This window comes from Ruegeria sp. AP7, assembly GCF_056539905.1.
Map to the genome: position 1 here is coordinate 57,672 of NZ_JBQFVT010000012.1, position 57,671 is coordinate 115,342.

General features: G+C 54.8%; 46 protein-coding genes and 1 pseudogene (2 of these 47 cut by a window edge). 14 read left to right on the forward strand and 33 right to left on the reverse strand.

What is annotated here, in order from left to right:
* The 6 genes from ACR0KN_RS18015 to ACR0KN_RS18040 form a co-directional block, all read right to left on the reverse strand.
* Nucleotides 1-320, reverse strand: the 5' portion of a protein-coding gene (locus tag ACR0KN_RS18015; protein WP_170775545.1) for an aldehyde dehydrogenase family protein. 1,063 nt of this gene lie to the left of the window's left edge; 320 of the gene's 1,383 nt are visible here — the first part of the coding sequence; the start codon lies at nucleotides 318-320; its stop codon lies off the left edge, out of view.
* A gap of 89 nt (nucleotides 321-409) precedes the next feature.
* Entirely contained in the window at nucleotides 410-1,771 is a 1,362-nt protein-coding gene (locus ACR0KN_RS18020) for a glutamine synthetase family protein (protein ID WP_480655493.1), read from the reverse strand.
* Nucleotides 1,756-2,517 carry an N-formylglutamate amidohydrolase gene (locus ACR0KN_RS18025; protein WP_480655495.1) on the reverse strand — a complete coding sequence of 254 codons (762 nt, stop codon included), beginning with the start codon at nucleotides 2,515-2,517 and terminating at the stop codon, nucleotides 1,756-1,758. The genes ACR0KN_RS18020 and ACR0KN_RS18025 overlap by 16 nt, the downstream gene beginning before the upstream one ends.
* Nucleotides 2,514-2,645, reverse strand: coding sequence for a hypothetical protein (locus ACR0KN_RS18030; protein ID WP_319544433.1), 132 nt, complete (start codon nucleotides 2,643-2,645; stop codon nucleotides 2,514-2,516). Before ACR0KN_RS18030 ends, ACR0KN_RS18025 begins: the two co-directional genes overlap by 4 nt.
* Nucleotides 2,646-3,434, reverse strand: a complete 789-nt coding sequence (locus ACR0KN_RS18035; protein WP_480609431.1) for an inositol monophosphatase family protein — start codon at nucleotides 3,432-3,434, stop codon at nucleotides 2,646-2,648.
* 18 nt (nucleotides 3,435-3,452) lie between these two features.
* Entirely contained in the window at nucleotides 3,453-4,226 is a 774-nt protein-coding gene (locus tag ACR0KN_RS18040) for a DeoR/GlpR family DNA-binding transcription regulator (RefSeq protein ID WP_170775552.1), read from the reverse strand.
* Between the two features lie 216 nt (nucleotides 4,227-4,442).
* On the opposite strand from ACR0KN_RS18040, the gene ACR0KN_RS18045 reads away from it, so the two are divergent.
* From ACR0KN_RS18045 to ACR0KN_RS18060, 4 genes are all read left to right on the forward strand, one after another.
* Nucleotides 4,443-6,008 carry a sulfatase-like hydrolase/transferase gene (locus tag ACR0KN_RS18045; protein WP_480655498.1) on the forward strand — a complete coding sequence of 522 codons (1,566 nt, stop codon included), beginning with the start codon at nucleotides 4,443-4,445 and terminating at the stop codon, nucleotides 6,006-6,008.
* 373 nt (nucleotides 6,009-6,381) lie between these two features.
* Nucleotides 6,382-7,908 carry a caspase family protein gene (locus tag ACR0KN_RS18050; RefSeq protein WP_480655500.1) on the forward strand — a complete coding sequence of 509 codons (1,527 nt, stop codon included), beginning with the start codon at nucleotides 6,382-6,384 and terminating at the stop codon, nucleotides 7,906-7,908.
* Nucleotides 7,878-8,579 (forward strand): hypothetical protein, encoded by a 702-nt coding sequence (locus ACR0KN_RS18055; protein ID WP_319544428.1) that lies wholly within the window; start codon nucleotides 7,878-7,880, stop codon nucleotides 8,577-8,579. The genes ACR0KN_RS18050 and ACR0KN_RS18055 overlap by 31 nt, the downstream gene beginning before the upstream one ends.
* Nucleotides 8,576-8,995, forward strand: coding sequence for a hypothetical protein (locus ACR0KN_RS18060; protein ID WP_480655503.1), 420 nt, complete (start codon nucleotides 8,576-8,578; stop codon nucleotides 8,993-8,995). Before ACR0KN_RS18055 ends, ACR0KN_RS18060 begins: the two co-directional genes overlap by 4 nt.
* Before the next feature lie 14 nt (nucleotides 8,996-9,009).
* Here ACR0KN_RS18060 and ACR0KN_RS18065 read toward each other — a convergent pair whose 3' ends face one another.
* Complete coding sequence (locus tag ACR0KN_RS18065; protein WP_480655505.1) at nucleotides 9,010-10,497, reverse strand: caspase family protein; 1,488 nt, start codon at nucleotides 10,495-10,497, stop codon at nucleotides 9,010-9,012.
* A gap of 150 nt (nucleotides 10,498-10,647) precedes the next feature.
* Here ACR0KN_RS18065 and ACR0KN_RS18070 point away from each other — a divergent pair, with 150 nt between their 5' ends.
* Nucleotides 10,648-11,703: an OmpA family protein gene (locus ACR0KN_RS18070; RefSeq protein ID WP_480655507.1), complete on the forward strand. Its 1,056-nt coding sequence runs from the start codon at nucleotides 10,648-10,650 to the stop codon at nucleotides 11,701-11,703.
* A gap of 21 nt (nucleotides 11,704-11,724) precedes the next feature.
* Here ACR0KN_RS18070 and ACR0KN_RS18075 read toward each other — a convergent pair whose 3' ends face one another.
* From ACR0KN_RS18075 to ACR0KN_RS18090, 4 genes are all read right to left on the reverse strand, one after another.
* On the reverse strand, nucleotides 11,725-13,605 hold the full coding sequence (locus tag ACR0KN_RS18075) for a caspase family protein (protein WP_480655509.1): 1,881 nt from the start codon (nucleotides 13,603-13,605) through the stop codon (nucleotides 11,725-11,727).
* Nucleotides 13,606-13,679: 74 nt separating this feature from the next.
* On the reverse strand, nucleotides 13,680-17,375 hold the full coding sequence (locus ACR0KN_RS18080) for a two-partner secretion domain-containing protein (RefSeq protein ID WP_480655511.1): 3,696 nt from the start codon (nucleotides 17,373-17,375) through the stop codon (nucleotides 13,680-13,682).
* Nucleotides 17,320-19,059, reverse strand: coding sequence for a ShlB/FhaC/HecB family hemolysin secretion/activation protein (locus ACR0KN_RS18085; RefSeq protein ID WP_480655513.1), 1,740 nt, complete (start codon nucleotides 19,057-19,059; stop codon nucleotides 17,320-17,322). Before ACR0KN_RS18085 ends, ACR0KN_RS18080 begins: the two co-directional genes overlap by 56 nt.
* Before the next feature lie 173 nt (nucleotides 19,060-19,232).
* Nucleotides 19,233-20,072: a M15 family metallopeptidase gene (locus ACR0KN_RS18090; RefSeq protein WP_170543759.1), complete on the reverse strand. Its 840-nt coding sequence runs from the start codon at nucleotides 20,070-20,072 to the stop codon at nucleotides 19,233-19,235.
* A 166-nt stretch (nucleotides 20,073-20,238) separates the two neighbouring features.
* Here ACR0KN_RS18090 and ACR0KN_RS18095 point away from each other — a divergent pair, with 166 nt between their 5' ends.
* Nucleotides 20,239-20,814: an OmpA family protein gene (locus ACR0KN_RS18095; RefSeq protein WP_480655515.1), complete on the forward strand. Its 576-nt coding sequence runs from the start codon at nucleotides 20,239-20,241 to the stop codon at nucleotides 20,812-20,814.
* 38 nt (nucleotides 20,815-20,852) lie between these two features.
* Complete coding sequence (locus ACR0KN_RS18100) at nucleotides 20,853-23,054, forward strand: serine/threonine protein kinase (protein ID WP_480655517.1); 2,202 nt, start codon at nucleotides 20,853-20,855, stop codon at nucleotides 23,052-23,054.
* Between the two features lie 58 nt (nucleotides 23,055-23,112).
* Here ACR0KN_RS18100 and ACR0KN_RS18105 read toward each other — a convergent pair whose 3' ends face one another.
* The 22 genes and pseudogenes from ACR0KN_RS18105 to tssA form a co-directional block, all read right to left on the reverse strand.
* Entirely contained in the window at nucleotides 23,113-23,835 is a 723-nt protein-coding gene (locus ACR0KN_RS18105) for a PP2C family protein-serine/threonine phosphatase (RefSeq protein ID WP_480655519.1), read from the reverse strand.
* Nucleotides 23,832-24,518, reverse strand: a complete 687-nt coding sequence (gene tagF / locus ACR0KN_RS18110; protein WP_170471984.1) for a type VI secretion system-associated protein TagF — start codon at nucleotides 24,516-24,518, stop codon at nucleotides 23,832-23,834. The genes ACR0KN_RS18105 and tagF overlap by 4 nt, the downstream gene beginning before the upstream one ends.
* Nucleotides 24,518-28,090 (reverse strand): type VI secretion system membrane subunit TssM, encoded by a 3,573-nt coding sequence (gene tssM, locus ACR0KN_RS18115; RefSeq protein WP_480655521.1) that lies wholly within the window; start codon nucleotides 28,088-28,090, stop codon nucleotides 24,518-24,520. Before tssM ends, tagF begins: the two co-directional genes overlap by 1 nt.
* Nucleotides 28,087-29,508 (reverse strand): type IVB secretion system protein IcmH/DotU, encoded by a 1,422-nt coding sequence (icmH, locus tag ACR0KN_RS18120; protein ID WP_480655523.1) that lies wholly within the window; start codon nucleotides 29,506-29,508, stop codon nucleotides 28,087-28,089. Before icmH ends, tssM begins: the two co-directional genes overlap by 4 nt.
* 108 nt (nucleotides 29,509-29,616) lie before the next feature.
* Entirely contained in the window at nucleotides 29,617-30,957 is a 1,341-nt protein-coding gene (gene tssK / locus ACR0KN_RS18125) for a type VI secretion system baseplate subunit TssK (RefSeq protein WP_170471990.1), read from the reverse strand.
* Between the two features lie 37 nt (nucleotides 30,958-30,994).
* Entirely contained in the window at nucleotides 30,995-32,452 is a 1,458-nt protein-coding gene (gene tagH / locus ACR0KN_RS18130) for a type VI secretion system-associated FHA domain protein TagH (protein WP_480655525.1), read from the reverse strand.
* A gap of 10 nt (nucleotides 32,453-32,462) precedes the next feature.
* Complete coding sequence (locus ACR0KN_RS18135) at nucleotides 32,463-32,771, reverse strand: PAAR domain-containing protein (protein WP_010443407.1); 309 nt, start codon at nucleotides 32,769-32,771, stop codon at nucleotides 32,463-32,465.
* 2 nt (nucleotides 32,772-32,773) lie between these two features.
* Nucleotides 32,774-33,385, reverse strand: a complete 612-nt coding sequence (locus tag ACR0KN_RS18140; RefSeq protein WP_480609474.1) for a DUF6931 family protein — start codon at nucleotides 33,383-33,385, stop codon at nucleotides 32,774-32,776.
* An 11-nt stretch (nucleotides 33,386-33,396) separates the two neighbouring features.
* A complete protein-coding gene (locus ACR0KN_RS18145) occupies nucleotides 33,397-35,517 on the reverse strand; it encodes a type VI secretion system Vgr family protein (protein WP_480609477.1) in 2,121 nt (706 codons plus the stop codon).
* A 34-nt stretch (nucleotides 35,518-35,551) separates the two neighbouring features.
* Nucleotides 35,552-38,962, reverse strand: a complete 3,411-nt coding sequence (locus ACR0KN_RS18150) for a type VI secretion system contractile sheath domain-containing protein (protein WP_480655589.1) — start codon at nucleotides 38,960-38,962, stop codon at nucleotides 35,552-35,554.
* Nucleotides 38,963-39,202: 240 nt separating this feature from the next.
* Nucleotides 39,203-39,700: pseudogene (gene tssB, locus ACR0KN_RS18155) on the reverse strand (type VI secretion system contractile sheath small subunit); the annotation flags it as partial.
* Complete coding sequence (locus ACR0KN_RS18160) at nucleotides 39,693-40,550, reverse strand: ion transporter (RefSeq protein WP_170472001.1); 858 nt, start codon at nucleotides 40,548-40,550, stop codon at nucleotides 39,693-39,695. The gene ACR0KN_RS18160 and the pseudogene tssB (ACR0KN_RS18155), both read right to left, overlap by 8 nt.
* 63 nt (nucleotides 40,551-40,613) lie before the next feature.
* The gene (locus ACR0KN_RS18165) at nucleotides 40,614-41,849 is read right to left on the reverse strand and encodes a hypothetical protein (RefSeq protein WP_480655528.1); all 1,236 of its coding nucleotides are present in this window, start codon (nucleotides 41,847-41,849) and stop codon (nucleotides 40,614-40,616) included.
* A gap of 62 nt (nucleotides 41,850-41,911) precedes the next feature.
* Entirely contained in the window at nucleotides 41,912-44,629 is a 2,718-nt protein-coding gene (gene tssH, locus ACR0KN_RS18170) for a type VI secretion system ATPase TssH (protein WP_480655530.1), read from the reverse strand.
* 2 nt (nucleotides 44,630-44,631) lie between these two features.
* Nucleotides 44,632-45,702, reverse strand: coding sequence for a type VI secretion system baseplate subunit TssG (gene tssG, locus ACR0KN_RS18175; RefSeq protein WP_480655532.1), 1,071 nt, complete (start codon nucleotides 45,700-45,702; stop codon nucleotides 44,632-44,634).
* A complete protein-coding gene (gene tssF / locus ACR0KN_RS18180) occupies nucleotides 45,666-47,543 on the reverse strand; it encodes a type VI secretion system baseplate subunit TssF (protein ID WP_170543733.1) in 1,878 nt (625 codons plus the stop codon). The genes tssG and tssF overlap by 37 nt, the downstream gene beginning before the upstream one ends.
* A gap of 4 nt (nucleotides 47,544-47,547) precedes the next feature.
* The gene (gene tssE / locus ACR0KN_RS18185) at nucleotides 47,548-48,042 is read right to left on the reverse strand and encodes a type VI secretion system baseplate subunit TssE (RefSeq protein ID WP_010443398.1); all 495 of its coding nucleotides are present in this window, start codon (nucleotides 48,040-48,042) and stop codon (nucleotides 47,548-47,550) included.
* Nucleotides 48,035-48,856 (reverse strand): type VI secretion system accessory protein TagJ, encoded by an 822-nt coding sequence (locus tag ACR0KN_RS18190; RefSeq protein WP_170777112.1) that lies wholly within the window; start codon nucleotides 48,854-48,856, stop codon nucleotides 48,035-48,037. The genes tssE and ACR0KN_RS18190 overlap by 8 nt, the downstream gene beginning before the upstream one ends.
* An 84-nt stretch (nucleotides 48,857-48,940) precedes the next feature.
* Nucleotides 48,941-49,435, reverse strand: a complete 495-nt coding sequence (locus ACR0KN_RS18195; protein WP_010443396.1) for an Hcp family type VI secretion system effector — start codon at nucleotides 49,433-49,435, stop codon at nucleotides 48,941-48,943.
* A gap of 96 nt (nucleotides 49,436-49,531) precedes the next feature.
* Nucleotides 49,532-51,028, reverse strand: a complete 1,497-nt coding sequence (tssC, locus tag ACR0KN_RS18200; protein ID WP_010443395.1) for a type VI secretion system contractile sheath large subunit — start codon at nucleotides 51,026-51,028, stop codon at nucleotides 49,532-49,534.
* A 3-nt stretch (nucleotides 51,029-51,031) separates the two neighbouring features.
* Nucleotides 51,032-51,547 carry a type VI secretion system contractile sheath small subunit gene (gene tssB, locus ACR0KN_RS18205; RefSeq protein ID WP_010443394.1) on the reverse strand — a complete coding sequence of 172 codons (516 nt, stop codon included), beginning with the start codon at nucleotides 51,545-51,547 and terminating at the stop codon, nucleotides 51,032-51,034.
* A gap of 70 nt (nucleotides 51,548-51,617) precedes the next feature.
* A complete protein-coding gene (tssA, locus tag ACR0KN_RS18210; RefSeq protein WP_480655536.1) occupies nucleotides 51,618-52,655 on the reverse strand; it encodes a type VI secretion system protein TssA in 1,038 nt (345 codons plus the stop codon).
* Nucleotides 52,656-53,117: 462 nt separating this feature from the next.
* Here tssA and ACR0KN_RS18215 point away from each other — a divergent pair, with 462 nt between their 5' ends.
* The 7 genes from ACR0KN_RS18215 to ACR0KN_RS18245 all read left to right on the forward strand — a co-directional run.
* On the forward strand, nucleotides 53,118-53,486 hold the full coding sequence (locus ACR0KN_RS18215; protein WP_480655538.1) for a hypothetical protein: 369 nt from the start codon (nucleotides 53,118-53,120) through the stop codon (nucleotides 53,484-53,486).
* 3 nt (nucleotides 53,487-53,489) lie between these two features.
* Entirely contained in the window at nucleotides 53,490-54,110 is a 621-nt protein-coding gene (locus ACR0KN_RS18220; RefSeq protein ID WP_480655540.1) for a MotA/TolQ/ExbB proton channel family protein, read from the forward strand.
* Between the two features lie 10 nt (nucleotides 54,111-54,120).
* Entirely contained in the window at nucleotides 54,121-54,555 is a 435-nt protein-coding gene (locus tag ACR0KN_RS18225; protein WP_170775594.1) for an ExbD/TolR family protein, read from the forward strand.
* A complete protein-coding gene (locus ACR0KN_RS18230) occupies nucleotides 54,552-54,962 on the forward strand; it encodes an ExbD/TolR family protein (protein ID WP_170543700.1) in 411 nt (136 codons plus the stop codon). The genes ACR0KN_RS18225 and ACR0KN_RS18230 overlap by 4 nt, the downstream gene beginning before the upstream one ends.
* On the forward strand, nucleotides 54,959-56,335 hold the full coding sequence (locus ACR0KN_RS18235; protein ID WP_480655543.1) for a DUF4384 domain-containing protein: 1,377 nt from the start codon (nucleotides 54,959-54,961) through the stop codon (nucleotides 56,333-56,335). The genes ACR0KN_RS18230 and ACR0KN_RS18235 overlap by 4 nt, the downstream gene beginning before the upstream one ends.
* Nucleotides 56,336-56,607: 272 nt before the next feature.
* The gene (locus ACR0KN_RS18240) at nucleotides 56,608-56,964 is read left to right on the forward strand and encodes a hypothetical protein (RefSeq protein WP_480655545.1); all 357 of its coding nucleotides are present in this window, start codon (nucleotides 56,608-56,610) and stop codon (nucleotides 56,962-56,964) included.
* A gap of 16 nt (nucleotides 56,965-56,980) precedes the next feature.
* Nucleotides 56,981-57,671 carry the start of a caspase family protein gene (locus ACR0KN_RS18245; RefSeq protein WP_480655547.1) on the forward strand. 1,628 nt of this gene lie beyond the right edge of the window, so only the first 691 of its 2,319 coding nucleotides appear in the window; it begins with the start codon at nucleotides 56,981-56,983; its stop codon lies beyond the right edge, outside the window.

Sequence of the window (57,671 nt, forward strand, 5' to 3'; positions counted from 1 at the left end):
TCGATATCAGCAAGGCTTTCCGGGGCAATAGATGCCATGTGGCTGGCGCGCTCATTGAAGCCACCAAACTCGCCACCATAGCGCACCGGGCGGCCCATCATTTTTGCGATTTCAGGAACGATTTCATCATTCATTGCCCCGACTGCGGCAACCCCTGCCATAACCAAATCGATCCGCTCTTGTAGCGGGCGCGAAGCCCAAACTGCCTGTGCGCCTCGGGCTCGCTCTGCCGCAGCAAAGGCCTCATCCCGCGACAGAGCCACACGTTCTGCAAATACCGACCCGTCAATCGGTGAGATACATTTCAAAACCTGATCCATGCCAGTTCTCCAGATACAGGGATTCCACCCCGTCTATTCAAAGAAAGTCCCATAAACCCAACGAGCGATGTTCCGAGGGCAATACGGAGCTATGCCCGCTCAAATCCGCGCGCGATCTCGTAGTCAGTCACAACACGTTCAAATTCTTCGATCTCCACCTCAGCAGCGCGCACATAGTGGTCGATGGCTTCGTCGCCCAAAGCCGCGCGAAGCATCGTAGATGCGTGTAACGCGTCACGCGCTTCGCGAAGATTACCCGGAATCATCCCGGATTCTCCCTGATATACGTCACCTTTGGTTGGAGCTTGAAGCTCTAGACCCTGTTCAATACCTGCAATACCTGCGGCAAGCATGCCTGCCATGGCAAGATAGGGGTTCATATCAGAGCCGGGGATCCGGCACTCAATACGAATAGCTTTTGTACCATCGCCACAAAGTCGGTATCCGGCAGTACGATTATCCACCGACCAAATGATGCGGGTCGGTGCAAAAGTACCCTTCATGAACCGTTTGTAGCTATTGATGTAGGGCGCCATGAAGTAGGTGTAATCGGGTGCATACTTCAACAAACCGGCGGTATAGGCCTTCATTACCTCAGACATGCCCAAGCTGTCGCTTGGATCATAGAATGCATTTGAACCTTCTTTCCAAAGCGATTGATGAACGTGAGACGAACTGCCTACCTTGTCATGGTGCCATTTTGGTAGAAATGTCGCTGCATGGCCTTGCTGCCACGCGATTTCTTTGACGGCGTGTTTTGCGATTGTGTGATAAGCCGCCGTGTCCAATGCTGAGGCATACTTGATATTCAGCTCTTCCTGACCGGTCTCTGCTTCACCTTTCGAATTTTCCACCGGAATCCCAGCATTCCACAGATGATTGCGGATCGGGCGCATCACGTGTTCTTCCTTGGTGGTTTGGAATATGTGATAATCTTCGTTGTAACCCGATATCGGCTCCAGATCCCGAAACCCGCTTTTGCGGATTTCATCAAAGTTCTTTTCGAAGAGGAAAAACTCGAGTTCGGTCGCCATCTTCGCATCATATCCAAGCGCATTCAGGCGTTTTACCTGTGATTTAAGCATCGCGCGTGGGGAATGAGGGATCTCCTCATGTGTGTGGTGATCAAGAATGTCACACAGCACGAGTGCCGTACCTTCCAGCCACGGTACCGGCCGTAGCGTGGTCAGATCAGGTTTCATAACATAGTCGCCATAGCCCCGCTCCCAGGAAGTCGAAGCGTAGCCATCCGGCGTTCCCATCTCCAGATCAGTTGCCAGCAGGTAATTGCAACAGTGCGTTTCCTCATAAGCACCCGCAACAAAATGCGCCGCGTGGAAACGTTTCCCCATCAAACGTCCCTGCATATCTGCAAAACAGACCAAAACAGTATCGATTGCGCCGTCTTGCACCTTCGCTTGAAGGTCCTCAAAAGTCATCGTTCCGCCCATGACAACTCCTCCAAATGAGCGATTTCCTTTATGGCAGGTTGAAGAAGCGTCAATAGCTCTTCCGTGATCTCCGCCACATCCTCCGGAGAGCGCATCAGATCATTGCGCACTTCGATCATGACATTCGCCAATCCACGGGACTGGGCGTGCAACCTGAGCGAATGTGTAACCCCATCGCCGGGTCCGTAAGGTTCATTCCGTTCTACCCGACGATGCGAAAGTAGAGTTTTCCGCGCCAGCATCGCGTCGGCCAAGCGACTGTCTTCATCATGCAACAGCCCGAATTCGACCGCACGCTTTACGCCGTAATATATCGGCGTAAAACTGTGTATCGTCACAACCACCGGATCGTTGTTGCGGGCTTCCAGAACGCCTGACACGGCCGCACAGAATGGTTCATAGACAGACTGTATTCTTGCATCGCGCTGTGACTGGTCCAGATTCTGATTTCCCGGAACCTCAATCAGCTCGGACCTTTCCGGTATCGCACTTGGCGCATCCGGTGGACGGTTACAGTCGTAAACCAACCGCGAAACCCGCAATAGTATGGCGGGCGCATCCAGGGCGACACTCAAGGCCAATGTAACTTCACGTGCACCAGGATCCCAAACCGCGTGGCTCAACCTGTCTTTTTCGGCAAGGCCCAACCCGTCATAAGCTTCGGGTATTGTGGAACTTGCATGCTCGCACAACAACACGACACGACCCTTGCCATTCGGATTCAATATCTCAACCGGGTCGATCATGCACCTGCCACCTCCCTGTGCAGATTTGCACCAAGGCTGAACTTTGTGCCACGACGCACCATATGAACGACAAAAACCATCAGCATCGCCACGCGCACAAATTCGAATAGAAATCTGCCATTTACCATCTAGCGTCCCTGGGTCATGGCCAATAGCTCGGCATGCAATGCAGGCGTCGCGGCTGATATCACACGACCATCCGAATTCAGATTAAGCGGATTACCATTCCAATCAGTAATCACACCACCGGCAGCTTCGATGACAGCCGCAACCGGAAGAAAATCGTAAGGTTGCAGATCATAGTCAATAACCGCATCAACGTGCCCCATCGCAACCAGGGCATGGGGATAGCAATCGTAGGCGAACCTTCGGGTTTGCCCGGAATGCATCAAATCTCCGAACAAATCAGGGTGATCACGGTAAATCTTATCTCCTTCATTCACGAAGAATACTGCGTGGCTCAAACTCTCTGTTTCACTGACTGAAACCGACTGGCCATTTAGCATGGCCCCTTGCCCTTTGATACCAAGCAGACATTCATTCAGTGCGGGCATTCCAATCACGCCAAGCAAAGGTTCACCCTTAACAAGCAAACCCAACAAGAAGCCAAACAATGGATGGCCTGACAGAAACGAACGGGTGCCGTCAATCGGATCGATGATCCAGACATTATCACGATTCAACCCCTCGGCACCCTGTTCTTCACCAAATATTCCATCTTCTGGAAAGTGCTCAGCCAGGTAGGCACGCACGATGGTTTCGACGCCTTTATCTGCCTGAGTCACAGGGCTTTCATCGGTTTTGAATTCAACGCCCAAGCGGCCACGAAAATAACCCCGAGCTGCGTCAGCGGCCAAAGCTGCAATCTGCGTCGCATGCTCTGCATGTGATTTCCCGTCCGTAGTCGATCTAACCATTTCTGATGGGCTCAACATTCAATACGATCCATCTGCAATTACTGCTTTGATACCCCAGGCATCCAGTGATTGCGCGAGTGCCTTACCAGGCGCTTTATCGGTCACAATATGACTAATCTGGCGCGGGGCGGGTCCTACGAAGGGCGCAGATTCGCTGAGTTTGCCGTGGTCGAATGCAATCAGAATCTGGTCGGCACATTCCGCCACGATCTGCGCAAGCTCTGCCTCTGCATTGCTGTGATACAAAAAGCCTCGGCGTGGTGAAACGGCATCCGTACTGAGGATCGCCATGTCATATACCAGTCGCTGGGCCTGTCTGTGGGTTACGTGACCAAAGGCACCACGCTCATTGGCCTGCATTTCTCCGCCAAGAATATGCACCCGGTTACCATTCACGTTGACCAGTGTCTGGGCCACTCCAATCGAATTGGTAGCGATTGTAAGGTTTTGATGCCGTCGCAGTTCTTCCGCGACAAATGCAGTGGTCGATCCAACATCAAGAAAAAGGGTCATGCCGTCAGAGACTCGCGTACTAACGACATTGGCAATCAGCCGCTTTTCTGTCGGGCGCTGAGTAATGCGCCGAAAAAAGCTGGGGTCGTTCTGTGTGCCCACCAAATAAGCACCACCACGCACGCGGGCCACCATTGCGGTTTTGGAAAGGGACTTGATTGTTCTCCGTACTGTTTCCTCGGAAACGTCGAGCGCTTTCGCCAGATCTGTGTTCCGCGCAGAGCCACCCAGGCGCCTTAGCGCTTCAAGAAGCTCAATTTCTCGGTGCGTCTGCGACATCCGCTTTCCACAATATCCCTCACATTTTCCACGTTATCCCACATGTTTTTGCAAATGCAACAATTCTTGCGTCCATATGTTGATTTTTGATGTTTAATGTGGATTTTGGCGGGGCGTGCAGCGCATTCTTTGCTCGGCACAAGCAAGTTAGAATCACAACAGCTAGATTCCTGACATCAACTAAGCCGTCGGTCAATTCATCTGGAGCGTCAAACGATGCACGACAAAAGAAACGTCCTTTTTATTATCACCGACCAGATGCGGGCCGATTGTGTGTTTGGTGCGCTGGCGAACCACGTTGATCTACCCCATTTGCGGGCACTGATGAAAGACAGCGTCACCTTCACCCGTCATTTCTCGGTTACAAATCCATGCGGGCCATCGCGAGCATCGCTGCTGACGGGGCAATATGCGATGAACCACCGCTCAGTTCGAAACGGCACGCCTCTTCGCCACGACACGCCTTCGATCGCATCAGAGATGCGCAAGGCAGGCTACCTTCCTATGCTTTTTGGATATACCGACACCTCGCAGGACCCGCGCGTATTTGACGCCAATGATCCGGCTCTGCGTTCTTACGAGTTTCACCTGCCAGGTTTTCAGGAAATGCTGGAAATGCGCATGGAGATGTCTTTTCCCTGGCGATCACACCTTAAGAACAAAGGATATGTTTTCGACGACTATTTTGATGTTTTTAAACCCGTCTCGCCAACCGGGTACGCCCCGAAACTGAATGATCCTGCGCTCTATGCTGCAGAAGACAGTGACACAGCATTTCTGACTGACCGGTTTCTGGAAACCATGCCAGCTTATGCAGATCAGGACAAAGGATGGTTCGCCCATCTTACTTATCTGCGACCACATCCGCCGCTGGTCGCACCAACCCCTTACAACCAAATGTATGATCCGGCCAAACTGCCGAATCCAACGCGCCATGCTTCAGCACAAGCAGAAGAAGCGCTCCATCCGTTCTTCGCACCTGCCAGGGAAAACAATACTGTCGCAGGATTTGTTGAAGGTTTCCCCGAACTCGAGCCAACTGACGAGGTCGTCGCGACCCTTCGGTCTATCTATCTGGGCCTCGCAACCGAAGTTGATCACCACATCGGTCGAGTCGTGCAGTTTCTGAAAGACAGCGACCAATACGACAACACATTGTTGGTAGTCACAGCCGATCATGGCGAGATGTTGGGTGACCATCATAGTTGGGGTAAGATGTCGGTCTATGACGCGGCATACCATACACCCCTGATTGTCAGGATGCCGGGCGGTGTCGAAGGCGCACAGATCTCGAAGCCAACGGAGAGCATCGATATTGTCCCAACGATCCTCGATTGGGTTGGGCAACCAGCTCATGACGCAATGAATGGTATGACTTTGATGCCGCTCCTTGAGGGGAACCAACCCGAGAAATGGCGCAAATATTCTTTCTCTGAGCTCGATTTTGCGGACCCAATCGCGCCAACCCTTTGGCAGAAGACGCTTGGCACGGACATCTCGGACAGCTGTCTTGGAATTCTGCGCGACGATCGGTTCACGCTTGTCCAATTCGGAGCCGACCTACCACCCCTGCTTTTTGACCACAAAGGCAAAGGCGAAATGGAAAACGTCGCAGAACGACCAGAGTTTTTGCAGGTCCTCACCCAAATGACGCAGGAGATGTTACGGCATCGCATGCGTCACATGGACAAAACCTTGTCCAATTGGATGATTACTTCGGACGGGCCCCTCCATCCTTCGCAGCTGGCATCACAAGTGGAAAAGAGTGGGAAAGCCTCTTAATTTTGCCGCGTGGTGCTCAAATGGTAGTAGAGTCAGCAATCTGGCGTGAATTCTTCCATTAGATCAGTCATGGTTTACGGGAATTGCGGCCTCAATGCTGATCTTGCTCAGACCTGGCGCAACAAAAATCATTCTGGAACAACATGAATGCAGAGCTTTCCCCAAGGTTTCTGCTCACTCTGCCCTTTGACGGTACTGTCTTTGATCTCAGCGATTTTTGCGGTCAAAAGAGTTTCAATGGAGCCGATCTATCAGAATAGCTTGCGGGCAAACCAAACCATACAAACTCCAATTGTAAATTTTCAATCTATTGCGCTAACCTAACTGCATGAGCCCGCTCCATCCGGCCAAGCCAACTAGCATTTTTCTCATAATGACGTTCTTGAACGTCTTGTTTTTTGCGACGCAGGTATATGCCCAAGAGCGTGTGGCATTATTAATCGGCAATTCAAACTATGAAGCCCCAGAAATGTCATTGCGCAATCCCGCAAATGACGTCGCAGCCTTGAGCGATGCATTGGAGGAGCTTGGATTTGCCGTCATCCAAGCCACGGATCAGAACGCAAGGGCCATGCAAAGGGCGGTAGAGCAATTCGGCGTCGCAGCGAAGGGTGCTGAGATGGCGGTCTTCTTCTACGCCGGACACGGTGTTCAGATCGGAGGAGAAAACCATCTGATTGGCACAGATTTTGCAGGCAACGATCTATCGGCACTCAGGCAAAGCTCGATGACCCTAGATTTGGTGCGCGATGTGATGTCCAGGGCCGGACCAGATATCGGGATCTTGCTCTTGGACGCTTGTCGCAACAACCCGTTTACCGAAAGTGGGATGGTCGAAAATGGGTTGGTCAGAATTCGTGGCGGAGCCGGTTTGCTGATCGCTTATGCCACTGACCCCGGCAATGTGGCCTATGATGGATTGGAAGAAAACAGCGTTTTCACCTCGGGTCTTCTCGATCACATTGCGACACCCAATCTGGACGTTCGACTGATGTTGGGTCGCGTACGCCAACAGGTCGTTCTTGAGACAGATGGACGCCAAATTCCCTGGGTCGAAGAATCCGTACTGGATGAGTACAGCTTTGCACCGGTTCTGGCTGGCAATGCCCCTAAGGACGAATACACTATTGATCTGGAACATTGGCGGCGCATCGCCTCCAGTTCGGATGCACAGGATTTCGAGGGATACTTAGAGGCCCACCCGGAGGGATTGTTTGCTTCATTTGCGCGCGAAAGGATAGCCGCTCCCCTACCGGAACCAGCAGCTTCGCTGGCGCCGATCAACGCCTCGCTAACCGAAGCCGATCCCTACAAAATTGCCTCGGCATTGGTAGCTCTGGGGTATTTGAATGACCCCCGGACGCGCGATCTAGGCCCGGCATTGGACAATTATCGTAGCCAATTGCCAGAACGCGAAACTGCCTCGGCTGACCGCCTGCTTCAAGACGCGGCGCAAGTGTCGATTTTTCTGGCCACCACCACGCTGCAAAGACTACGCACCGATATTGTGGCGTTGCGCAGCCTGGAACGCACGCTTGGTATCGCCGAAGATGCATTGCGGCAAATCGAGGATATTGCCCGTACCGACGCAAATGCCTTGCCCATTTTGCAACAGGCGCGCAACGACATTTATGATATCTATCGATCGCGCGGAATCATCTTGCGCCGTCTGGACCAAAGCCGAAGCTACTACGAAGAAGTTCTAAATCGCGCTGTCATCTTCTTCCCTCCTGGCATCGATGCGTCAATAATAAGCAAAGCATCGGCACCGCGGGATCTGAACATCGCCGATGCGCGAATGACAAACGACGCAGCTCTTTTTTTGCGGCACGTTTCGCAGGCAGAAGATAGTAGAAAAGGAAGTTACCAATGGCTGACCGATCTCATCCCTCCCGAATAGGTGCTGCACTTGTTGCGGTATCTCTTGCCCTCTCGGCTTGCGGGGATAGCAGTCAGACCTCGGCCCCTGCGACTGGCTCCACGGGAGCAACACAGGCTGAGGCCGATCTAGCGAAACAGGCCGCGGCGATGCAGAAAACAATCCTGCAAGGTGCCATCGCAGGTGGTGTCACCGGTGGCGCGATCGGATTTGGCCTTGGCGGTAGTGACGATATTGGGACAGGTATTTCAGTTGGCCTCGGGGCGGGTGCCCTGGCCGGAACCTACGTCGCCTTCGTTCAGCGTAACTATGCTGGCCGCGAGGCACGTCTGAGGCAAATCAAAAAAGATCTGGATCGCAATGCCAGTGAAATGCAAACGACGCTGAACGTTATGAACCAGGTTCTTGCGGCGCAAAGAGCCGAACTTGATGCACTGAACGCCAGCGTAGCAGCGGGCACAGCCGATCAGGCGGAGGTCACAAAAGAGCTTGCCGAGGCTAATGGCAATCTTGCTCAGATGGAGCTTGCAATTGACGGAGCTACCAAACGTCAGGCTGAATTCAATGAGGCCCGGAACCTGACGATTAAACGCGGTCAGACCGCCTCACCGATTGACGGAGATTTAGCCGCCCTATCGAACCAGATCACGCAAATGCGCGGGATCGCAAACGATCTGGCATCTTCGCTATGACGAAAGGCACAGCAACTCGTTTCGCCGCCCTGCCCTGCCTATTGCTGGCCGGATGTCAGACCACGACCGATCCGGCGGACGGCGGTTTCTTTGCCGGAGTCTCAGGTATCACAACCGGAGCCTATGATGATCGCATCGCTGCTGCCGAGGGGGATGTGGCCACCGCAGAGGCGCGCAACGAAGCCCTCGCCGCGCAAATCCGGAATTCTGAATCCGAATTGGCACAGTTGAAGTTGAATATTCTTCAACAGCGCGATGCAATCGGAGGGGGCGACGCCGCAACGGCTGCCCGCATCGACCGTGTGCTGAATGACGCACCTACCGGTGCAACCCCGGATGCTAAACTGGCAGCATTACAAAAGAGCATCGCTGAAGCCCGCGCCCTGAGTGCCGATCTTGCCAAACTGTCGGGTTGATCCGCCTCAGCGCATTAACCCTGGCACCCACCAAGAGCCCAGCGGCGGAGATTGACCTTTAGGCCACCTCCATAGGGGTGTTGTTTGGTAACATTCCCGGCCTCGGGGCGATTCACGTAGGTCTGTGCCTGATCGCAAAGGGCTTCGGGAGTCCATTGATGGCAATTGGAGCAGTTCTGGTCTTTCCACAACTCGTCCGGCAACCCCTCGATTGGCGGAAATTGTGGCGTGCCCAACACCAGTTGATTGATGGTCTGCCCGCGTACATACGCGTTTCCAAAATCAAGCAGAGAGTCCAGTGTAACCAGCACATCTGCTGACGCATCAATCCCGCCTTGGGGCTCTGACACGTCGGAATCGGGCGCAGTCTTACGTGTCACGGATTCCTGTCCAAACCTCAGGGCCGCCAGACGGTCCTCCGCTTTGTTCGAAAACACACCTTCGGGAAAGCTCTGCAAATACACTTCGTAGGCGTGAACGGTATCGTCGGCCAGAGCGAGCTCATACATCAGGCGTTCTGTCTCATTAGCCTCGGCAACTTCCTCCTGCTGCTCTGGCGCATTCGCTCCGAGCAGCGGGGATGTCCCAAAGGACTCTGCCATAACCGTCTGCAATAGACTGCTAGCCTCTTCGGCACGCGAACTATTGGGATACGCCCGCATGAAGAGCATGATCTGAACAGGGTCGCGTGTGGTAATCGCTTCCTGCCACAGGTCATCTTCACTTTGATTATTGGCGATTTGCGTTTGGATTTGCGGTGAGAATGCAAAATCCTGTGTCAAAGACGATGTATCCCAAGGGGTTTGCAGGCCGCGCGTTTCTTGCAGTACGTCAACGCGAACTTTTTTGAACAACTGTTCGATGGCCATGCCCGGTGTTTCGATATGTTCTGCCAGACTGAGTGTGAACGGGCTGTTGCCTTTTTCGCCGTCCAGTGCAACCCCACCGGGATCGGTGGCATAGGCAAGAAAAGTGCCCGTCGGGGCCTTCATCTCGGCCAGGCCATTGTCATCCATGTTCGAAAGACTTTCGAATGGATTGTTCCGACAAGCGTCAAGAATGACAATATTGGTCTTGTTATGTGCTGATGCCATCTGATGCAGGACAGAACGCGCTTCCACTGCCATCAGATCCAGATCGGCCGGATCACTGAGTGAGATATCGACCGGTAGCAGGTAATTCGAACCAAAGGACTGTACGCCATGTCCGGCATAGTAAAAGAGCCCGACCGCATCTTCACCACTTTGACGCAGGTCGCGGCCAAACTGGGAAATCGCCCTTTTCATCTCAATCTGATTACTGTCCGTCAGATTTCGGACATCAAAGCCAAGGTCAGTGAGCTTTTCCGAAATCAGCTTTGCGTCATTGACCGGATTGTCCAACGGCGAGACTGAACCATAGGCAGAATTCCCAATCACAAGCGCAATACGCGTCTCAGCCCCTGCCTGAGCGGCCCATGATATCGATATCATCGCAATCAGAACGTAATAAATGCGAAACACGCCAGATCCTTTGCCACCATCATCCTAGCATATCCGTGACGCCGAGACATCAAGCCAGCTAGAATTTGGTTATATGTGTCTTTTGGCTTTATTATGGCCACGGACTGACATATTCCGATTTGAGTATCAAGCATAGGAAGAGGTTCACACATGCTACGCTCAACCTTGATGCGAGTTCTTATTGCCATCGCGCTCTTGGTACTTTCGAATGCCGCATCGGCACAGAGCGCTGATCCATTTGAGCATGGCTGGACGCTTGATGCCGAAACCTCCGAATTGCAGTTTTTGTCCGTTAAGAAAAACTCAGTGGCTGAAAACAGTGGATTTGCAACACTCACAGGTGTGATCAACCCGGATGGTGCCGCAGAGATCAGAGTTCTGATGGACAGCGTCGACACCAACATTGATCTGCGCAATGTGCGTATGCGATTTCTGTTTTTTGAGACCTTCAATTACCCTGAGGCTGTCATCACAGCGCAGCTACCACCCGAAAAGTTGGTTGACCTGCATCAGGCACGTCACAAAATCATTGACCTGCCCTATACCTTGTCGCTGCACGGCGTAACAAAGGACGGTGTCGCGCAGGTTGCCATCACATTGGTCGACAATGACCGTGTCGCTGTGGCAAATACTACACCGATTGCAATCGCGCTGCCCGATTTCGACCTCGAAGAAGGGCGGAGCAAACTGCAGGAGGCTGCGGGCGTTGACATCCTGCCCTTCGGTTTCGTCAGCTTTGGCTTCGTGTTCGACCGGGCGCAAGCGGGCACCCCTCCGCAACTTGTCGCGGCATCGACGACCCCCGGGGCCGCAGCGCTTGAAACCAAAGGCAATCTTGACCGCGAAGCCTGTGAAGGCCGCATGGAGATTCTTTCGCGTACAGGCAACATCTACTTCAATTCGGGCAGCGCCCGCTTGTCAGATGCGTCCATCCCGCTGCTGACCAACCTGCACAATATCGTTGATCGCTGCCCTGAACTGACGATCGAGATCGGAGGCCATACAGACAGTGACGGCTCGGATTCAGCAAATCGGGTGCTCAGCGAACGTCGCGCGCAGGCCGTCAACACCTATCTGGTCAATCAGGGTATCGCACCCGAACGTCTTGTAACCGTCGGTTATGGTGAAAGCCGTCCCGTGACTTCAAACGACACGGCCGAAGGCAAACGGCGCAATCGTCGGATCGAATTTGTGCCGGTGAATTAACCAAAATTGAAGAACAAGGGCTCAATCCCCGGCCAAAATAATCGGTTTGAAACCGCCGCTGCGCCATTGTTGCAGGGCTGAAATGAAATTCGGTCCTGGCACACCGTCGATGGTACTGGAGTAGTAGCCGGCTTTTTGCAGCAGTTTTTGCACTTCCATCAAAGTGTCCCGTGTCCACTGATCCGAGGCCAGTGACAACTGGTTCACAATCGTGCCGTTATCTTCTGCCGCACCCCGCAGCAACATGCGGGCTGCTTCGACGGGGTCTTGTGCAACGCCACGCCCCTCATCCAACAAGATCGCCGCCGCCAGATACCCCTGATATTCACCATCGCGCGCGGCTTTCTCAAAGTAGTTCAGCGCCTCTGTTGGCTCTCCGGAAACCCCATCCTGCGCCAGCACACCAAGGTTGAAGGTTGCTTTAGCTGATCCACCTTCGGCGGCTTGCTGCAATAGCGCGATCGCGCGCGCCTCGTCCTTCGGCACGATATTCCCTTCGAATAGTGTCACAGCCAGATTGATCATGGCGTCAAAACTGCCGCCTTCTGCCGCGCGTTCGTAGAGAGACAGCGCCATGTCTTGATCCTGTGGCACCCCTGTTCCGCTTTCATGCAGTTGCGCCAGCGAAACCATCGCCCGCAAGTCACCTGCCTCAGCCGCCTGCTTGTAAAGCGTAACGGCGCGATCCACATCCCCTGCAGCAATGGTTGCCCGCGCCAACAAGGCTACGTAGTGCGACAGATCAGGCGTCTGCGCAGTGGCAGCACTGCAGGCCTGTATAGCCGTCAATGCGTTTTCCTGAAGGCGGCTGAATGGCACCCCAGGGATGCTGGCCGTTCGGTCTCGGGGATGGGTCGCAAGACGTTCACATATACCGCCCGGGGTACTGTCTTCGGGGCGCGGAATTGATGAAATTAAGCGCTGCGCCTGACCGGCATGAGCACCGTTGGGGTATTGCTCCAGATAGAATTCGAGCAGCGGGCGCATGCGGCTGCGCTGTGCAAGTTTCCAAAGACGCTCGGCTTGCTCGTCTTCCTCTTCGACGGTCACCGCGCGGGTCAGCGTTTGCGCCTGCCCTGCCCGGTCCAGAAATGCCACAACTTCGTTCACATGTGCGCCTTGCGGGTAGCGATCTATGTAAAGCTGCATGAGCGAGGCATCCTGCGCATTAGCCGCAACCTGCCACAGCAACGTCTCTTCCGAGGCAGTAACGGGGCTGTTGTCAAAACGGAACTGCCGCGTCAAAGACGAGTTGTCCCAAGGAATTTGACGTCCCCCCGTTGAAGCCAGAACATCCTTTCGGACCGAAATCATCAAATCCGAGATGTCCTGTCCGGGCGTGTAGATATGGCTCAGCAACGCTTCGGTGAAAAAACTGTTTCGACCAGTGCCGTCATAGGCCACGTTGTCAGGTTGGGTCGCGTAAGCAAACATGAAATCCGCGGCGCTGCCAACACGTGCCAGCCCGTCACCGCCAACCTCAATTCCGGTGCCTTCAAAAGGATTGTCTCGACAGGCATCAAGAAAAACCAGTCGAATGCCGTCTGACCGTTCCATTCGGTTAACGAATTCGTCCATCTGAATCGTCTGTTCCGGAATGTCATCCGGTTCCGTGATCTGAGCATCAACTGGGACCAGATAATTGCGCCCGCCCACTTGAAACCCATGGCCTGCATAAAAAAGCAGCGACACATCGGAATCCGCCGCAGTTGCACCGTAAGATTCTGCGAGTGACAGCATTTCATCATGCGTCAGATCGGTGCCCAGAAACACCTCAAACCCGAGCCCTTCAAGCGCGATGGCCAGATCGGACGCATCGTTGATCGGGTTGTCCAACGGGCTCACCGACAGGTAGTCCGAGTTGCCGATGACTAGCGCAACACGTTTGTCAGCCAGTGCCATTGAAGCACCGAACATCAACAGTAGAAGCGCCGCGAGGCAACGTTTCAGGTACACTGGCTAAGTTCTCCGACGTCTTAGAGACCGATGGCGCGCGTCAGTCCGATTTCCGCCTGACCAACAGCCGCCACTATCGTTTCTACCTGCTGGTTCTGGATGATGGCAAGTTCGGGATCGCTTGCTCTTATCAACGTGATAGCTTTTCGGATCTCCCTCTGAGCCTGACGAATTTGACGCCGTGCCTGCTGGACAGCTTCGCGTCGAATCGCGTTGCGTTCTTCTGCGGTCGTGGCAAGCGACAGACGGCGGCTGGCTTCTTCGCCAGTTTTGCGGATACCGGCACTGGCACCGCGAATGATATCCCCAACGGAATCCAGACCCGGTGGTAGGCCTTTAACGATCCCATCTAGATCGGCAGCATACTCATCCATCGCTTGGGCCAGACAGGCAAGATATTCGCTAACGCTTTCACCACTACTGGCACAGGATGCAATCTCTTCGTCAAATTCCTGCGACACATTTTCGACCGTCCCTAGCGCGGCTTCTGCCTCGGCGACAGTTGTAACGGCTGTGCCTCCGCCACCTCCGCCGGTGATTGTAGTGTCGACGGTCGGCGTAACCTCAATTGTAGGCGTCGGAGGAACTGTAATAATCGTGCCGTTTGTAATGACGGCCGCCCCCGGCAAAGCGGCAATCGTAAAGACCTGCCCGCCGCTGCTGGTCACTGAACTTCTGCCCAATGTAAAAGTCGTCGCCCCGGGCGAAGTGCTGGCGAAATTCAACGGACTGAAAACGCTGGAAGTATTCAGCGTATCGGATGCCGGACCAAACCGATAAAGCGATGGCCCACCATAGACCGTACCCGTCGTGGAGGCGCTAGATGTCTCGCCGGCCGGGACGGCAACATCGTCAGGTATGGCGAAGAGCACGGGCGAAGTTGTGTAATTTGCAGGGTTTGTGCTGCCGGTACCCGGTGCCCATACGCTGGTGAAATTCCATCCCCGAGAAGAGGCGCGGCGGTAAAAGCTCTCGGTGTCCTGCAGCTGCGATGTGCTCAGTGCAGTGCCACCGTCACTGGTGCTAACCCCCGTAGATTGGCTATCCCAGAATGAAGCTGTGACCGAGGCTGAGGGATCGTTAAAGACGACCAGACCGCCGAAGGTTGTCGACGCCAACCCGCCAGAGGTTATGTCGCCAGTCGCAAATGTGCGTTCGATCGTACCGACAGTTCCAAAATCAGGGTCTGTTTCGTTGTCGACCACAAGGCCACCGATGGTTACGGTATCATCAATATTGACGGCCGTAATGTCTGATGTGGAGTATGAATCTCGGATAATACCCCTGTTAAACGTCACCAAACCCGCGCCAATAGCGTCTCCACCACCCGTTTGACTGGACAAAATGACGGGGCCGGAACTGTTAGACCTTTCGATAGTCCCGACATTGTCACCGACTAGTCCTGCCGCGGATAAGAATGTACTGGACGCGTCGATAGGAAAGATGGATTCGACTCTAGCTGTACTAAAACTGTCTTCGATTGTACCGATGTTCGAAACAACCAAACCTGCCGCTACAGATCCGCCACCCGCGCCTTCGGCAGTAACCGATCCATCGACTGAGACTCCGCTTATCAAACCGTCGTTGAACACAGCCAAAACAGCCGCGGTTTCGCCATCTATATCTGCATCGGTTACGGACAAGTTGGAAACTGATCCCGATGTTTCGATTATTCCGAACATGGCAGTGCTACCGCCCCGATCAATGTTCAACCCATCAATCGCAAACCGATTTCCGTCCAGTGACCCCGAGAAAGTATCGATTGGGTCAAACCCTCCGGACCAGCCGGATGTGACAGACGCATCGATGTTATTCACCAATTCAAAGCTGTCAGCATCCAGCCCCGTGCTATCTATTCCTTGCAGGCCATATACATCCGTCAACCGATAGGGGCTGGCGGCAGTTCCGCTACCACCCAACGCCCTCAGGAATGTGGCCCCGTCCGTGATCGAAAAATCGCCCGCCGAAAAGGACGGGATCGCACCGCCGTTCTGATCCCATGAGCCGCTTTCCAGAGTGAACGACGCAACATCGATTGCACCGCCAGAGCCGGTTTCAACGTCACCAACCGCATCGATCGTTAATCCGCCATCAGGCGCTGTAATAGCGGCGTTGATATCAATATCGTTGTCCGCACGTAGGGTAAGGTTGGAAGAGCTAGCCCAGACAACAGCCTCTTCGACAGTGATGTCCCCCGCTTGGCCGTCAGGTCCACCCAAATCCACTGGCGGGCCGCTGCCGGGGATAAGCTCTCCGGTTCCGGCAGTGGTGATGATAACATCACCAAGGTCGAGGTTGGCAACGATCGTCGCCGGGTCGACTGTTCCGAGAGCGCCGCTCGAATTGATAAAAATATTAGACGGGTCAAGCAGCAACGTCCCATGAGAACCGCTGGGCGCGCGCGTATCGGTCAGTCCTCGGTAGCTGAGCTCGATTTTACCAGAAACCTCGACAAATCCGCCATCACCCGCCTGTTCGCCCCCGCGGGCTGAGTTGAAGCCTGAGAAGATCGTAGAATAGTCAGACCAAACGATGATGCGTCCGCCATTGCCCTCCTCACCACCATCGGCGGTTAGGGTAGAGCTTGCGTCCACATTGGTTGTCTGTGCTGTCTGCAGCGTGCCGCCACCCTGATAGTCTCCGCCCACTAAGATTGTGCCGCCATCACCACCACCAGCCCCATCAGCGCTCAGCGTGGCACCGGCTAATGCAATCGCTTCGCCCGTGATCGTGATTGTTCCACCATCTTGCGCACGAACCCTTGGGCGCAACGAGGTTTCAACAATCGTCTCGCGAGCCGAAGTGTCGATTGTTCCGCTGATACGAACCGCTCCACCGCTACCACCTAAAACAACTGCGCCGGAAACGCCTCCGACATATTTCGCCTCAATCACTCCAGACATGTTGATCACCTGCCGCGCGGCATCGCGCGCGCTGGCTGCTTTCAGATGAACCAGACCACCCTCGGCCTCGATCCGCCCCGAATTGGTGACCAAGGCCTCCATCGTGGCATCATCGCTATCCGATGGAACCGCTACCTGCAAAAACCCATCGCCCGAGACGTCAAGGGTTACCTGTTCACCAGCACCCAAACCGACCTTGCCCAATGGCACCCTGATCAAGCCCGAGTTAGATACCTTGCCGCCGATCAGCGCCGCATAGCCACCGGGAACGATGGAGATCGTTCCGGCATTCTCAACCGAAGCTGAATTTCCGTTACCTTCGAAACGATATCTCCCGTTCAGGAAATCATCATCCGAGATAGCGAGGGTCGAGGCTACAAATCCGCCTGTATTTACATGACCGTTCGGCCCGATGAAAATGCCATTGGGGTTGACTAGAAACACCTGCCCGTTCGCATTCAGCTGCCCGTGGATTTGGCTAGTGGTATCACCCATCACCCGGTTCAGGATGGCGCTCTGCTGTCTGGGCTGATGAATGTTAACCGTCGAACCGGAACCGACCGAAAATCCGTCCCAGTTCACAATAGCGGTGTCTGAACTTTGAGTTATGTCCAGTTGTGTGCTGCTGGGCTGCGAAATTGTCGCACTGCCTGAGGCCACGGAACCACCTGTCGGCAAGGACTGCGCCATCGCAGTCGTGCCCCAAAGCAATGCCGTGGCTGAAACTATCGCAGTCCGAAGTATCTTGTCGGTGCGCTCAGAATCTCCGGCTCGCAACGATACTGAAGCGGTTTCCGTCAGCTCCCAGGTCATCGCGTTCACCTCTCCCATACTCAACTCGTAACGAACCCGACTTATAGGTCGAGTTTTCAATGATAAACAAATCAGCGCCGATCCCATAGGAATAGGCCGTGGTGGTGCTTTGCTCAAATATCGTAGGCTGTTCTAAACCCAGTTCCCCATAAGCACCAAAGATATAGGGCTTCAACAGCAGCGGAACTCCGGCGAGTTCAATCTGTTGAGATCGTCCCACTTCGGACCGCACGACCCAACCATCATCACCACGTAGCGAGCCCGCGTCAAACGTTGACAGCTCGCTGGAGCTGGCGACGCTGAACTGCTCTGATGTAACCAGCGGATCGCCAAAACTAGATTGAATGCGGCCGCTTAGATTCAACGACCAATTGGCATTTATCGGGCGCTGATATTGACCGGCCAAAACGAGTTTGGTGAATTCGGCACTGGCACCCTGCCGAGACAAAGGTGCTTCATCAGGCCCGACCGATGTGCTGGCTCCAAATGCATCTAACCCACGAGACAGGATAGCACTGCCGCGCAAGAATGCCCCATTATCATAGTTTCGCGTAACATCTAATGTTGCGCGCAAGACGCTTGTATCGTCGTCGTATACCGGGACTGAATCTGATCCGATCAGCAAATCTTGAGAATCGCTGATACGGTCAAAGATCAGCTGCGATGTCAGATTTAGCTGCCTCGATCGAATCCAAGGATAATACAGCCTCAGAGACAACCTCTCGAATTCGCTTTCATTCGGAACAAGGTCTGTTTCGGGGCGCGCCTTACTGGATGTTACTTCTGCATTAAACGTCAGACCATCATAGCCAATCGGGAATACGGTACCTGCCGCGACTATTCGGTATTCAGGGTCGCTCGAGAAAAACCGCGTAGGGGACCCGCCCACATTGAAGTAGAAGGTCTCTCCAAGATCGAGAAAACCGTTCATCTCAAGCCCCAGGCTCAGGTTCACGGGACCAAGCTCATCCGATAATGTGTTGTCGAACCCAAATGAGCCGGTAATTTCTTTGAATTCTCCGTCCAGTGTTAGAATCGTTCCGCCACTGGCGTCCCCGGCTGATAGGGTCGATGCCAGCCGAACTCCAAATGTATCACCCGCTAGCAATAGTGCCCGTTCAATCTCTTGCAGCCTGATACCGCGTTTGCCGATCAGTGGTTCAGTGATCGCCACCACCCGGTCGCGAACTTGTTCGGGAACCTTCCGGGCATCGATACGCTCGACAAACCCATCAACCACAACAATGCGAAGGGTTCCACCGTCGCGCAGAGTCTGCTGCGGCAAAACCACACGACTTAGGACAAACCCGGCATTGGCGTACGCGCTTTCCAGACGGTTGGTCGCCGCAAAGATTTCAGACGCCGCGACGCGCTTGCCCGACAACCGCTCAACAAAGGCGGTATTTGCACTCTCCATCTGTGGCAGAGCACCTTCGATATCGACCCGCCCAACCGTCACGAATAACCGGTCCGCGCCCTCCGGGATCGGAGCACCCGGATCCCGAGCCACAGTCACTGGCCCAGTGCTTTGCTGATTTTGTGGCTGAAACGTCGAAGGCGCAATGTTGGACGCGCTTTGCGCCCAGGCGCTATCCGCAAGAATGTTCAAGCTGCCGGCGGCAAGTGAAAATATCACACTGATATTTTGGAGGCGCTGAAACTTCTTAGGCAGTAGCTTCGACATTGGTGACCTTTGGTGAAGGCGTGAAACAGTACTCAGAAAAACCCAGCGTATACGCCAAAGCAAGATTGTATTTACCATTTACGAAAACTCGTTGGATTTACTGTTCTGGGTATCACGTTTAGTGGCTTTGAAGTCCGTGTCCAACTTCACATAACGCGCAACGGATCGCGAAACTACAGCAGACCTTGCTCCAGCCACTCTTCTATCTTGTCTCGACTGACTTCGAAATGCATGGAATCCTCGCGCCCCCATGCAGCCCCCCAGACCCAGCCTTCCTGGCGGAAAAAATCGGCAAGGATAGTGAGGCCAAGTTGAGTTTTTCCATCGCCCAAAGTGTCCAGCACACCGTCGATGTTCAGATCAACAGCCAGTCCATAAGCATGCGCCGAGGCTGAGGATGTCGCTCCTCGAATTCGGCGGACACACAAAGACCCTGCCGTATTAATACGGGCAAATAAATCAGGATCGGTTCGTCGGATATTGTCGAATACAGTGCGCAGGGAATCGATTGCAGGTTTCAGCATCCGCACACGAACAGGCCCCACTTCTTCAAGGATCAGCAGACTTTCCAGACGCGGATTAGTCATTGACTGGCAACTGTCTGTTAAGTCCTCGCGCGGCAGACCAAACGTCTCTTTCAAGAATGTTGAATTTGCCAGCTGAAGTTGCTGGTTCACCTTTTTACGATTGGCAATCAGAACAACCTGAGCATAGGCATCGATGATGTCGTTTGGTGTGGTGCTGTCATAGCCAAAATCATCGGCACCGTCGGCACCTTGTTGCAACAAAGGTCCACCGCTTTGCGATCGGGAGATTTCCAGAGATAACTGCTCAATCTGATTGCGCATGTCTTCGACTTGCTGGCTCAGCATTTCAATCTCGATCCGAGCGCCTGAGTCGATTGCGGGCCCCTCAAAATCACTTTCAATAGGGACTATTATAGGGAAGACATACCAGATGATCGGGGCAAGGATTATCGCCACACCAAGGATTATCGCTGGAACGGTGCGCATCTGCTGTGTTTTCCTGTGTCTCACTGCCTTTGTGCATCAACCTAGAAGTCGACGGACAGGATGTCACGTCTTTGCCCGAAATTGTTAATCTCATATGTGACTTTCTTCATTGTCGCTGCTCAGAGGCAGGGGTACTCTTTGTCTCAAATATGGAAGGACTTCAGTAATGCCTGCATTTTCATCGACGAAAACTATCGGGGCTTCGGCTTTTGCATTTGTATGCGCGACACAATTTGCACTGGCGCAGTCAAATGAACTGACAGCCGACGAAATCACCGACGCATTCAACAAACAAAAAACACGCGGACTTGTGATCGTGCCCTCAAATTCCGGCACCGAAACTACACAAGACACCGCTGAAACCACTGTTGCTGCAGCGCCCGTCGAGTATCAGCCCGTCGCAACGGAAGATCAGGTCAACATTCAGGTTCGTTTCGATTTCGCCTCGGCCGCACTGCGGGACGATGAAAAACCGAAATTGGCCTCGCTCTGTCAGGCGATGAAGAACGTCGACGTGAATGTCTTTCAGATTATCGGACACACCGACAGCGCAGGATCTGCGGAGTACAATCAAAACTTGTCTCTGTTGCGCGCAAAAGAGGTCAAACGCTTTCTTGTCAACGATTGCGGCATCTCGGACCAACGCCTGGAAGTGCTCGGCGTCGGTGAAGCACAACCTCTGAATAAGGATAACCCGCGTGCTGATGAAAATCGCCGCGTTGAATTTCAGGCTCTCGGCTGATTTAGTCTCCTCTGATAACAACTAAATTCGAGGGCGGCATGACTGAATCCCGCACAGGTGACCTGTTTCAGCCGGGCGATCTGGTGAACAATACCTATCGGATCGAGGCGATCCTTGGGCGGGGTGGAACGTCAGACGTTTACCGGGCACGCTCCGAGATTTCGGGGCGCCTTGCCGCACTGAAGGTATTGAAGGCCGAATTTTCCAGTAACGACGATTATCTTGTCCTTCTGACCCGAGAAGAAGAAATTCGCGACATCCGCCACGACGCGGTTGTGCGGTATTCTGAAAATAACCGCACCGCCGACGGACATGTCTATCTGGTGATGGATTACGTTGACGGACCCGGACTGGACCGGAAGCTGGCCGAGGGTCCGATGTCTGCGCCTGAAATTCTCACTGTGTGCAAACGGGTGTGCGAGGGATTGGAGGCCGCCCATGCCCGCAATATCGTCCATCGCGATCTGAGCCCGGATAACATCATCCTACGTGATGGCGATCCTGCACAGGCGGTGATTATCGATTTCGGTATTGCCAAGGACACCAATCCTGGCGCGGAGACTATCGTGGGTGGTGAATTTGCCGGCAAATATGCCTATGCAGCGCCCGAGCAGTTGTCGGGTAAAACCGATCAACGCACAGATATTTACTCTTTGGGCGCGTTGCTACTTGCAAACTTCCGGGGCGAAAAAGCAAACTCAGGGCGCAACCTACTGGAGGTTGTCGAAAGCAAGAAAGAGCCCCTGGACACAACAAATGTGCCTGAGCCTCTGAAATCCATCCTCGACAAGATGACCGCCCCGGATCCAAATGACCGATTTCAATCGGCCGGTGATGTACTAAGGGCGCTTGCCTCTGCACGATCAGAACCAGTTGAGAGGGCAATCCCTGACACTGATGAAGATGCCACTATAATTGTTCCTAAAAGTAGCGCTCCCGCACCTGCGATGGCCGCGCCTGAATCCACGCCTACTCAGGAAGTGCAGACGCCGAAGCCCTCTCAGCCTGCAACCGCAAAAAAGTCACGGACAGGGCTTATGGCGACTTTGGGCGTTGTTATCGTCGGAGGGGCCGGAATTGGCGGCTATCTAAGTGGCACCTTCGATGGTCTGTTGGGCCCGTCCTACCCCGCCGTCGCGCCCTACACATTGGTAGCGGACAAACGCGATGGGCAGCCCCCGCGTGCGGTCGGGTTCGTACCATCGGAAGAAACTCGGGATGCTATGACACGCGAGATTACCGGAGATGGCGGTACGGTCGATTTGACATTAGCATCGGGCGACATTTCAGAAACCTGGGGAAGCGCCGTCAGCAATGTCGTAGATGCGGTGATGGATCTGGAAGAATGGCGTCTGGTCGTGAACGGCAATGACGCCCAGTTGACCGGACAGACCACGAACAAGGCCCTGCACACAGAGTTGGAGCAGCTTTTTTCCACAGGATTACCGGCTGGGCTGCAGGGAACAGTCGATCTGGAACTTGAACCTCTATTCGTTACAGCAGCAGAGATCAGACCAATTTTGGCAGGCTTGGCCGATTGTGGCACGTTGCAATTGGTTGACCCGCCCACAACCGGATACGGGCTTGAAACCCCGGTTCGGGTGAGTGGCACACTGGCGTCTCAGGACAGCTTAATCGGGCTTGAAACCGCTTTGACAGCGCTTGTTGGCACACGACCCGTGGATTTGGATCAGATTGCGCTCTTGAATCCTACCCTGTGTCTGATCGAGAACTATCTTCCAACTGCACCGACAAGCGATATTTCGATCGCATTCTATAATGGTGAACAGGGTAACGCGCCAAATCCCAATGGTGATTTTATCGTCGGCCAGAACCCGGTGATCGACGTCAAACTGCCAGATGATGCGCAGGACGGATTTCTGTCTGTTTCAGTTCTTGATGTCTCAGGAAACGTATTCCACCTGCTGCCCAATGTGACGCGCCAGGAAAACGGCATCCCGGCCTTAAGGGAAGGCCAAACAGGACCCATGTCAGTACGCGTTGCGTATTCGATACCAGAGAGTCAGGAAAACGGAGGCATTGCTTTCGAGGTTGATGATTCCACCTTGGGCAAAAGCAAAGTCATCGTGTTGCATAGTGACAAACAGTTATTCGACACCCTGCGACCAACAACCGAATCCGCAGCAGGATATGCCGAAGCGCTGCGCGAGCAAGATCGCAACGTCGATACGCAGATCCTGTCGCTGGACAGCCGTATTCTGACTACCCTGGAACAATAACCTGGCCTCGAACTGCAAGCCATTGGTCATTAGCGACGCCTGAAGGCATCATTTGCCTTCAGGGAATGTCGACAACAATCACCGAGATATTATCTGCGCCACCCCCATCCAGAGCGATTTGGATCAACTGATCTGCCACTGTCTCAATCGGCATTTCGGACAGTGCTTTTTCGAGCATCGGAAAAGTAGCATATTTACTTAATCCGTCCGAGCATATCAGGAACCGGTCCCCCGGTTGAACTTCGCCACGGATCTTGTCCAATTCCAGCTCATCCCCTACTCCCACCGCACGGTTGATGGCGTTGGATTGAGGGTGTTGCTCAGCCTCGTCCCAGCTCATCTGACCGGCCAAAACGAGATCAGCGACCACGGAATGGTCGGTGGTCAGCATCTGAATTTGATTGTTCCGCAACAAATAAATTCGGCTGTCTCCGGCCCACAACCCAACAAAATGGCCATTTGCCAACATCATGCTGGCAACAGTCGTACCGATGGTTCCGCCACCGCGTGCTTCGGCCTCGGCGCGGATCGCCGCATGAGCCTGCCGAAGCACATCGCGCAATGAGACCATCCGGTCTGAAGGTGGCAGACCCGGGGGGATGGCCGCAACCATATCCGCAACAAGCCGACTGGCGTAATCACCCGCCTCGTGACCGCCCATCCCATCCGCAACCAGCCACAAGTTTTCCTCGGGCAGTGCAAGCACCGCATCTTCATTGAGCTTACGCTTGAGGCCAACATGGCTGCGGGCGCTGTACCGAACGCGGTGACTTGAATTCATATTGGCCTTGCCTCGGTCCAGACTGCAGCGTGAAGGTTGAACAAACCTTGCATGTTTGCCCCTTCCGGTAAACCTTCGCAGACCATCATTCGAGGCACACCACCGATTTCAGTGCTCCAAATTGTTGGCATCCGAAAACGATCAGATACTAATCCCGAAGCAAGATCGGGCAGCAGGCCGTCGGATACTTCTCCGCGCGTCAGTACCAAGGTGTTGCCTTGTGCACGAACCGGGGCTGTTGGCTCCTGCACTGGAACGATCAAAGCCTCAAGCTCCTTAGCCAACTTGTCACGGGTCATGTCGTCCTCGAGCGCAGCCAATGCGAGATCTTCGAGCTGACCGTAAATCTCCGCAGCCCGAAAATGAGATAGAATAGCAGAACCCTCGTTCGAAATCGCTGCAACCAATGTCAGGGGAAAGCGTCGCCCTACTCTGTCCACGGAAGGCATAAGAACGCCCAGCATTTTCTGCGGACCTGCCAAGCCTGGGGCAAGGCAGAAGCGCCAGATAGGGGCCGACATGTAATGCGAATCCCAAGCAGGCCCCAGCGACTCGGACGCGGCAAGCATGCTGTGCTGTATCCAGGTGTCCCAGGGCTGGACAAACTCGGGTGCTACCCCGAGCCGAAAGAAATCTCCGACCGAGGGCATCTTCCCGAATGCGCCAAATCCAGCCTTCGGCATCAGAAAGACTTGGGGCAGCTGAATTTCTGCAGCGCCGGCAAGGCAAAGGGGTTGATGACCGATCCTGATTGCAGCTGGAAAATCGCGATGCGACCGCCAACGTTGAATATTACCTTCTTGCGGTCTGACACGTTTGTGCGCCGCACCTCGGCTGCGTCAAGTAACCGGAACCAGGCCCACGGTCCGTCCTTGGACAAGACGCTTTCAATGTTGCGCTTTTCCGGTTCAAAGCTAACGCGCGCCAGCCCAACCTGACCCGGCCAGGCAATGGCCATCGGTGACGGAAGCCCGCCACGATGACGGAACTCCAGCGTCTGACCGTCAATCTCCAGCTTCACGCCCTTGGCCTTGGGGTCCAGCGCCTCGGGCATGATCTGAAACTGTATCCGCGGCTGGGGGCCAGCTGCAAAAAACGCTTCTCGGATCTCGGCTGCATTCTGAAACTGGGTCAGTACTGCCTGACTGATCCCCAGATCGGCCTCATTTACACTGGTTTTCCAAGACCACGGCCGGGTACGCATATCCACATGCTTCGCGAGGTTTTCGTTGAAGAACGTATCAATCAAACCTTGCGGGCCAAACAGCTTGCTGAAATCACCCATGGCAACATCCGCGCCCGATCTGCGGTTGAACGGATAACGATCGGTCACGACCTGTTCGCAGAAGGGCAGTACATTAGCCTGCCAGCGCGCATTAATAGATGCGCGCGTGCTGTCCGACGTGATTCCCGATGACCCATCGATGATCTGCAATGCCCAGCGTTCCATCGGGCCAGGAATACGCGCCGCTTCCTGCTGGAACTGCTGCAACGCCTGACCGGATTCCGCGCCAGTGACACCACTGAAGGACATCTTGTTCAGTTCTTGATACACACCGGTCAGCGATCCCATCAGAAGATCAAGCTGCGAGGGTTGTCCCTGTTGCTGTTCCACCAACTGATGCAACCAAGAGAACCTATCTTCGACATATTGGCCCGGTTCTTGCACCGGCTCTGATGAAGTTGCACCGCTGGACTTGGCCAGCGCTTCCAGCAGGATTTGTGTCTGGACGGAGGTTGCGGATTGCACTTCCAGGCTGGCTGCATTTGACAACCCTTCGTTCAACGCATCCGTATTGGGCAGGGCTGAACGGCTTTCTGTCAGTTTCGTCTCGTCAGAAATCGAATTTAGGATGTTCACGATAGGCGACGTCGGGCCTGACAGTACGTTGGTCACCTCAACTGCATGGCTCAGGCTTTCCATAGGAACGATGTCGATATCGCCCAGCATGGCGTCATAGCGCGCGATGTAGTCGTTGTAGTACAGGTCCAGAACATCTCGACTAAGCGCCGCAAGGGCCAGTTCGGTTTGCTCGGCTTCTCCGCGAGGACCTAGAACCCAGCTTTCCTTTTGTACCCGTTTGGCCACTCCGACCGCTTCGCCCAAAAATACGTCGTTGAAACCTTTGTAGGTGAAGATCCCCTCGATCCCGTCATTTAACGGCTTCCCAGACGACCGGACCAGAACGCGACCAACGGCAGGGCCGCCAACTTCGGTAATGCGCCACTCCGGCAAGGCCGTTGCAGTTGGGCTGGATATGATCCCATTATACACCCGCTGCGCCAAGGGCAGCTCCGATAGAATACCTTGGATCTGTTCCACCATCGGCCCATTCAAGGCAACGGCCTGCATCGGCTGACTCAGCAAAGCTTCAAGGTGATCATTCAGGTCGGCGCGAAATTCCTCACGAGAGGGGCCAGGGAACGAAACCGTCCAATCGATATTCATCCATTCATTGACGAGGTTCGGGTTCATCGGACCCTGCAAGCCCAACATCAGGTAAACCTTGAGCGCTTCATATAGAACATCGGGATTGTTGATATTCGCGCTCATCTGCTCTTCCAGACGCAGCAGCAAGCGCGGTAGGAACCGTTGGTTCAATGCGGCGCGATAGGTCTGCGCCGCCTGCGTACCAATCACGTCACCCTGATACAGACCATATGTCAGGCGCGATTCCGGGTCCGGATCTGACAGTGTCGGATTCGCAGGCAGATCGCGCAACGTATTCAAAGCCTGCACGACAGGTACCAGATCGGTATCTCCCACCGGGCTGGGTGGAAGCGTTGCTGCAGCGGCCTGATAGGCGGACACACCTTCCTGCGCCTCGGCAATCAGCTCGGAATTTCCCGAGAAGCTGCGCACAAGCAAAGCGCCAACCGTCACGGCCGCCATAACAGTCGCGGCGACCGAAACCCATTTGGTAATCCTGTACCGGCGTTCAACCTTATCATCTGCACTGACCAGACCTGCTTCACGGAAAATCACCTGATCAAACAATCTGGTCAGGAAGTACGAGCGCCCTGAACCCTGCCCCGTACCAATGGCCTGACGCCCGATCCCGAAGGTCCGGGCCATCCCCAGCATCAGCCGGTCAATCGGTGTGCCTTCCTGCGTTCCAGACGTGAAATACACTCCGCGCAGCATGTGGCGATGCTGATAGCGGCTGTCCTGAAAAACCTCGGTTAGAAATTCATGCGCAACCTTCCGGAAGGATGCCACCTGCATCGGGAAACCGGCAACCAGAGCGCGGCGCTGTGGGTCGGTTTCGGTCTGCATCCGTTCCAGCGATTGGGCGTTCAGGCGGCCCAGCAGCAAGGCGAACTCTTCATCGAAGGCAGCAACAGGAGATTGCTCGGATCGAGACTTGTCCAATGGCAGTGTGAAGCCCCACACCTGTTCACGATCTTCCTTGCCCAGATTGTCGTAGAATTCGGCGAACCCGGCGATCAGATCAGCTTTGGTAAACAGGATATAGACCGGAAAGCGGACACCCAACTTCTCGCGCAGCTCCTCAAGCCGACGGCGAACGGCTTTCGCGTGCTCTTTCTGAGTGATTTCATCCTGCAGAGACAGATCAGAAAGCGAAATCGCAATCATCGCGCCATTAATGGGCTGGCGTTTACGATATTTCTTGAGCAACCCAAGAAAACCGATCCAGGCCGCATTGTCGACTTCAGCGTCACTTTCTTGCGTTGTGTACCGCCCCGCAGTGTCGATAAGAACAGCATTTTCAGTGAACCACCAATCGCAATTGCGCGTTCCGCCGACGCCACCAATCGCTGTTTTTCCCATTTCATCGGCCAGTGGAAAGTTAAGGCCAGAATTCACGATCGCCGTGGTCTTGCCTGCGCCTGGCGGGCCAATCATCACATACCATGGCAATTCGTTTAGATGGCGTCGTCCGTTCTTGGATTTACGCAGCGCCGCCATTGCCGTTTTCAACTTGCCACGCAGCTCGGAAATCTCGCTGTCGATCATATCGCCGCCATCACTGACGGCTTCAGTGATTTCTTCGGTTAGGTTCTTTTCGCGTCTGCGGCGGACAAAGAATACCGTCAGCGCGATAGCCAAAAAGATGGCAAATATGACGCCACACCAGATCAGGCGCGCCGCCACCCCATCCAAGGGGCGCCATTCATCCGATCCGATCAAAGGCCCGAAGAAATACAAGCTCAGCGACAGAGCGGTCGCGGTAAAGAACAGAACCGTGTAGATGGATAGGAAAATAAACTTCAGAAATCTGAGGACAATCATGGGGTTTCCTCCTGAACCAACAGGACTTCGATCCGACGGTTGGTCGCGCGACCTTCTCGAGTCGAATTGTCGGCAATTGGTTCACTGTCGGCCCGACCTTCAGCGCTAAGCCGTTTGGGATCGGACAAATCCGCCGCCATCTGGTTCATGACAGATTTGGCCCGAGCCAGTGAAAGGGCCAGATTGGACGGAAACCGAGAGGACCGGATCGGCACGTTGTCCGAATGCCCAGCCACGATCACGGAACCCGGTTCGTCGTTCAGCGCTACCGCAACCCGGCGCACCGGCTCGCGGAATTTATCCTGCAGATGATCCGAACCCGAGCCAAACATGCCCGAGCCTTTGATGCGAATGACCAGTGTATTGCCCTTCTCAAATACCTCAACCAATCCTTCGTCGATCTCGGGCTTCAGGAATTCCACGACCTTTTCCACCTGTGCCTGCGGTGGAGGCGGTGGAGGCGGAGGTGCACGACGCTGCAATTCGGTCACAGGACCCGCATCAATTACCGACATCTGTCCTACAAGATTTTCTGTTTTATTAGACAGCGCGTAGGACAGGCCACCAAACTCGATCATCAGCAAAAGGGCCGTCACGCCAAGCGCGATCCAAACCGGTTTCCACATGCTGAGCGATCGATATGGCTTATCTTCGCCTTCCCAATGCGGAGCAAGGTCGCGTTCAACCGGGCCGCGCTGAGCCCGGATGATCCGCGCAAGACCTTGCCTAATCTGCAAATGCTTGTCCGGGCCTCCCTGTTCCACCCGCAAGCGCCCTTCAAAACCCAGTGACAGGCACATGTAGACGAACTCTAGCAATTCGATGTTGTTCGCAGGCTCTTGTTCCAGCCGCGCCAGAAGATCATAGAACCGATCGCCACCAACCGTCTCACGGTGGAAGGTCCCGACCAGAGACTGCGTGGCCCAGCTGGATTGCCCGCCCCAGGGTGTATTCAACACCACATCGTCCAAAGTGGCGCAGAGCGCATAACGTGCGATCTTTACTGTCTGGGCCGGGATACCCGCCTGCAATGCCGCGTTCTCGAAACTGCGCACTTCAGCTACCACGCTTTGGCGAAGCTTGTCGGGGTCCATGTGTTGCGCGCGGTTACGAATTCGACTGATGAGCGAAAACAAAGGCGAGGCACAGGCATTCAGGCGGTTCATGCCGGTGGTTGCCACCTGCCCTGTACCACCCTGCGCCGAGCGCGGTTGCGAAGCCTGCGCAGGTGGTACGCTAATTTCTGCCCCGCCCACCGCTGGCTGCTGAGGTGGAGTCTCCATCGGGTAACCTGCCGGTTGCTGAGACGCGGCAGGCTGCTGCTGCGTACCGCCGGGCTGACGCCGCCCACCCGGGTTAGGTCGGATCACCGTCTTGTCTGTGTCGTCCGGTTCGGCAAAAGGATCGTTGTCGGACATCGTTTACCTGCTTCCTCAAGGCCCCCGCATCTTACTGTGACCCACGCGGACAGCCCCATCAAATTGTTTCTTGGCAACCACTCAAGGCCTCGTCTTTCAAACGAACGCTTACTGATTGCGGATTGCCCAAAGTTCCATCTGCAGACCTGGGTACTGTCCTGACACGTGCACCGCGATCCCACCCGAGGTAGTCATTTTGCTCCAATACGGGCTGGCGGCGTCCAGTTCGAAGTACACCACGCCCGAATGATACGGAATTTGGCGCGGAGCAACCGGGAGCGGGCGCAGCGTGATTCCCGGTAAGGCCGAGTTCACCAACTGACGGATTTCCTCGACTGGCCCGGTCTTGGCCTGGCCCGCAAAATGCCTCCGTACATCCTCGGCTGGGATATCGGCATTGACGGCCAGAACGAAACCGGCATTTCCAATCAACTTGCGGTCGGCAATTACCCCTACGCTTATGCCGTATTTCCGTGGCTCCAGTGGGATCGAGATCGCCGTCTGCTCCAAAACTGAGCTCAGGTACTGGCGCAGAACGCGGATCACTGGTGCAAAAGACTCGGTCAGATTGTCATGCTGATAGGCTGGAAACTGCACGGCTTCCTTTTCGGCACTCATAAAGGTCGCAAGCTCTCCGGCCAGCGCGGCACAGACGCGATAAACATGTTCAGGATGCACATTTTCGATATTTGCGAAATGGCGAACAAGAGGCAAGTTTCGGTTTATCACCATCAACAACAAGAAATCCGATATCTCGGCAGCACCCTTGGCAGGACCGCCTTCAGATAATCTTCCGGCCAAGGCCTGCATCCTGTGTGACAGCATACCCTCAAGCTCGTTCATGAAGCCCGCCAGTGCCGGAGCCGCGCGAACATCCATAACCGAGGGGATAAAGCCACGGTCCATTATGATTTCTTTGTCCGGACGCACTTCGATGATCCGGGCAATCGGAATGGCAAGCTTGTCGGCCAAATCGTCAACAGCCAGTGCAAACTGCAGGCGCAGCTTGCCAACACCAAGGGTCACCGGCTTTTTTTGCTGGCTCATCACATCCGTGATTTCCTGCTCTGCCGGGCGCAGACGGCTAACCGACTGTTCAGCCCCGCTCAGGTCTACTTCGGACGCGCCTTGCCGCCTTTGCGGAACCGTCAAATATACCACGCAATCCTTGATCGACTCGGGCACTTCCAGCGCCGGTGGATGATCTTCGGCCTGCGGGACGCGAAACACCTGCCCATCCGATGTCAGACCCGCGCAAGACTTGAGCGCGATCTGACCGACCTTGAGTACTTCGTCATCAATCTCAAGCGCACTCAGACCCCAGGCATAGGGCGTCATTCTACGCGCCAGCCCGGCCACCAGAGCCTCAGTATATCTGTCGGCCTGCTGGAAATGATGGGGCTGCAGAAACAACCCTTCGGTCCAAAGCACCTTGCTGTCCCAGGACAATGGCTGCCCTCCCTTGTTATCGCGCCCAAGCTGGACGTTACTTCAGCTTCTGCAGCTGTTCCTTATAGGCACGTGCGAACTCGCGGCTGAACAGATCGTGGAAATCATTCTCTGCCTGGTCCGAAATCTCCGCGTACATCTTCTCATAGACTTCCCAATATTGGGTCTTTTTACCCTTGAAAAGTGACCCAAGTTTGCCAGACCCTTCAATTTTTCCGGCCAAAACTTCGGGATCAAGACGAGACAGCACGCCTTTCAATGCCGCCTCCATGCCTGTCACCATGGCGATCTCATGCGCCTTGATGTCATTCAGCGCCTCCTCGGTCGCTTCTTCCGAAGCCAGATAGCCTTTGACACGAGGTTTCACGAGCGCTTCGATTGCCTGCTCTGGGCTGATCGAAAACTTCAACGGGTTGTTCCCACCTGCGCTGATCATCGTCTGATCGATCCGGAATTCGGACTTGATCGAGGTGCGCGTCATCAGGATCTCGCGCAGACCAACAATCATCGTTCGGAGCACACGGCCCAACCGGCCCATCGTTGCGGGCAGGTCAGCATCGTCAATGCGTAGATCATCCACCTCAAGCGCCTCAAGCAAAGCGCGCGCCGCCGACTGATCTCCAGTCGCGACAGGTGTAGCGGCCTGTATGTCCACTTTTGCTTGTTCCGGCGCAGGTACGGAAGATGCAGCTTCGGGTTTGGGGATCGGTGGTGGTGCAGCAGCCTGCCCACCCGGTGTCGGTATAGTTGGCGGCGGAGCCGGGTTTTGTGGTGCTCCCCCGAAGGGGTCTGTGGGTGACGCGCCTTGTGGCGAAAGCAGGTCATCATCCCAATCATCCGGAATCAGATTTGCGCCACTGCTTGGAGCCGAAAACGCATCCGAGGCTGACGGATTGTGCATCGGATCGCTGGCCCCCATTTCCTGATGCGCATCTTTTGGTTTCGCAAAAAATGGGTCGTCATCATCCAAGGGCGGCAACAGCTCATCCATCGGGTCAGGTGTTGAAATTTGGCCCGGCCCTTTCGGCGCATCTCCCCCCAACAAATCATCAAGGAAATCCCCGCCCGGCCCTGAATCGTCCAACAGAGCCAACGGGTCCGGCGCATTTTGCGACTGCCCCGGCGAGACTCGATCCTGTTGCCTCGGCTGAGGAATCATCTCTTCGAACGACGGCAGATCGGCGCCGATTTCGACCACCATTTCATATCCACCTGCCGTCAGCACATCACCGTTGTTCAGCGGTGTGGGCGTCCGGCCCAAAGCGATCTTGGAGTAGTTCAGAAAGGTCCCGTTAGTCGACAAGTCCACGATCACCACGTTGCCATTGTGATCTTCGATGACAAAATGGTTCTTGCTGAGCGTTCGCTCAGGGTCGGGGAGGACAAGGTCATTGGCCGGTCCACGCCCCACGGTCAAAGAACCCCCCTGCATCGACACCGGGCGCCCGTCGCCCGGCACAATGCCGGTGGATTGAAATTTTAGTGTGACCGTCATTCGTTTGTCTTCATCCTCCAACCAGAACGGTGGGGCAGCAAGGCGGCAGGATCGGACCACCGCAGGCGCAAGTATCCATAACCCGCGCCGCCGGAAGCTTGCCAATCAGCACCGTCGCCGATCCTTTCAATATAGGATGCGGAAATGCAGGTGTCGCCAAATCTGTCACACGCGCCGCTGGCAGTTTCGAAACCAGAACGGTTGGACAACAAGGTGGCATGATCGGCATCGGTACCGGCGCAGGAGGCGGCGGCGCTGGCGGCGGTGCCGGCAGCGTGCATGCGTGCAGATCAGTTACACGGGCCTGTGGAAATCCCATGTTTATTCCTCCGTCCCTGGACCGGCACCGTCGCGGTCCAGATTACCATTCCCACCCCGAGCAATATCGACGCCGCGATCAATCAGCAACTGTAGGTAGGCATCAAAATCGCCTTCGTGATTGTCCATCGCAACAACATTCATTGCAAACGCCACGATTTCCGCCGCCCCGAGCGGGGCTGGCATAGTCGCTAAATCGCCGGTTCCCAGCGTACCATCTGAATAGAGCACGCCAATGGCACAATTCACGGTTTCGTCATCCGGGTCGGCCAGATCAATGGTTTCCCCCGCTTTTTGCCGGTTTTCGGGCGTTGGGCGAAACACCCATTCCTCGGATGCAGCTAAAGCGCGGGTATTGTTGTCCGGCGCTTTGCCGATGTAGTCGCGCGCGGCCAGGCAAGACCACCACACGCGCTCACGTGGCGGCAGCGCAACACCCAACAGACGCAGTACATCAATGTAGGCTTCCTTTTTATCCAATTCAGCCAGAACAACATCCAATGCAGCGCTGGCCGGGGCATCAAGTTCAACACTGAGCCGCGCGTTGGCGTCGGCCAACATCCGGGCGGCGGGCACCTGCGGGACCTTGACCATATCTGCAAATCGTTCACTCATCGGTCAGCCCCCTAGTTGATCATCGTCAGGCCGCCCTTGAGGGTCAGCATGGCATCGCCGTTTACAGTCGTCATCGGGCTCTTTGCATCCAGTTTGGCATTCGCCTGAACCTTGATCATCGTACTCTTGATTGTAATGCTTGTCGGATCCAGTTTGATCGATGACCCGCCCACTTTCAGTTCAATCGACTGCATCGCGGTCATCGTGATCTTACCGGATTTCGCATCGACCTGAATGTTGCCGGTATTCACGGTGGTTGTCTTGTTACCCGTCTTTACGGTTTCAGCGACATTCCCTGTGACCGTCCGGGTGGATTTACCCTCAATAGTCTCGGTCTGGTCAGTCTTGATCCCGATGGTCTGGCTGCCCGTTTCGATCGTAAAGGTGTGATCCCCTTTCTTGATCGTTTCGTCAACGTTTTGCTTAACCACCTGGCTCAGACAACCATCACCGCCATTCCCGCCCGTGTCCAACTCATCGTAGCCAATGGTGATTGTGGACTTGTTCTTGACCAGCTTTTCATGATCCTTCTGCGCCTGAAAGCGCACCAGTTCCGCGTCCTTTTTGTCCTCGAACATCAGTTCGTTGAACGTATTGGTGGCGCCACCTTTGGTTGACCGCGTTTTTATCCCAGATTGAGTTTGATTATCCGGCAGCTTGTACGGCGGCATGGTTTCCGCGTTATACAGCATACCGGTACAAATCGGACGGTCCGGATCGCCTTCTTCGAACTGAATGACAACCTCCTGTCCGATCCGCGGTATATGGACCATGCCCCAGTTCTTACCTGACCACGGGGTCACCACACGAACCCAGCAGGTAGTTTTTTCGTCCTTTTTACCCTCGCGGTCCCAGTGAAACTGAACTTTGATGCGACCGTATTTATCAGTCCAGATCTCTTCTCCGGATTTGCCGGTCACAATGGCAGTATGCAGACCCGATATCTCGGGCCAGGGAATGGTACAAAGGGATTTGAATTCGGTCTTGGCGGGCTGAGCCTCGAACTCGACCATGAACATTTCGCTGTTGTCTTCTGGAAACTCCAGCGCGCCAGTGTCCAGATCTTTATCCTTCTTCTCAAATCCGTATCCTTCGGTGGTCTGGAGGAAATACTTGGCACTTGTTATCAAATACTCCCCGTTCTGCTCTTTGTCCGGATGGTCTTTGAGCGTGAATTTCCGGCCTGTTTCCAGCGATCGAACCGAAGCCCGTGCCCGGCGTCGAGAAAACAATGCATCCTGTGCGGTCATACGCACTTTTGCTCTGGTATTACCCAGCCCAGTTTCCTTGTAATGCCCGGGCGTGTCGTACAACTCCAAGTCCTCTTTGAAGGAATGGCCCGGCTTTGTGCCCGTTTTCGAACGGGCGTCCAAAGATGCCGAGGGCTTTTCAAAATCAAAATCCCCGAGCGACACAACACCCGATCTGATCGATTCAGATGCAGCCCATTCTGTAATAAAGTCCCCCAGACGCTGTTCATAATCGTCACCGCCACGAAACTCTACCTTGGGCTCTCCTGTTATTGGCGTATGCGCAGAAGGGCTATCACACAGAACCAGCTTTTCGTTTTTACCGTCGGCGTCCGAACAATCGAAGTAATAATAAATCCCTTCTTCCTGCATCAAACGCGAAATGAAATCAAAATCGGTTTCTCGGTATTGAACGCAGTATTCGCGCTTGGGGTGTGTGTTGGTCAGGCTCTTTTTGTAATCCGAGATATTGTGATCTTCTTTGAATATCTTCTCAAAAATCTCGACGACCGTCATATCCTGAAAAATTCGACTATTGGTTCTCTGTGTCAGCAACCAGAACCACGGGCGCAGCTCGGCCAAGAACTGCACCAACCCGTCTCGCAGGGCCAGACGCTCTACCCGGACGATGGTACCGGTGAATTTGCGTTTTGCCCCGTCCTCTGCGGCCAGGTGAATCGTCATCACCTTTCCCAACAGCTTGTCCAGTTCAATCGTCGTCTTCTCTGACATGAATTCGACCTGAATCTCGGTTAGTGTTCCAAGCTCTTCGGTCACGATGGCGCGCCTGAGAACCAGATCGTCTTTATCGTCACTACCCTTGTATGGATATGAACCGGTGATCCGAAGGGGCCACTCTTTACTTTGAAGACTTTCCGCCATTTACCATTCCTTCCAAATCTCGTTCGACACGCCGTCACAGATCGGCCAGCAGAGCCGCCAGTTCCGGGTCCATTTCATCTTCATCCCCGTCATCCCCGGCATCATCATCAAATGCCGAGAGAAAATCATCCAGACCGCCAGAGTCATCGTCCTCAAGATCCAGGTCAAAATCATCATCATCCAGATCCGATGCGTCGTCATCGTCAAGGTCCAGACCAAGATCGGCATCATCGTCCAGACCCAGATCATCGATATCAAACTCATCGTCCGAGGCCGCCTCTTCCGCCTCGGGCTCATCCGGCACATCCGGTGATGGCGCCGGAGCCGGGACGCCTGACCACGGCCCTAGCAGCTCCTGACCCGCGACCGAATTGAACGATCCCAGCCTGATCTCATCCCGCCCTTTGACAGACAGCAGGGGCATATAACCGCGCTGAACCGAATGTTCGTGCTTGTCCAAACTGATATTGCGCTCGGTGCAGGGCAGAGCCACCTGATCGCCATAGCGGTCGTTTACGAAATGATAAGGCATTCCACCAAGGCTCATGACTGAACCCAAATTCATCGCCTTGCCATTCTGCTTGAAAGACCGTGCAAGTAAGATCGTCACCAGCACCGCTGGGTTGGCCCAGAGCATTCCGCGCAATCCTTCAGCCTCGGTGAATTCCTCGAATTCAAACTCATAGATTGGTTCGGACTTGGCCCCGTATGGCCGACGTAGCAGAAAGCGTGGCGATGCAAGCCCGACATGCCCGGCTTCAGGCATCATGCGGAACGTGTCCCAAGCCTTGACCACTAATGGGTGGCGGTCGTCTTTCTTGATGTCCAGATAGGCGGGTGTAATAGCGCTGATAAAGGGCGCATCCACATGTGCAGCAACCCGGCCCACGCGCCCGAGAAGTTCTGCATGAGGCGGTGTTTCCTCGAAAGTATAAAGACCGATCAGCGCAGAATATCCCCCGCGTCCGTTCTCCTCGTCCAGGGGTTCTTCGGTCAGCAAACGCACAAGCCCGGTTTGGGCCAGATCCTCTTCGGCGGCCAGATCGGCGGCGATTTCTTCAGCGGATACATCGTAGAGGATCACATCCAGCGTATCGTCATCTTCGACGCTGCGGGCGATCAAATCCAGACTGCGCCATTGCGCCTCGACTGACTGAAATTCGGGATGATGCAGAACCAGCCGCATCGCCGTACTCAGCGCGTCATCTACCGCAGTCTGCATAGCTGCGACGTCGGGACTGGGTAGTTTGTGGATATGCGGCCCAACCACACGCTTCAACAGATCGTCCACCGGAGAGGGTTGCGCCAATTCACCGCCGGTATCACCGATCAGCTTCTGAAAATCGCTCAGTTTCAGATCAGCTCGTACGGTGTTGCCACCCGAAGACTTGCGCGGTGGAACCACAGCCTTGCCAAATTCCTCTCCCCATGCGGTCAGCTGTTTTGCCGCGTGATCCGCCGTTGCTCCGGAACTCAATTGGCCTTTCAGGCCCGCCAGACCCTCAAAAAGCTCAACATTTTCGTACAGCTCATCGGGATGCAGGTCGTCGAGCTCATTCAGTTTCACCTCAATCCCTGCGCCCTCCTTCCCGATGGGCAGCACAAGTGTGGTGGCGAAGCCGGCGATCACATCCTCAATCGTATCCGGATCCAGCAGGATCGGTTTGCGCGCGGCCAAAGCGTCCCCCGTCTCCATCTGGCCCCTCGCAGAACGGCCCGAGAAATCGCCAAAAACTGCTATACGAAAACGGCTACGCTTCAAGCGTTCAGGATCGGGCCTGTCGGCGCTCATCCGACCAAAAGCGAGCATCGGTTCCCCATCCGGTTTGGCCCCTTCCGAAGCGACCTCGTTATCGGTGCCCTCGGATTCGTCATCGTCCGACAGCAGATCGTCCAAATCAAAGTCATCTGCGTCATCGGACATAGTCTCTTCTTCATCCGAGTCTTCCAGCAAACTGTCCAAATCAAGATCGTCCAAATCAGTCTCGGCACTTTCGGATCCTGATGCGTCATCGGAGGAGTCATCCTCGTTGAACAGATCGTCCAAATCCAAATCGTCGAGGTCTTCCTCGGATATTTCCGCCGCGTCATCATCCTCAGACGCGTCGCTGCTTAGCAGATCGTCCAGATCGAGGTCATCCAGCTCATCAGGCACAGGATCTTCTTCATCCGTGTCGTCCAGCAGACTGTCAAAATCCAAATCGTCCTGATCGGTCTCGGTGCCTTCAGCTTCTTCCGCTTCGCCGGTCGCGTCGTCATCGCCAAGCAGGCTGTCCAAATCCAAGTCGTCGAGGTCCGCCTCAGAAGTATCCCCAGCGTCTTCTCCTTCGGTCGCGTCGCTGTCTAGCAGGTCGTCGAGATCGAGGTCGTCGGTATCGCCTTCTGATACGGGACTGTTATCGTCTGACGAGTCATCTTCGAAAAATTCATCGAGGTCCAAATCGTCCCCGTCTGCTTCCTCCGCAGTAGCCTCGGAACCCTCATCATCCAAGGCCAGGTCTCCGAGCAGATCGTCCAGTTCAACCTCATCCGAGGTCTCCTCCTCGGTCGCGCTGTCTGACAAATCGCCTAGTAAAGCATCCAGATCGTCACCGTCATCCGCACTTTCCTCGGGAACGTTCTCTGCCAGATCGCCGAGAACATCATCTAAATCTTCTGCGTCATCCGCGCTATCGAGATCCGGAATTGCTGCAAGGATATCATCCGCTTCATCATCCTGATCCAAGTCCTCTGGTGCCATGTCGGCAATATCGCCCAAAAGATCATCGATGCTGCTGTGTTCAGTGTCCTCCTCGGGCGCAGCGTCGGCAAGGTCGGATAGTATGTCATCTCTCTCGTCGTCGTCATCGGCCTCTTCAATGACCGGTAGCGAGGCCAACGCGTCTGCTGAGGAGGTATCCTCCAGCGCTTCGTCATCCGGCGCCAAATCCGCGAGGTCGCTCAGCAGGCCATCTACAGTGCTGTCATCCAGGGCATCATCTGGCGCAACATCAGCGAGATCGGACAGGATGTCACTGCTATTGTCGATGTCCTCGGCTTCGACAACATCAGGCAGCGACGCCAGAGCATCGCTGGCTAAACTATCCTCGGCGGTGTCCTCAACCGGCGCCATTTCGGCAAGTTCACCAAGCAGATCATCAACACCACTGTCTTCAGACTCGACCTCCGGCTCTGCTTCGGCAAGGTCAGACAGGATTTCGGAATAATCGGTTTCGGTTGCTTCTTCTGTCTCTGGGAGGGACGATAGCGCCTCTTCTAGGGAATTGTCCTCGGCAACAGCATCTGAGGCCTGATCTGCGAGGTCGGACAAAATGCCTGCTGCCTCATCTTGCGCCTCGTCTTCTGCCATGTCTGGAACTGAAGACAAGGCGTCTTCAACCGAAGTATCTTCTACGGCCTCTTCGGGGGTTGCACCTGCCAGATCAGACAGCACGCCAGCGGTCATGTCGGTTTCGTCGTCGCTTGCAATCGCTTCCGGTAATGAAGCCAAAGCATCGTCCAGGGACGTATCCTCAGGCGGGTCTTCGGGAGCATTGACAGATAGGTTCGATAAGACGTCTGACGTCTCATCCGGATGTTCGACGACCTCGGTTTGGGGCAGCGTCGCCAATGCCTCGGCCACTGAGTGATCCTCGGGAGCGTCCTCGGGGGCCAACTCCCGCAATGCATCCAGTGTCGACGCTGGGTCAGGATCTTCAACCGGGCCGCTTGCCAGCGTCGCCAACAGTCCAGGATCGGCCAGAATCTTTTCGATCAACGCCTCGGCTCCGGCCTTGCCGTCCATATAGGCCATGAGCGTGGCTAGCTGAGTGCGCGCGTCCAGTAGTTTCTGCAGCGGTTCAATCTTGGCCGCGATCTGGGCCGGGTTGAAATCACCCATCTTCTCAAATGTCAGGTCCACCGACAGATTGCCATCACCTGTCAGAGTATTGGGCACCGAAAATGCAACACGAGGAGCCATCGCCTTCATGCGGTCATCGAAGTTGTCGACGTCGATCTCGAGAAATTTGCGGTCGGAAATCGAGACGGCTTCGGCCTTGGACTTCCCGGACAGATCACTTAGAACTCCCATCACGAACGGTAGCTGAATCTTTTTCTCGGCCCCGTACAATTCGACATCGTATTCGATCTGAACCCGCGGCGCCCTGTTGCGTGCAATGAACTTCTGAGAACTGTCAGCCATCGCCCTGCCCTTTCAACTCCGCAACCTCGCGACGCAATGCTTTCACTTCGACAAGCAGTTCCTTAACGCGATCGTCAACTATGTCCGTTTCGCTGCGTACCAGTTCACGAAGATGCGAAAACTCTTCGACTGACTCGTCTTCGACCGCTGACTGCATCGTATTGACCAGTAAACCAATGAACAGGTTCAACACTGAGAACGCAGTTATGACGATAAATGGAACAAAGAATAACCACGCAGTTGGATGTGTTTCCATCACGGGACGCACGATGCCCATCGACCAGCTTTCCAGCGTCATGATCTGGAACAGCGAATACAAGGACCGGCCCAGCGTGCCGAACCATTCGGGAAAATCGGGGCCATACATCAGCGTAGCCATGACAGCAAAGACATAGAACACGATCGAAATCATGATGATCACTGCGCCCATGCCCGGCAACGCATCAAGCAACGCCTGTACCACAGCGCGCATCTGCGGAATGACTGACAAAAGGCGCATAGCGCGAATGACCCGCAGCCCTCGCAAGGCTGAAAGGCCATCGCGATTGGGCAACAGGCCTAGTGTCACGACCACAAGATCAAAGATGTTCCATGCATTTCTGAAGAAACTCAGCCGGTAAGCATAAAATTTCAGCAGCAACTCGGCTACGAAAATACCAAGGACGATGCTGTCAAACGTGGTCAGGAGATGGCCAACACTGGCCTGTATGGACGCCGAAGTCGACAATCCCAGCGTGATCGCATTGAAAATGATCACGCCAAGAATGGTGTTGGTCACAGCCTTGCGTTCAACAAATGCACGCACGGTGTCGCGGAGCGTTTCGCTCTTCTCGATACCGGTATCCAACATGGCCTCCTGTCGTCTAGCATCTGTTGGGCGCACAAGTGGCGCGCCCAACGTGTCAGGGTTCGATCAACCTACAGCGTCGCTGATGTTGTCGATCATACCTTTCACGGTCTTGATGTTGGTGAACATGTTCTTGGCTTCCGTCGCGATGGTTTTCTTATCCAACGCCTTGATCTTGTCGATGATCGCGGTGTCATCCACCTTCAGACCATTGCCTTCCATCAACGCGTTCATATCATTTAGGAAATTCTCGCGATCTTCCAGCTTCTTTGAAAGTTCACTGGCCGAGCGTTTGACGTTCATACATTCAGCGCCCAACTTGATCCCCTCTTTGAGGGTCTTGGAGCCTCTGGCCGCCTTCATCAATTTGTCTGCCGAAGCGCCCAGATCATCCACTTTATGACGTGTCTTCGTCGTATGTTCGCGGTATTTCTCGCGTGCCTTCTTTGCGTCCTCCGCCTTGCCTTTCACCGCTTTCGCTGCGAAATCCAGCATATTCTTGGCGATAGTCTTGGGGTCTTTGCCCTTTGTAACTTCCTCACCCATCGCAATAGCTTTGGCGGTGAATTTCTTAATCGCCTCCAACGGCTTTTTCGGCGAAATACCGGATGTATCCGTGATACCTTGTCGCTCGGCCGCCTGCATGATGACAGATTCACGCAATTTCATGTAATTCTGGATTGCCTTATACAGGTCCTTGCGCAGCTTTTCCTCACCCTTGAGCTGTTGCTGAAGCTCCTTGCCCAGAGAATACACTTGCTTGGCAATGGTCTTGTAGGCCATCGCATCTGCGCCCGAAGATGCCACCAACCTCGCGACTGCGCCACTGATCTTGATGACGCCCATGGTTACCTTCACCGTGGTTTTTATGCGCGCCTCTTTCAGCAGCTTGTCTTTGTTCGCTTCGTCTTTCAGCTTCTTTTCGATCGCCACCTTGGCCGCACCTTCGGCGGAGGCCATGGCATTCTTGATCGACTGATTGACGCCCTGGATCAGCTTTTCCGCCTCGTCCTGGGATTTTTTCCCAGGCGTCTTCATCAACTCCCCAACTTTTTTGTCGAGCCGGACAGCCTCTTGAGTGATCGTCTTTTCGTAGTCGTCCAGCACCTTCATGCCAGCATCTTCCAGACGTTTCAGCGCGGTTGAGGGTACCGGTGAGGGCTTTTTCAGCTTACCCGATTTCGTGATCTCGAATTCTACATCAACCCGGTATTTTGGGATTTCGATGTATTCAAGCTTTGGCTTCGACCGGATCAGATCGACGACGTAAAACTTGTGCTTGGTAACTGTTGTCTTTGCCATCTTGGGACTCCTCCACTGGCGATAATCTATTGAGTTATGATCCGTCCGAATGGCGGCCTTTGTCAGTCAAACCCATAAGTGAATTCGCCGTCTGTGACCTCGATCACCACTTTTGAAACTTCGTGCCCTTCCATCATACGACGAAGGAACTCAGCCGAGATATCAGGCAGCATCGTATTGGTCACAATCGCGTCGATCATGCGGCCTCCGCTGTCCAATTCCTGGCAACGATTGACGATCTCTTCGACCACTGAGTCAGAGTATTCGAAGGGCACGCCATGAGCGTCCTGAACACGTTTTTTGATCCGGCCCAGTTGCAGTTTGGTGATCTCGCCCAACATTTCAGGGCTCAGCGGGTAGTAGGGGATCGTGACCAAACGTCCCAAAAGCGCGGGCGGGAAAACTTTGAGCAGCGGATCACGCAGCGCTTTGGCCATCCCCTCGGGGTCGGGCATCAAGTCGGGGTCCGCACACATATCCATGATCATCTCGGTCCCGACATTCGAAGTCAGCAGAATCAAAGTATTCTTGAAATCAATTACGCGACCCTCGCCATCTTCCATCACGCCCTTGTCGAAGACCTGAAAGAAAATTTCGTGTACATCAGGATGCGCCTTTTCGACCTCATCCAACAGAACTACCGAATACGGTTTGCGTCTTACCGCTTCGGTCAGCACACCGCCTTCGCCGTATCCGACATAACCCGGAGGTGCCCCTTTCAAACTGCTGACGGTATGAGCTTCCTGATATTCGGACATGTTGATCGTAATGACGTTCTGTTCGCCACCATACAAAACCTCGGCCAGTGCCAGCGCGGTTTCCGTTTTGCCAACACCACTGGTACCTGCGAGCATGAACACACCGATCGGTTTGTTCGGATTGTCCAGTCCCGCACGGCTGGTTTGAACCCGCTTGGCGATCATCTTCATCGCATGGTCCTGACCGATCACACGCTTGGCCAGGCGCTCTTCGAGATTCAGGATGGTCTCGATTTCGTCTTTGACCATGCGGCCGACGGGGATACCTGTCCAGTCACCGACGACGCTGGCCACCGCCTGATGATCGACGATGGGCAGGATCAGCGGGATATCGCCTTGTAACTTTTCCAGTTCTGCATTCTTGGCCTTCAATTCGGCCAGCAGTGCCTCCCGGTCGACGGGTTGCGTATCCGGGGCTTCATCGGTCGCGGCTTCACCCTCGGCTGTTCCAGTTCCTTCAACCTCCTGACCACCCTCGCGCAGCTTGGCACGCAGGTCGAGAATTTCTTCGACCACCTTTTTCTCGGCGTCCCAACGTCCAGTCAATTCTGCCAGTCGCGCTTCCTCAGCCACTTTCGCGGCATTCACCGCTTCGCGCCGCTCGGCTACGTCATACCCTGCTGTCTCATCCCGCTCGATGATCTCCAACTCGGTCGTCAATGCCTCGATCCGCCTTTGGCTATCGTCGACTTCCGCCGGAACCGCGTGCTGGGATACCGCAACGCGGGCACAGGCGGTGTCCAGAAGGCTGACTGATTTGTCGGGTAACTGACGTGCGGGGATGTAGCGAGCCGATAGCGTCACCGCCGCCTCGATCCCTTCGTCCAGAACTTGCACACGATGGTGTTTCTCCAGCATCGAGGCGATACCGCGCATCATCAGCACAGCTTTTGGAATATCTGGCTCTTCAACATGCACGACCTGAAAACGCCGGGTCAGGGCCGGGTCTTTCTCAATGTATTTCTTGTACTCAGCCCATGTAGTCGCGCCGATTGTACGCAATGTACCACGCGCGAGCGCTGGTTTCAGAAGGTTGGCCGCATCTCCTGTCCCTGCGGCACCACCAGCACCAACCAATGTATGCGTTTCATCAACAAACATTACGATCGGCGCCGGGCTGGCCTGCACCTCGTCAATCACCTGACGCAGGCGGTTTTCGAACTCTCCCTTCATCGAGGCCCCGGCCTGTAAGAGGCCCACATCCAACACCAGTAAGCGCACATCCTTCAATGCCGGTGGCACGTCACCACGTGCAATCCGCAGCGCAAACCCTTCAACCACCGCCGTTTTACCGACGCCAGCCTCACCAGTTAAAATTGGGTTGTTCTGACGGCGCCGCATTAACACATCGACGATCTGACGGATTTCCTCATCGCGACCCACAATCGGATCGATCTCGCCGTTGCGCGCCTGTTCGGTCAGGTCAGTGCAGAACTGCTCCAACGCCTCACCTTTACCCATCGCGCCGGGTGCCATCGCACTGCTGGCCTCACCAGGTTCGGCCCCGCCCCCAACATTGGAACCATCCTGTGCGCCCAACGTATCCTCAGGAGAACCATCTGTGGCCTCAGCAAAGCTGTCGGCCAGATCATCCGCGCCTATCTTCGCAAGCTCGGGCGACATACTGCCCAGAATATTGCGCAGCGCGGGCGTCTTGAGCATGCCCAAAATCAGATAACCCGTGCGTACTTTGCTATCGGAGTATAAAAGCGAACCCCAGACCCAGCCGCGTTCCATCGCATCCATTAGATGGTCGGAGAGGTCCGAGATCGAGGACGCCCCGCGCGGCAGCATATCCAGACTGCGGGTCAGTTCCGACGCGATCTTGCCCGGATCCAGATCATAGTGCTGGATGATCCGGTGAATGTCGCTGTCTTGGCCATTAAGGATTTGATGCAACCAATGCTGGATCTCGACATAAGGATTGCCGCGCATCTTGCAAAATACAGTGGCCCCTTCGATCGCTTGATAGCCCAGCTTGTTTAGCTTGCCGAAAAGCGAAACACGGCTGATTTCCGTCATATTCAATACCTCTCGTTGGGTGCCAGTTCTTTGGCCTCGAATTCTTGTGTCGTGTAGCCGGGGTACAGAATCAGATCATCTGCATCCGACTGGGTTGTGTCCGCTTCATTGCGGCTTTTGATCCAGCTTGTGTGACCCAGCTGCGTCGTGCCGCCCAGCGATGCGCGGGGCACTTCGTCTCCGGCCAGAACCAGATTGATCTCCCAATCCAGAGTGTCGCCGACATAGGTGCGTAGGATCGCCTCTAACCGCTGCTGCGACAGGCCGCCGGGAAGCAGGCGTTTGTAGTCTTCTAGTGAAACCGGCCCTATCCGGATTCGAAATTTGGCCGACCGAGACCAAACCCGGCTTCCGATGCTGGTTGACTGTCCCAGACGAGCGGGCCCACCCAGTTGCCAGGTATCATCGGGCTCAAGTTCCAACCAGGATCCTACAAATTGTTGGATGTGTGCCTCGATGCCGAAATAGTCGGACAGTATCGCGATTAGACCTTCAGCTGTCTTGGTGCCCGATCCCAGATGCCCGGCGAAAAATCGGCGTAGAATGTCCGACATCGCATCGCGATCTACGAACGACTGGCCTTTAAAACCGGCCAAAGCAGCCACCCGCTGTTCGAACGGATCATCCCCACGATCGAAGCTGGGTGCCGGTTCGGCTGCTGACCATGCGCGGTACAGCAAGCTCATCATTCGGTGCGTCAGCATGTCGGCAAAAGCGACAAAAGTAGGATCGCGGTGATTACGTTGCCGGTCGCGGGCGAATTCCGTCAAGTGCAACGGCAAAGGGCCTTGCGGGCCGAAGAATCCAAAGAATAGGTTGTTCAGCTTGCCGGGTGCGTTTTCTGACGCCGGTTCAAAACGGGTTAGAGTATTGGGAGGAAAGGCCAGTGACACATCCTGCCCCAACCGCACTTTGTCTTCGCGCGGACGGCGGGATTCGCCCAACCTCGGTGCATCGGAATAATGCGCCTCGATCACCCGAAGCGCCTGAAAGACATGATGCCTTTCAGGGTCTGCCGCCAGCGCGGCAAGCAGGCTCAAATGATCCTGCCCAGGCCGGCTGCTGGTCGCCATCTGGCAATCTCTCCTCGTCTTTCGGTTTTCAGAACGGTTTCCGTGAAACTGTTGATCGTCGTATATTTACGGAAGAACCGTTCAAGCACGGCACCCAGAACATATACGCTGGTGCCTTCGTAAAAGCTTTCATCAAACCCCAACGTGATCTCCAGACCGCGCACGGCTGTGCTGAGCACTTCGTCGCTCATCCGACGCACGATTGGGCGACTGGTAACAGACGCCACGCCTTCCAACTGTTTTTCGGTCACTCGATTTCCCAGAGGAGCATAAATCCCCAACAACTCGCGCAGCGCGCCTGCACCGCCTTCCGCGCCATCACCAGAGATCGAAAGATAGTTCAGACTCAAATGGCTGATTAATTTCCAGGCTGCATCCCCCTGAGCCAACGTCGCATGAGGTCGAGTTGGGGTTACGGGTGTGCGTACCGATTTTACTGGCCCACCTTCTGGCAGATGGAACACATCTGTCCCTCCCGCCGCAAGCAGCATAGGAAGATCCCGGTTCGAGCACAGCGCCTCAACCGCCAACTGGTCAAGCGATCCGGGGTAAGGGGCCTGAGCCCGATCTACCAGCGTCAGATACACTTCAGAGCCCAGATAAGATGTGCGAACTCCGCGCAACCGTTCTTTTTCGTTCCGTTGCCGCATCCGACGCTTGACCGTGTAATAGGCCGAGTGGTTATCGCCCGCAGCTGTCAGATCGGTGTCGCTGTAGAACGGGCGGAAAGGAATGTCCCCTTCTTCATCGGACTGAATCCCGGTCACGCGATCAATCGAAAATATCTCATAATCCAAACCAGCTGTCCGGTTCGGCACAACATGGTGCTCGGTGTCCATTTGCGTGATATGAACCCGGTCACATCGGCGGTGAAACAGATTGACAGCCGGAACTGTGTTCAGCGCAAATGCCGCAGGCGTAACCGCCGGAGCGACATCGCGCATCCCGTCCTGCAGCAGGATATAAATATCAACATCACTGCCCGCCGACTGTTTCAAAGCCTGTTGCAAGCCGGTCAATTCGACGAACAGGAAACGTTCGGGCATTGCGAAATATTCCTGCAACAGACGATAGCCGTCAAAGGATTGGCGCGGTGTCGGCAGCAAAGCTTCGTCAGGCTCGAACCCTTTGGGGATAACATCTGCCTGGTTTAGGCGAACGGTCCAGTCCGCACGCCGATCTGTCGACCGCCCTGTCAGGCCCACGCATTGAGTCGCCAGCAATTCATGAAGCGCCCATGCCTTGCCGCTCTGGGTGTCCAGATGCAGCACAAGATCGTCCAAACCCAGTTCTGCCATAGGTTCGCCGTCGGTGCGTCTCAAACGCAACCGGATGCCAGCCCGGGCGTCAGTTTCCTTGGCCACACCTGCTGCGACCAGTTCACCGCGCCCGTCAATGTATTCGGCTTCGGTAATCTCAATCGGCCACAGCGTCATGTCGGCCGAGGTCCTGAATTCACACGCGGTCTGCTCCCCTTCTGCCAAGTAAGAACGCAACGTCGCACCACGTGAAATCGTATAGCCCTCTTTGAGGGCTGCATTACCAACGTCCGGTTCAAACTGCGCAATCATCATGGATGGTGTCGGCGCCAGATAATGCGGATAGACAATTTCCAGAAGGTTCGACGTGAATGTCGGGAACTGCATTTCCAGTTCCAACTGCACGCGCGCCGCCAGAAAAGCGCTCCCCTCTAGCAGGCGTTCTACATAGGGATCGACAACTTCGATCCCTTCCATCCCCAGACGGGACGCGATCTTGGGATAAGCGGCAGCGAACTCTGCCCCCATTTCGCGAAGAAAGGCCAGTTCAGTTTCGTAGTGTTTGAGCAGGCGGGTATCCATCGCACTAACTCCGCTCGATCGCGACTTCGCCGGTCGTAATATCAACGCGACTGCGCAGGTAGAGTTCCAGAGGCATCGGCTGAGCCCACATTACAGCGCGTATATCGTATTCTACGTGCATTTCGCCCGATCCTTTTTCGGACCGCAAATCAACCGAGACCGAGCCCTTCATAATACGAGGTTCGAATACCTCGATCGAATCCGCGATAGAGCGTTGGATTCGCTGGGCTTGTCGCAGTGTTGAAAACGACCCCGAGCTTTCGCGGATGCCGTAATTCAGAACAGATTTCGACGCGTAGGGATAAGTATCTTCGTCAATCAGATCGGATTGATCTGTGGTATTGAGCAACAAGGACAGATCACGCTGAATGATTTCTCTCAGGCGGCCCACGTCGATCACACGAGAGTCGCGCCCTTCCTTTTTCTGATCCGGCGCGTCGTCCGTCAGCCGATCCAGAAGCGAAGGCTGCAAGCGTTCGGCAAGGGTCTTCTCAGCCATCTCCCGCCGTTTCCCCGGTCCCGGCGGCCACGTTCAGTACCAATTCGCGCACATCCAACAAAGCAATATCGGATTTGTCCGTGGTCAGTATGCGCTGACCCAGGCCGGTAAAGGTATCAGATCCCGCATCGACCCAACTTGTCGCACGCGCCAACCGAGCGGCATCGTCTCCGTATTCTGTCGTTCCCGGGTATCGGGTAGGGATCAACGCCGCAATTTCTCCACCACTGGCAACAGTCAAAGTGCAGGCCGTCCAGACGGCGTCACGCAGGTCGCTGGGTGCCTCGATTTCAAGTCGAGCAATCTGAGCAAACGGGAGCCAGAAATAGCGCCCGTTCACAATAACCTCCAGCACCGGACCCAGACGCATGTCAGCATCCGCGATCCATTCGAACGTTTCGCCATTCACGGTACCTGACGTTGCGGGGGCCGCGTCGAAGGCTTTCGCCCGCATCTCGGCAGCTTGTTCAAGGTTCCCACCCGCGGTCAACTTCTGGGCTTCAATCAGATGCGCCAGCCATTCTTCGGGCTCGCCAAAGATCATCGGAGTTTTCTCGGCCGCAAAGACCTTTTCGCGATACACTTCGCAAATGATGGCCTCGCGGTAGGTCTTGGCCATCATTGTGGCCGCCTCATCCATTTCCGCGCTCAGCTTCAGTTGAGTGATCGCGCGTTTCCAATCTCCCATGACGCAAAGTAATTGAAACAGGAAAATCCGGAGCTTAGCATCAGCTGGATTTGTGCGGATTTTATCTTGCAACGCAGTTAGCGTGGCAGTCAGATCGCCTGTTCTTAGATGTTCTTCCGGCGTCATGAAGCCCTCGCGTCGTCAGGATGATAAAAAAGGAAATAGCCTTGGCGGAAAATATACCGTCAAGGCCAATTTTTTCTCCAAAAATCAGCTGACGTCGCCGGTTTCCAGATTCCACTTGAACTCGTTGCAGTCGCTGAGTTTGCCGGTTTTGAAATCGGCGATCTTGTACTTGATCGAGATGCCGCGATACGCAACGGTCCACTGTTCTGATGGGATCGATTCTTCGCCCCCACTAACCGAATAGCTGTCGACGATAGCGTCGCGCAGGGTGAAGATCAGATATGGCTCCATACCTTTCTTCTCATCGTCACCCGACCGGCACAGATGAATCGTCATCTCGCCGTTGGACTTGCCCGAAGCAACATAGGTCATGAGCTTGGCCGAGGCTTTGCTGAGCTCGGTGCTCAGCGTGACTTTGCCGAAATTTGCATTCGCATAACCACGCTGGGTGGTGCCCATGTCGCCCATATCCAGGGTGCGCGCGACCTCCCAACTGATCTCTTTACAAGCGATCCAATCGGTATGTTGTTTTTCCCTGGCCTCACCGGGGAAGTCCATCTTGATGAATACGTTTTCCATTTTACCTTCCTTCAAGGGCTAATGATGACACTGAGATATTCGAGGTTTGAAATGGCGGCAGTGAAGCACTTCACCCGCCGCCACTTTTTTTTCGGTTTAACCGGCTTTTTCCGACGGAAGTTTCGAAACTAGGCGCAGAGACACCGATAGCCCCTCAAGCTGGTAGTGTGGGCGTAAGAAAAACTTGGAAGTGTAGTATCCGGGGTTCCCTTCTACGTCCTCAACAACAACCTCGGCGGAAGCCAGCGGTTTGCGCGCCTTCTCAGCCTCAGCAGAAATATCAGCGTTGAAGTCAACATACTGGTTGATCCAGTCCTGCAACCAGGATTCCATATCCTGACGGCTTTTGAACGAACCAACTTTGTCCCGCACCATGCATTTTAGGTAGTGAGCAAACCGGCAGGTCGCAAACAGATATGGCAGACGAGCAGCCAGATTGGCGTTCGCAGTCGCGTCAGCATCGTCATACTCGGCGGGTTTATGCAGCGATTGCGCACCGATGAAGGTGGCAGCGTCGCTGTTTTTGCGGTGGATCAACGGCATCATGCCATTCTTGGCCAGTTCCGCTTCGCGCCGGTCCGAAATCGCTATCTCGGTTGGGCATTTCATGTCAACGCCACCGTCGTCGGTCGGGAAGGTGTGCGCTGGCAGGCCCTCAACGGTACCGCCGCTTTCCACACCGCGGATCCGCGAGCACCAACCATATTCCTTGAAAGACCGATTGATGTTTACCGCCATGCCATAGGCCGCATTCACCCAGCTATAGCTGTCGCTATTCGCACCGGTGGTGTCTTCCTCAAAGGCGAACTCCTCGACCGGTTCGGTTTTGGAACCATAAGGCAGACGCCCCAAGAAGCGCGGCATGGCCAGGCCCACATATTTGGAATCTTCACTTTCACGCAGAGACCGCCAAGCAGCATATTCCGGGGTCTGGAAGATCTTGGTCAGGTCGCGCGGGTTAGCCAATTCTGACCAGCTGTCCATCTGGAATAGGCTGGGCTTGGCACCGGTGATAAGCGGCGCATGGGCAGCAGCGGCAATCTTCGACATTTCACCCAACAGTTCGATATCCTGCGGGCTGTGATCGAAATGATAGTCTGCGACCAATGAGCCATAAGGCTCACCACCAAACTGGCCAAACTCTTCTTCGTAGAGCTTCTTGAAGATCGGCGACTGATCCCACGCGGTACCTTTGAACTTGCGCAAAGTTTTGTGCATGTCCTTTTTCGAGATGTTCATCACGCGGATTTTCAGCATCTCGTCGGTTTCGGTGTTGTTCACCAGATAGTGCAGACCACGCCACGCGCTCTCCATCTGCTGGAAATCGGCATGGTGCAAAATCAGGTTAACCTGTTCGGTCAGCTTCTTGTCGATCTCAGCAATGATGCCTTCGATCGAGCGCAGCGCATCGTCCGAAATTAGACCAGTGTTGGCCAGGGCCTGTTCGGCCAGTGTTTTCACTGCGCTTTCAACGGCAGTCTTGGCCTGGTCCGATTTCGGGCGAAATTCCTTGGTCAGCAGAGCTTCGAACTCGGATGATCCAAATGCGGTTGCGCCTTCGGCGGCTTCTACCTTGGCTTCTTCATCGGCCATCTTTTACTCCTCCTCAGCAGCGTCGTTGCCCGGCTTGGGCTGGGCTGCCAGTGTCTTTAGCAGGCTGGGATCCTGCATAATTTTTGAAATCAGATCCTCGGCCCCGGTTTTGCCATCCATATAGGTCATGAGGTTGGACAATTGTGTGCGTGCATCCAGCAGCTCTTTCAGCGGTTCGACCTTGGCCGCGATCGCGGCCGGGCTGAAATCATCCATGCTTTCAAAGGTGATATCTACTGCCAGATTGCCTTCGCCTGTCAGGGTGTTGGGCACCGTGAACGCAGCGCGCGGCGCCATCGATTTCATCCGGTCGTCGAAATTGTCTACATCAATTTCCAGGAATTTCCGGTCCGCAACGGCGGGCTGTTCGACCTCGGATTTGCCAGCCAAATCGCTCATGACGCCCATGACAAACGGCAGCTGTACTTTCTTCTCGGCTCCATAAAGCTCGACATCATATTCGATCTGAACTCTCGGAGCCCTGTTCCGGGCTATGAATTTTTGTGAACTGTCAGCCATCTGTTGCTCCTCGACTCATCCGTCAGCTTTTTGTTTCGATCCACGTTCCAGCGCTATCGCCGGAAACGTATCAAAATCCATCGTCATCATCATCTTTCAATCCGCCGATCTGGCGCACTTCGTCCAGACCCTCTTTGGCCATATCTTCGATAATCGTCATAAAATCTGCATTCACAAGCCGCTTTGCCCGTTCCAACAAAATCGGTAGCGGGCTGGAAGGTTCGCAGCGCGCATAATAATCCATAATGCGTTCCAACATTCGGGTAACGTCTTCGGGCGAGTTGACCGCACCACCGCCTGCAGGCGCAGCAGCTGGTCCTGATCCTGATTTAGCCGCGGGTGCATCCATTTCGTCCACGTCGTCATCTGCGGTGTCACCGACATCAGCGTAACGGGACATCGCCTGCTTGATGCTCTTCAATGCGTCAATCAAAGGGTCCAGATTCGGGCCTTCTCCCGGGGTCTTGTCAGCAAAGACAGCATCGATAGAGTTTACATTCTCAAGCGCTGATGCAACCGCTTCCGCGTTGGCGGAAAGTGTTTCTTCATCAGTATCCTTGAAAGCGGCGGCAACGCTGTTTTCGTCCGGGATGTCGTCCAGATCGGCCGGCATGTTTATGCGGCCATCGACAACATCCAGATGACGTAGGGTGATGCGTCCGAAAGTTCGGCTTTCCGTCAAGCCAGTGCGACGTAGCGCTCGTACCATACGTTCAGTCGAGGCCAGACCACGCACCGCGTTGATCCGCATCGTCGCGTCGCCATCATCTTCGTCCAACTCAGGGTGACAAGTATCCCAGAATTCATCCAGCAGAGATCTGACGTAATTTATCGAAGCTGAAAATTCAGTAAGACCCTTTGTATGCAAAACCGCTTCGGCCAGGTAGATCGCGGCGCGCAAATCATGGCTCTGTTCCATAACCGCTAGCGCTTTGGCCTCGACATCAGCCCAATCTTGTTCTTCAGCGGCGACGACCTCGTCGCCCATCTGACGTTCTTCCCCTGGCTGAGCCGCGATCTCAAGATCAGTAAATGCCGGATCATATTCCAGGTTTTCACCGCTTGGCTGATCTTCGCTTCTAGGCTCCAGATAAGATGATAGTTCCATACTCTCCCCAATAACGTGGCGGTTGTCTGCCGCTTGTCCGTTTGTTGGCACCGCTTAACGTGATATTCCCGACAACCGATATGAACTACTTCACACGATGACAAAGCTTGCAAACATTTCGCGTTTTATGCGCAGTCATTGTTATGAATCAGCCCCATACCAGGCCCAAAGTCAAACCTAATAAATACGTTTTTTTTACGACATGGTTTGGCCGCTACGCCGATAAGGCACGCTTTTTTCGTTTGGCAGACGAAGTTAGATGCCGAGGACTAAAATTTCCTCTTCTCGCATGCAGTCCGATGCTGCAATGATCATGAAAGGTCCGAACCCGATCGAGCGGACCCTGGCACACCGTCTTCACAGACGACGCCTGCGGACGACTAGGAGAAACCGGCAATCGAGAACGGGAATAAAATGAAAACAGGGATATTTGCAGTCATTGCACTGACACTTGCAGCCATGATGGCGCAGGCTGACGAAGGTAAACTGTCCATTGAGTTGAACAAGTTTGAAACTGGCGAAGCTGGGGGCTGCCGCGCTTTCTTTTTGTTTAGCAACCAGACCGGTAACAGCTTTGAAGAATTTGAAATGTCACTGGCGATCCTCGACGGCGACGGAGTGATCGATCGCTTGCTGTCCATCGACGCAGCCCCCCTACCGGTACAACGGACCGTTCTAAAGCTCTTTGAGATTCCCGATATTGATTGCTCAGATATTTCCGAGGTGCTTTTACACGACCTGCCCGCGTGCAAACATCAGAACGAAAACCCTGTGGATTGCTTCCCGCTATTAGCGTTGGACAGCAAGACAACAGCGAATCTGGCGCAATAAGCCATGCCGGGGTTGGAAAATCTGGGCACCGGAGGCCCAATCATCGTCCTTCTTGGCCTACTGTCCTTGCTGTCGCTGACAGTGATCGTGGTCAAGGTTATCAGGCTCGCGCCGGTACGCGCTGGAGGGCCCGCTCGGGACGCGGCATTTGTCCAATGGTCAGTCGGAGACAAAAAATCTGCGCAACAGGCCGTCGCCGCAGGTAAATCACCGGCGGACCGTGTTTGTGCCTATGCCATGCAAGCGCTTATCGATGGCTTCAAAGGGCCTGCGCTGATGGCCGAGCTGACGCGTCGCGGCAATCAAGAATTCGCCGTAATGAACAGCTGGCTTCGCGTTTTAGAATTAATCGCCATGATCTCACCTTTGCTGGGGCTTTTAGGCACAGTGACCGGAATGATTCAGTCGTTTCAGGAATTGGAGCTGGCGCAGGGTGCGGCTAACGCCTCGGTTCTGGCGGGTGGTATCTGGCAGGCGCTGTTGACGACCGCTGCCGGGTTGTTGGTCGCCATTCCAGCTGCCATCGGAGCCTCTTTGCTGTCCGGACGTGCCGAAGCAGGGGCGCAGTCCATAGAGAACGCTGTTGGCAATCTGATGGTGCTTGAGGAGCGCGGCGCGCATTAAGGAAGCTTCGATGTACAGCGATATCAGCCTGAACAGACGCAAGCCGACCCGGCCATTGATCTCTCTGGTTCCGATGATCGACGTAATGTTGATCCTGCTGGTGTTCTTCATGGTCACGTCGACTTATCTGAACCTAGACATGATTCCGGCGCTGGCACAGTCCAACCGCCCGGTCCCCTCGCAGGCAGCCAAAACCGAAACTGTATCCGAAACACTGCTTATTCGCATCGGAACAGACGGTTCCCCCTTTCATCAAGGTAAGGATTTCACCCGGGACGAACTAATCAGCTTGCTGACAGTCCGCCTTAATCGGAACCCTGCGCTTCAGGTCATCATCCTGCCGACCGGAGGTGCTCGACTACAGTCGCTTGTAACTGTCATGGATATTGTCACAAGCGCTGGGGCCGTGAACATGCGCGTGGTCCGACTGGAGGCCCGCCAGTGAGGATATCTCGCCCTGCTCGTCGCCATCACCCCGAGACGATCATCGCCCTGATCGATGTGGTGTTCTTCCTGCTGGTCTTTTTTATGTTGATCGGCCGCATGGACGCCACTGCGCCGTTTGATGTAACCCCACCAACGGCCCTGACCGGGGCGGACATGCCAGCGGGAGGCATCACGTTATCCGTAGCGGCCGATGGGACGATGGCGCTAGACGGCGAAGAGGTATTTCTGCAAGACATTAATCAGCGCATTCAGTCCCAACTGGAGGCCGATCCAGACATTCTGATCCGGATCAACGCGCATCGCGACGCTGCATTACGCGACATCCTGCCCCGGATCGCCCAATTCGAGGCGATGGGTGCACGCGACGTAGTTCTGGTGGTGACACCTCCGGGGCCTGCACGGTGATCAAGGGGCCGTTCATATGGGGGGTTGGCTTAGTCTGCTCGCTTGCCCTTCATGTCGGCGGCGCTCTGGCCCTGATTTGGAGTGTTGAGCCAGACCCGGTGACGAAGCAGCCCGTGCCCGAGACCCGGATGCAATTGTCCGCCCATCAGGTCAAACAAAGCGAGGCTATCGAAGCACGACCGGAAGTCGAGGCTGCGCCGACAACGGATGCAATTGGGGCGCAGCTGGATCAAAGCGCGATACATCAATCGACCGCAGCTTCGAAGCAACTCCCACAGCAGACGCTTGCGGCAACCCAGGCGAAACCGGATGCTCTGGCACCGCTTGAAAATTTGGCCAAGCCGATACAGCAAGTCACCGGCGCGCCTCAGCCCTTACAAGCCGCAGCAGTGTCACCATCTCGGTTGGTCCCAGCTACTTTGCAGGCGAATCCGATCCTTTCAAGCTCACCGCAAGAGCAGGCTTTGCCCCCCAAACCTCCAAAACAGGTACTGGCCCAGCCTGTGAGACCCCAACCCGTCGCCCTAAAGCAGACAGTCCCTGATATCCCTCCCACCAACGCGTCCGAGGTGTTTTCAACCACGGGCAATGAACCGATCGACCCCGTCTCTCTGGCGGCGCTCCAGAGTTTCATGCGACCCGAAGACGCCGGGAATAGCGCTCAGAATCTGCGGGATGGAATCGATGGGCTGCTGGCGCAAATCCCGTGTGCGCGGTTGCAAGTTCAATTTCAACCCGACACCAACACATTGCAGGTCATCGGTCATATCCCCGAAGACGGATTGCGCAATCCTGTACTGACAGCCCTTCAGGCACAAATGGGAAACAACATACGGGTTGACGACAAGCTTCACATCCTACCTCGCCCACAATGTGGCGCGCTCAGTGGCATCGCGGATGTCGGATTGCCGCAATCTACAGATCAAATCACCAATCCGCTTCTCATCGGAAAGGACATTCATGCGCGCGAATTTCACTATGTTAAAGGACAGCAGCTGATATTGGACCTGACCGGGGCGGATTACGACGCTTTCGTCTATGTCGATTATTTCGATGCCGAAGGTCAGGTGATCCACCTCAGACCAAACGTGTCAACTCCAATGGCGCCGACGCCTGCAAATGCTGCTTTGCAGATCGGCGCAGCGGAACCGGGTGACGCGGGCCTCTTTGTTACGATAGGGCCACCTTATGGGCAGGAAATAGCCGTCGCCTTCGCAGCGTCGGAACCGCTGTATCAAGACGATCGACCGTTGGTTGAACCTGCCGAGGGATATCTGAATTTCCTGAAATCACGAATTACCGAAGCACGCAAAAGCAACCCGAACTTCAAAGGAGAATGGGTTTACTTCTTCATCACTACGACCGAGCGGTAGACATCGTCTTTTTCCATAAGAGTTAATTGAGGCACACATCGATGGATACGTTTCGTATCAGCCACAAACCTATGCCTTGGCAGGTGCGCGGATACTCGTTTTCACCGCAAAGCACGGATCTGTTCGCACGGCAAGATTGCAACATAACTTCTGATGTGATGCAGATTACAGTCTGGGCCTAGGTTGTGTGGCAAACAACAATGGACAGAGAGAGTTTACCAAGCGTAAGCTTGGAGATGAAATTGATTAGTTCAGAGAGTTGGGAGGCTATTATGGCCCGAGTTTCACTGCCAATACTATTGTCGGGTACGTTCATTTTGGCAGGATGCGAACTGCCGTGGACTGCAGAGACACAAACCGTTCCATCAAGCCCCGCAACACAACCTGTTTCAGCGGCTTCGCCAACACCTACCCAAGTGTCGGCCCCAGTGGTCCAAACTGCTCCCGCACCAACCGAAAGCACGTTGATCTCCGGCGAAGAGCGCCAAGGCGACGGAGGTGGCGATAGCGGTGGAGGAAATGATGGCGGTGGAGGAAATGATGGCGGCAGTGGTGGCGGTAGTGGCGGCGGCGGTGGAACCGGCGGCGGCGGTGGAACCGGCGGCGGCGGCGGCGGTAGCTGGAACTAGCGCAGGGATATAAAACATGTTGAAGCGTAGTCTGCTAGGCGCGCTCTTCGGGGGCACAGTCGCTTTGTCTGCGGCAAGCGACTCTGTTTGGGCGCAATCAAGTTCTGAGAGCACAGCGCAGATTACTGAAGCGCCTCGGATTGCAATTGTGATTGGTAATCAGGATTACTCCGAAGTCGTCGACCTTGCTAATGCGCAAAAAGATGCAGAAGACATTGCTGCTCTGTTACGGGAATTCAACTTTAAGGTTTACGACGGATACAATCTTGAAAAGCGAGAATTCGAGGAGCTTCTTCGAACTGCGGTTCTAAACATTCCTGATTCAGCCAACGTCCTATTTTATTATGCTGGCCATGGCATTCAGATTGGGCGACGCAACTACCTGTTACCGGTCGATGCAAAATTCGAAAGCATCTACGACGTTCCTTTGGCCACGATGACACTGGACCGGATTATCGACACATTATCCGCCAGAAGTTCAGCCCATGTGGCGATCCTTGATTCATGCCGGGACAATCCGTTCAGCGATATCAGGTTGGCAGCGGATCTTGATGCAAACCTGTTCGAAACGCGACCAGGCTTTGATGTTTTTAGCACGCCTTTGAATTCACTAGTCGCATATTCGACCTCACCCGGTGCCGTCGCCAGCGATGGCGACATCGGCCAGAACAGCCCCTATACTTCAGCCGTATTAGAAGCTGCACGGG

What these genes read in the sequence shown, in the direction of transcription:
- tssB (WP_010443394.1), bottom strand. Translation starts at nt 51,547, where the DNA reads ATGGCTGACAGTTCACAAAAATTCATAGCCCGGAACAGGGCTCCGAGA.
- tssM (WP_480655521.1), bottom strand. Translation starts at nt 28,090, where the DNA reads ATGATTGTCCTCAGATTTCTGAAGTTTATTTTCCTATCCATCTACACG.
- ACR0KN_RS18150 (WP_480655589.1), bottom strand. Translation starts at nt 38,962, where the DNA reads ATGACCGCTGGCGTGCTGTCTGATCTGGCAGGTGCAACCCCCGAAGAG.
- ACR0KN_RS18195 (WP_010443396.1), bottom strand. Translation starts at nt 49,435, where the DNA reads ATGGAAAACGTATTCATCAAGATGGACTTCCCCGGTGAGGCCAGGGAA.
- ACR0KN_RS18025 (WP_480655495.1), bottom strand. Translation starts at nt 2,517, where the DNA reads ATGATCGACCCGGTTGAGATATTGAATCCGAATGGCAAGGGTCGTGTC.
- ACR0KN_RS18140 (WP_480609474.1), bottom strand. Translation starts at nt 33,385, where the DNA reads ATGAGTGAACGATTTGCAGATATGGTCAAGGTCCCGCAGGTGCCCGCC.
- ACR0KN_RS18095 (WP_480655515.1), top strand. Translation starts at nt 20,239, where the DNA reads ATGCCTGCATTTTCATCGACGAAAACTATCGGGGCTTCGGCTTTTGCA.
- ACR0KN_RS18045 (WP_480655498.1), top strand. Translation starts at nt 4,443, where the DNA reads ATGCACGACAAAAGAAACGTCCTTTTTATTATCACCGACCAGATGCGG.
- ACR0KN_RS18215 (WP_480655538.1), top strand. Translation starts at nt 53,118, where the DNA reads ATGGCGCAGGCTGACGAAGGTAAACTGTCCATTGAGTTGAACAAGTTT.
- ACR0KN_RS18050 (WP_480655500.1), top strand. Translation starts at nt 6,382, where the DNA reads ATGACGTTCTTGAACGTCTTGTTTTTTGCGACGCAGGTATATGCCCAA.
- ACR0KN_RS18030 (WP_319544433.1), bottom strand. Translation starts at nt 2,645, where the DNA reads ATGGTAAATGGCAGATTTCTATTCGAATTTGTGCGCGTGGCGATGCTG.
- ACR0KN_RS18075 (WP_480655509.1), bottom strand. Translation starts at nt 13,605, where the DNA reads ATGGCACTGGCTGACAAACGTGTTGCGCTAGTCATCGGCAACTCGGAC.
- icmH (WP_480655523.1), bottom strand. Translation starts at nt 29,508, where the DNA reads ATGTCCGACAACGATCCTTTTGCCGAACCGGACGACACAGACAAGACG.
- ACR0KN_RS18135 (WP_010443407.1), bottom strand. Translation starts at nt 32,771, where the DNA reads ATGGGATTTCCACAGGCCCGTGTAACTGATCTGCACGCATGCACGCTG.
- ACR0KN_RS18240 (WP_480655545.1), top strand. Translation starts at nt 56,608, where the DNA reads ATGGCCCGAGTTTCACTGCCAATACTATTGTCGGGTACGTTCATTTTG.
- ACR0KN_RS18165 (WP_480655528.1), bottom strand. Translation starts at nt 41,849, where the DNA reads ATGGCAAAGACAACAGTTACCAAGCACAAGTTTTACGTCGTCGATCTG.
- tssF (WP_170543733.1), bottom strand. Translation starts at nt 47,543, where the DNA reads ATGGATACCCGCCTGCTCAAACACTACGAAACTGAACTGGCCTTTCTT.
- ACR0KN_RS18085 (WP_480655513.1), bottom strand. Translation starts at nt 19,059, where the DNA reads ATGTCGAAGCTACTGCCTAAGAAGTTTCAGCGCCTCCAAAATATCAGT.
- ACR0KN_RS18070 (WP_480655507.1), top strand. Translation starts at nt 10,648, where the DNA reads ATGCTACGCTCAACCTTGATGCGAGTTCTTATTGCCATCGCGCTCTTG.
- tssE (WP_010443398.1), bottom strand. Translation starts at nt 48,042, where the DNA reads ATGGCTGAGAAGACCCTTGCCGAACGCTTGCAGCCTTCGCTTCTGGAT.
- ACR0KN_RS18090 (WP_170543759.1), bottom strand. Translation starts at nt 20,072, where the DNA reads ATGCGCACCGTTCCAGCGATAATCCTTGGTGTGGCGATAATCCTTGCC.
- tagF (WP_170471984.1), bottom strand. Translation starts at nt 24,518, where the DNA reads ATGCCGAAGGCTGGATTTGGCGCATTCGGGAAGATGCCCTCGGTCGGA.
- ACR0KN_RS18055 (WP_319544428.1), top strand. Translation starts at nt 7,878, where the DNA reads ATGGCTGACCGATCTCATCCCTCCCGAATAGGTGCTGCACTTGTTGCG.
- ACR0KN_RS18060 (WP_480655503.1), top strand. Translation starts at nt 8,576, where the DNA reads ATGACGAAAGGCACAGCAACTCGTTTCGCCGCCCTGCCCTGCCTATTG.
- ACR0KN_RS18100 (WP_480655517.1), top strand. Translation starts at nt 20,853, where the DNA reads ATGACTGAATCCCGCACAGGTGACCTGTTTCAGCCGGGCGATCTGGTG.
- ACR0KN_RS18040 (WP_170775552.1), bottom strand. Translation starts at nt 4,226, where the DNA reads ATGTCGCAGACGCACCGAGAAATTGAGCTTCTTGAAGCGCTAAGGCGC.
- ACR0KN_RS18220 (WP_480655540.1), top strand. Translation starts at nt 53,490, where the DNA reads ATGCCGGGGTTGGAAAATCTGGGCACCGGAGGCCCAATCATCGTCCTT.
- ACR0KN_RS18160 (WP_170472001.1), bottom strand. Translation starts at nt 40,550, where the DNA reads ATGTTGGATACCGGTATCGAGAAGAGCGAAACGCTCCGCGACACCGTG.
- ACR0KN_RS18190 (WP_170777112.1), bottom strand. Translation starts at nt 48,856, where the DNA reads ATGACGCCGGAAGAACATCTAAGAACAGGCGATCTGACTGCCACGCTA.
- tssA (WP_480655536.1), bottom strand. Translation starts at nt 52,655, where the DNA reads ATGGAACTATCATCTTATCTGGAGCCTAGAAGCGAAGATCAGCCAAGC.
- ACR0KN_RS18225 (WP_170775594.1), top strand. Translation starts at nt 54,121, where the DNA reads ATGTACAGCGATATCAGCCTGAACAGACGCAAGCCGACCCGGCCATTG.
- tssG (WP_480655532.1), bottom strand. Translation starts at nt 45,702, where the DNA reads ATGGCGACCAGCAGCCGGCCTGGGCAGGATCATTTGAGCCTGCTTGCC.
- ACR0KN_RS18145 (WP_480609477.1), bottom strand. Translation starts at nt 35,517, where the DNA reads ATGGCGGAAAGTCTTCAAAGTAAAGAGTGGCCCCTTCGGATCACCGGT.
- tagH (WP_480655525.1), bottom strand. Translation starts at nt 32,452, where the DNA reads ATGACGGTCACACTAAAATTTCAATCCACCGGCATTGTGCCGGGCGAC.
- ACR0KN_RS18105 (WP_480655519.1), bottom strand. Translation starts at nt 23,835, where the DNA reads ATGAATTCAAGTCACCGCGTTCGGTACAGCGCCCGCAGCCATGTTGGC.
- tssH (WP_480655530.1), bottom strand. Translation starts at nt 44,629, where the DNA reads ATGACGGAAATCAGCCGTGTTTCGCTTTTCGGCAAGCTAAACAAGCTG.
- ACR0KN_RS18080 (WP_480655511.1), bottom strand. Translation starts at nt 17,375, where the DNA reads ATGACCTGGGAGCTGACGGAAACCGCTTCAGTATCGTTGCGAGCCGGA.
- ACR0KN_RS18020 (WP_480655493.1), bottom strand. Translation starts at nt 1,771, where the DNA reads ATGGGCGGAACGATGACTTTTGAGGACCTTCAAGCGAAGGTGCAAGAC.
- ACR0KN_RS18035 (WP_480609431.1), bottom strand. Translation starts at nt 3,434, where the DNA reads ATGGTTAGATCGACTACGGACGGGAAATCACATGCAGAGCATGCGACG.
- tssC (WP_010443395.1), bottom strand. Translation starts at nt 51,028, where the DNA reads ATGGCCGATGAAGAAGCCAAGGTAGAAGCCGCCGAAGGCGCAACCGCA.